Raw genomic sequence first — 57,671 nt, forward strand, 5'->3', positions numbered from 1 at the left:
GCCTTTCGGATCTGCTGCGGACCCGGGGGAGGGCATAAGATGGAAGAATTGCTGCGGGTACAAAATCTGTGCACCTCCTTCTTCTCTGGCGGGGCGGTAATAAAAGCGGTAAACGACGTTAGTTTTACGGTGATGCAGGGAGAAACCTTCGGCCTGGTGGGGGAAAGCGGCTGCGGCAAAAGCGCCATCTGCCGGTCAATTTCCCGGCTTATCCGGGACCCGGGAAAGATCATGGGCGGACAGATAATCTACCGGGGGACCGATATCATGGGCCTGCAAAGCGAAGCCATGCGCCTGCTCAGGGGCCGGGAGATAAGCATGATTTTCCAGGAGCCCATGACGGCCCTGAACCCGGTGATACCCATCAAGACCCAGATTTACGAAACCCTGGATCCGGCCCTTTCGGGGAATGAAAAACGGGATCGCACCATAGAATTACTGCGCCTAGTGGGCATTCCCCATCCGGAAAAACGTATGCACGAGTACATCCACCAGTTTTCAGGGGGCATGCGCCAGCGGGTGATGATCGCCATTGCCCTGGCCAGCAATCCAAAACTGCTCCTGGCCGATGAGCCGACCACTGCCCTGGATGTAACCATCCAGAACCAGATCATGGAACTGATAAACAGCCTCCGGGAAAAACTGGGGATGAGCCTAATCCTGGTGACCCATGATCTCAGCGTGGTTTCCCAGATGTGCGATTTTGTGGCGGTGATGTACGCCGGGCGCATCATGGAACTCTGCGATACCGTAACTCTTTTTACTGCCCCCCGACACCCCTACACCTACGGGCTGCTCAATTCCATACCCAGCAATGCTTCTGTGCGGCTGGAACCCATTGCCGGCTCGCCCCCTAACCTGGCGGACCCGCCCCCGGGCTGCCCCTTTGCGCCGCGCTGCAAATTTAAAGAGGATATCTGTGATACAACGGTCCCGGAACTCCTGGAAATCGAAAGCCGCCACAGTGTGCGCTGCCATTTCAGCCAAAAGCTTGAGGGTTTAAGCGGGCTCATTGAAACAGAAAAAAGCGCGGAACAGGAGGGCCCTGAAGCATGAACAGCAATACTCTGATAAGCGTCCGGGGACTCAAAAAATATTTTCCCCTGAAGCGGCAGATCCTTGACGCCTTGGCAGGGAAACCCCTGGAATCACTCCGGGCGGTGGATGGGGTGGACCTGGATATACAGGAGGGCGAAACCCTGGGACTGGTGGGGGAAAGCGGCTGCGGCAAAAGCACCCTGGCTCGGACTATCATCAGGCTCTACAAACCCGACGAAGGGGATATTATTTTCAGGGGAGTAAACCTGGCGAGGCTGGGTGAACGGTCCCTGCGCCCCCACCGGAAAAATTTACAGATGATCTTTCAAGATCCCTATTCTTCCTTGAACCCCCGCATGTCAGTCCATGACACCCTGGCGGAGGCGATACTGTTTCACAAAATCTGCGCTAAGGATCAGATGGAAGCAAAAATACGGGAAGTGATGGACATGGTGGGCCTTACCCAGGATGCGGCAGAACGGCTTCCCAGTGAATTTTCCGGGGGCCAGCGGCAGCGCATAGGCATAGCCCGGGCAGTCATCCTGAACCCTCAGATGATCATCGCCGACGAACCGGTGTCCGCTCTGGATGTCTCCATCCAGGCCCAGGTGATCAACCTGCTTTCAGACCTCCAGAGCCGGCTGAACCTGACCATGCTTTTTATTTCCCACGATCTGCGGGTGGTGCGGCATATCACCGGAAAGGTAGCGGTAATGTACATGGGCAGGATCGTTGAACTTTCCTCCACCAAGGGGCTCTTTGAAAAACCCTTGCACCCCTACAGCGATGTGCTGCTCCGGGCCGAACCGGGGCTTGATCCGCGGCTGCGTACCCGGGAGATCGTTATCAAAGGCGAACCGCCGAGCCCCATTAATCTGCCCCGGGGCTGCCGTTTCCATCCTCGCTGCAAATTCCGGCAGAAAGAATGCCAGGAGCGGGAACCCTCCCTGGCGGAAGCTGCGCCGGGCCGCATGGTAGCCTGCCATTACCCCCTGAATATTCAAGGAAGTTTTCCCTATCAGCATGTTTATTGAAGGAACAGAAACAATGGATATACAGAAAACACTGTTTGAACTGTGCCGCCTCTGGGGGCCCTCGGGATTTGAAGAAAAGGTGAGCGCCCATTGCGCAGCTATTCTGGGTGAATACACCCGGGATGTCAAAACGGATCGCCTGGGCAATGTGCTGGCCTCCATCCCCTGTGGAAAAACCGGGGCCAGGAAGGTGCTTGTAGATGCCCATGTGGATGAAATCGGCATGATAGTCTCAGGGATAGAAGAGGGGTTCCTGAAGTTTGAAACCATAGGCGGGGTGGACCCCCGTATGCTGCCCGGCCGGGAAGTAGTGATACTAACTGAGGATCCTCTGTTCGGGGTTGTCTCCTGCCTCCCTCCCCATGTGCTTACGGCGGAGCAAATGGAAAAACCCATCCCCGTGAAGGACATGTTTATTGATGCAGGCTTCTCGGATGAGGAGGCAAGGAAACGCATCCCTATCGGCACCCCTGTGGTATACCGCGACGAACCCCGGGCCCTGGAAAACCGCATACTCAGCGGCAAGGCCATGGATGACCGGGCCGGCTTTGTTGCCCTGGTACAGACCCTGGAACTCCTTAAGGGCAGAGCACTGGGGGTAGATCTTCTGGTTGCTGCGGGCGCCCAGGAAGAGGTGGGTATGCGGGGGGCAGGCCCCCTGGCCTACGCGGTTTCCCCGGATTACGCGGTCATCGTGGATGTGAGCCATGCTCACACCCCGGACAGTAAAGGCCAAACTTCCTGCAAATTTGGCGGCGGCCCCTCAATAGGCATTGGACCTAATACGGATCGCCGCTTTACCCAGTACATACGGGACACCGCAGTGTCACGGGATATTCCCCACCAGCTGACGGTTCATACCCGTAATTCCGGTACCAACGCCTTTCCGGTTCAGGTAGCCCGGGCAGGGGTCATCACCGCCATGGTGGAAATACCCACCCGGTATATGCATTCGCCGGTGGAATGCCTCATGATCGACGATATCGAAAACACCGCCAAGTTAATTGCCGCAGTATTGGAAGGCATGGACGGGGAAGGATTTTAATATGAGTATAATTGCGTTGTTACGGGAACTGTGCACCCTGGATGGCGTTTCGGGGATGGAAGCTGAAGTTCGGGATTATATCATTAAAAAGGCCAAACCCCATGCAGAGGAACTGCAGGTTGACCCCCTGGGGAATGTGCTGGTGCTGCGCAAGGGAAAAAAGCGGCCTGAGAAGCGGGTGATGCTCTGCGCCCACATGGACGAGGTGGGCTTCATTATCAAGGATATTAGCCCCGAAGGGCTGCTTAAATTCAGCGCCCTGGGCGGGATAGACCGCCGGGTTATTTTGGGCAAGCGCCTCAAGGTGGGCCCCAAAAAACTCCCCGGGGTTCTTTCGATAAAGGCCTATCACCTGGTTGATAAAGAAGAAGAAAAAGTAAGCCCAAAAATCGACGACCTTTTCATTGATATCGGCGCCCAAAGCCGGGAGGAAGCTGAAAAGCTTGTATCCATCGGGGATATTTGTAGCTTTGACAGTGATTTTGTTGAATTTGGCAATGGCTTTGTAAAGGCCAAGGCCATAGATGACCGCATAGGCTGTGCCGTAATGCTGCGCCTCATTGAAGAGGAGCCGGCGGTGGACACCTGGTTTGCCTTTGTGACCCAGGAAGAGCTGGGCCTTAGGGGCAGCCCTGGGGCGGCCTTTGCCATTCATCCTGAAATTGCCCTTATCCTGGAGAGCACCACCGCCGCTGACCTGCCCAGTGTCGAAGGCCACCGCAAATCCTGTTCCCCTGGCAAGGGGGCGGTACTGCCCTTCATGGATAATTCCGCCATTTACGACCATGCAATGTTTGATGATCTGCGCCGTATTGCCATCGAAAAGGGCATACTATGGCAATACAAAACCATTGTCGCCGGGGGCACCGACGCAGGGAGCATACAGCGTAGCCATGAGGGGGTACAGGTTGCCGTGATAGCCGCGGCAGTTCGTTGCATACACAGCCCCATCTGCATAGCCTATGCCCCGGATTTTGAGGAAATCCTCAAACTGGCCCGTGCATATCTGGAATATTTAGGGGAATAAGAGATGGCGGGGAAGGGGGCTTGGAATTATTGCATATCCCAACCCATGCTTGTATTTATAGGTTTACTAGTTTAATATAGTAAAAATTCATTCTATAATGATAAAAAAGGATAATGGACTATAAAAAATGATAAAAATGCTAAATGCCAATACGGCGGAAATTGACGATGTTGACGCGGCGGTGGCGGAAATCCTTGAGCAGCTTGATTTATCGGGAAAACTGCTTAAAAATTCCGTGGGTATCATAGCCTGTTACCATGAATTTATCGAAACCGGGGTAGTCGAGGCGGTCTGCAAAAAATTGCCCTTCGACGTAGTGGGCTGTACCACCCTGGGTAATGCGGCCCTGGACAAGTGCGGCCTGGAGCTTTTGAGTCTTTCGGTCCTGACCAGTGATGATGTAAGCTTTTCCACCGCCATATCCGGGGAACTGGATCCCGCTGATATACGGCCTGCCATTACAGGGGTCTACAACCGGGCTTTGGCTTCCTTGGGCGGGGAGCCGGTGCTGATACTTTCTTACGCACCCATGATGAGTTCCGTAGGGGCCGCCCCTATTTTGGAAGAAATAAACAAACTGGGCCGGGGCATACCCGTATTCGGTACGATTTCTTGCGATTCAACCTCGGATCTCCATGAAAGCCATGTTATTCACAATGGTGTAGCCTCTAAAAACACTCTGGCCCTGGTCCTGGTGAAGGGGAATATCCGGCCCGGCTTCCATGTAAATTCCATCTCGGATGACAAGATCCAGAAATTAACCGCCGTTATTACTGAATCTGAAGGCTGCCTGTTGAAAAAGGTAAATGATATGCCCTTCCTGGATTACCTTGAAACCATAGGGATCCCCAAGGAACGGGTCATGGAGTCTCCCACTTCGTTTCCCATCATGGTAAACTACAATGATGGTACCAAGCCGGCAGGCCGGGGCATCTACGGTTTAAGCCCGGAAGGCTACGCTCTTTTGGGCGGAGAAGCGCCTCTGGGCGCCACGGTGGCTTTGGGAACCATGGACTATAAGGGGGTTCTGGAAACCGCCGAAACTGCCGTGAAAAAAGCTCTGGAGGACGGAACTATCAGCGGCCTCCTTTTGTACCCCTGCCTGACCAGGAACTTCATGCTTGGCCCCAATAGCGATGATGAAATGAAAAAGGTAATAGGGGTTTTAGGTGGGAAATACCCCTATCAAATATGTTATTCCGGCGGGGAAATTTGCCCATCTTCTACAGAGGATGGTAAGCTTTTAAACCGTGTGCATAATTTTACCTTTGTTATTTGCACTTTTTAAAGGAACATAATGGATAGCTCTGCAATTAAAAACAGTCCAGAATCCGGCGCGGTAGAATCTCTGCCCCTTACTGTGGGGCAAACCCTGACTCCGGAAATACTTGAGTACATACGGAACCTTACCAGTGACAATACCCGGCTTTCCCGGCAGGCCCGCAGGCTCCAGGAAACCCTGGATCGCAATAAACGTGTTGCCCTGGCATCCACTAACTTAGAATCCCTGCGGACCCTGGAACAGGTGAAGCAGGAAAAGTATATGCGTCTGCTTCTGGAAAACAGCCCGGACATGATCATCCTCCTGAACCAGGAAAGCCGCTTTGTGTACTGTACCAATGCCTTTTTACGGGAAGCGAAGATAGAAGATTTTGGGCTTATCAACGGTCGGTTCTACCGGGATGTGTTCGACAAATTCGCCAACTCCGAATGGGGGGCCATGCTCTACCAGATATTCACCACCGCCATGGAGGAACGGAAAACCCTGACCCTTCAGGAACGGGTGGACATCAGGGCAAGTGGCATACCCCGGCGTTATGTCATCCACTTTACCCCCATGATTTCCGAAGGGGATACCTTGGCGGGGGCCATGCTGATGCTCCACGATGTGGAGGAGCTTGCCCTGGCCAAGGAAGCGGCTGAAGCGGCCAGTTCCGCCAAGTCGGATTTCCTGGCCAATATGTCCCACGAGATTCGCACCCCCATGAACGCCATCATCGGCATGACCAATATTGCCAAGGCCTCCCATGAACTGGAAAAAAAGGATTACTGCTTGGGCAAGATCGAAAACGCCTCCACCCACCTCCTGGGGGTCATCAACGATATTCTCGATATGTCCAAGATCGAGGCTAATAAATTTGAGCTTTCCTACACTGAATTTGACTTTGAAAAGATGCTCATGCGGGTTACCAATGTGGTGGAATTTAAGGTGGAGGAAAAAGCCCAGAATTTCTTTATCCATTGCGACGAGGATGTGCCGGACTTTATCATCTCCGACGAACAGCGACTTTCCCAGGTCATCACCAACCTTCTTTCCAACGCCATTAAATTCACCCCCAATAATGGGAATATCACCCTGAATGTCCATAAGATTGGCGAAAAGGATGGACGCTGTATCCTTCAGCTTGAAGTTAGCGATACGGGGATAGGGGTCACGGAGGAGCAGAAATCCCAGCTTTTCCAGTCCTTTGTCCAGGCGGACAACAGTATTTCCCGGAAATTCGGCGGCACTGGCCTGGGCCTGGCTATCTCAAAACGGATAGTGGAAATGATGGACGGCCAGATCTGGGTGGACTCGGAATTTGGCCATGGGGCCACCTTCAAATTTTTCATCCATGCAGAGCGGGGCAGGGAGTCAAAAAAATCTTTGGCAAAAAAGAATGCCCTTAAAATAGAAACCCTGCGTGCCCTGGTGGTGGATGATTCTGAGGATCTGCGAGAATATTTCCTTGCCATGGCCCGGAAAATCGGCTTCATCTGCGATGCTGCGGAAAGCGGGCAGGAGGCAGCTAAATTCCTTGAGGAAGGTCGGCGTTACGATATCTTTTTTGTGGACTGGCGTATGCCCGGAATCAGCGGGATCGATCTAACCAAAACCATACGGGAAACCGTGGGAGACAAGGCGATAGTGATCATGATCTCTGCGGTGGAATGGGCCCGGATTGAAGAGGAAGCCAAGTCCTCGGGGGTAAACGGTTTTATTCCCAAACCCCTGTTCCCTTCCCTGGTGGTGGATTGCCTTAACCAGTACCTGGGGGCGCCGGAAACTGAAATTGCCGAAGGCCAGGGAGAGGACGACAAGTATCTGCAACTCAATGGTAAACGCGTTCTGGTGGCTGAGGATATTGAGATCAACCGGGAGATTGTGATGGCCGTTTTGGAACCCTACGGTCTCAGGATAAACTGCGCGGAAAACGGCATTGAGGTGGTGAAGGAATTTAAGGCCCATCCCAATGACTACGATATCATCTTTATGGATGTTCATATGCCCGAGATGGATGGTTATGAAGCAACCCGTAAAATACGCGCTCTGGACGAGAGCCGAGCTAAAGAAATACCCATTATCGCCATGACCGCCAATGTTTTTGCAGAGGATATTGAGCGATGCAAATCCGCAGGCATGAACGATCACCTGGGAAAGCCCCTGGACATGGAGCAGGTTCTGGAAGTTTTAATGGAATATACCGGCCCGGAATACTGCGAAGAATTAAGCGCCGAAACTGAATGATAACAAGCTAAACGCAGATCCCTTTAAGCAGCAGACTCCGCCACTTCCAGAGTATCGGGCCCTTGGCGGCCCGGGTCTGAAGCATATCCCGGAGCTCCGAGAAGGCTTCTTCCCCCAGGGATTTGTAAATATAGCTCCCCCAGCTTGACTTTTCTTTATCAAACCACAGGGACAGGTCCTTTTCAGTAAGAAGCCGCTCTTCGCTCTGCTCCAGAACCGTGACAGTAATACTGAAATCTAGGTCAGTGCTTCCCTCTAAACTCCTCGCAGCAAAACTATTTTCCAGGGTTTCCCTGTCCCAGGTCCAGCGCCCGGCCCCTTCTGCGGCAGCTTCGTTGAAAAAAGCTTCCTCTGCGACGGCAAGGCTGCGGATCAGATCAACAGAGCGGCCTTCTGAAGCCGGGTCTTCTTTAAGGATACGGGAGATGCGTTCCCCCAGTCGTGGCGGGGAAAGGAGCAGGACCAGGCTGCCCCCGGGAACCAGAAGTTGCCGGGCCGCAACAGCAAAGCCGGTAAAGGCCTCTTCCGGATCCGCGCCGCCAAAACCCCGCCGCCAAGGTTCCCGAGCAAGGATGTGGTCGAATACCTTGCAATCAAACAAGGCCTCGGCTTCCTCCGGGCTGGGAAGGGGCGGCTTTTTTTTGACCGCCACCAGGGGCATTTCAGGCTCATCAAGACCCGAAGCGTAACGGAGCAGGGCATCCCGGGCGGTTTCGCTGTCCACCAGGGCGGCGGCCAGGCCTTCCGGAACCCGGCGCAGGCTTTCCCAGAGCAGGAGGCCGTCATTGGCTGCGGCGACCAGGATCCGGTGGTGCCGGGCAATAGCGCAGCACCCTAAAATTGCGTCCCGGTCCGCCAGGAGCAGCTTGCTCCGCCCGGATTCCAGGCGCTTGAACCAGCCTTCCCTACCCTTGGATGAAGCGGACCAGGAAAGAAATTCACCCTCTGCGGCTGATTCCGCCCCCGGGCTTTCCTGAGCGGCCCCCTGGATGTCTCCCATAATGACCGCCGCCTGGAGTTCCCGTTTCTGTAAAACCTCATCCCGGATTTTGCCCTCGTAGCCGATTCGGGAGGGGTTGTAAAAGGTTTTCCCCCGAAGCGCCGTGGGGAGGTACTGCTGGGCCGCCCAGTGGTCCCGGTAGGCATGGGGGTAAATGTAGCCGTCTCCGTGGCCGAAGCCTTCCTTGTCACGGCTGGCGTCCCTGAGGTGGTTGGGTACCTCCGCGTCTTCCCTGTCCACTTCGGCCAGTGCGTCGAAAAAGGCCATAGCGGAATTAGACTTGGGCGCCGTAGCCAGGTAAAGGCAGGCGTGGGCCAGGGGGAAGTTTCCCTCTGGGAAGCCGATGCGGTCAAAGGACTGGGCGCAGGAAATTACCACGTTTAGGGCCCCAGGATCTGCCAAGCCCACGTCCTCACTTGCCAGGATGATCATACGCCGGAATATAAAGGATGGGTCTTCCCCTGCCCGTACCATTTTGGCAAGCCAGTACAGGGCCGCATCGGGATCGCTGCCCCGGACGCTTTTTATGAAGGCGCTGATAGTGTCGAAGTGGTAGTCCCCTTCTTTATCGTAGAGAACTGCCCGGCGCTGTATGCTTTCTTCAGCGGCCTCAAAGCTGACCTTGATTTCAGCGTCAACCGGAGGCGGCCAGGGCACGGATGTTTCGATGGCCAGTTCCAAGGCATTGAGGAGGCTCCGGGCATCTCCCCCGGCCACCTCCACAAGGTGCTCCAGTGCCCCTTCCTCAAAACTTACCCGCCATTTGCCATAGCCCCGTTCCCTATCTGCCAAGGCCTTATCCGCTGTTTCCCGGAGGTTTTCCGGGCTCAGGGGCTTTAGTTGGAAGATGCGGCTCCGGCTGACCAGGGCCCGGTTCACCTCAAAGAAAGGGTTTTCCGTGGTGGCCCCTATGAGAATCACCGTGCCGTTTTCTACCCAGGGGAGAAGGGCGTCCTGTTGAGCCTTGTTCCAGCGGTGGACCTCATCCACAAAGAGGATGGTCCGCTTGCCGTAGAGCCGGCGCCGTTCATCGGACCGGTCTATGGCTTCCCGTATATCCTTTATCCCCGCAAGGACGGCGTTGAGGCTTTCAAAGGTGCTTCTGGTAGTATTGGCGATAACCCGGGCTAGGCTGGTTTTCCCCGTACCCGGGGGCCCGTAAAAAATAACTGAAGAAAGGCGATCCGCCTGTATGGCCCGCCTGAGAAGCCGCCCGGGACCGACAATGTGATCCTGGCCCACCACATCGTCCAGGATCCGGGGGCGCATACGGTCGGCTAAGGGGCTTTGGTCCCCGGGACCCGCTCCCTGGACGGTAAAAAGATCAGCCAAGGCGGCGGTCTTTCAAAAATAAGCAGAAGCTCAGGGATATTCTTCTTCGGCGTTCCATTGCCAACCCCCGGAGGACCGGTTTCGGTAAGAAAAGAGCCCGTTCCGTTGGGTAGATGCAAAAATAACGCCATCGCTGCTCACCTGGAGGAAGTTTACCGGGTTCCTTCCCAGGGATGCGTTATATTTTGCATAACTATCATCATTCCCGTTAGCCTGGATGCTACTGGGAGAGAACTTGCCCGGATCCCGTAAGCTGTTATCAACTACCCCTGTTGTCAGGGTAATTCCCATTTCCCGGTATCCATGGTTATAGGAACCGTTACCGTTTTTTACCCCTATGAGGAGTAAGAAATTCGACTCCATGACCGCAAGACCGCCGGTAAAGGTATAATTAAATGTAGCTGAAACATGAGAATCAACCGTAGGAAGGACAGGAGGAATATCAGTAGGAATACCAGGGTCATAGGAAAGGCTTATAATCCGGCCGCTGTTGGAGCCGTCTACACTGGATGCGATAATGAGATCCCCGGTCTGGATAAGGCCGCTGATATTAGATGGGATGGGGTCGCCGGAAATAGTGCTAGCGGTAACGGGTATAAATGAACCAGAACCATTATCTTCTATCTGCATTATACCGCTTTTTGTGGTGCTAAGGTAGTAGACCGCAGATGCTCCGGTTCCAAAAACACCTGCCCCGGTAAGAAGGCCGGGTTCAGACCCGGTTGGTAGCGGCGTAAAAGAGTTTTCATTCGGCTTTTTATATAAAATCGCGTATGAACCATTATTAGTACTCGGGGCTGCCCCGGCAAATAGGATGTCTCCAGCGCCGAAGATACTCTGTATAAAGGGATATTCCGTGGGATTCCCGACCTCTACCCAACCGACTCCATACACCTTGGTATTCGTACCGGAACCGGTAAAAGACAGGGCATACAGGGTGTCATCAGTGCCTTCTTTGGTAACAGCCAGATCAGTCACAAATTTACCAGGATTACTGTACCATAGCCAGCGGCTCCCTGCATATCTGTAAATAGCGTTACCGTTAGCTATATATAGATCCTTGTTCGAACCCTTGACAACCATTTTAGAAGGGGTTCCGCGAATAAAAGGCTTCGTAGGGATCACTTCATTGGAAATATAATCAAAGATCGAATCCTGCTGGCACCCTGAGATTCCCGAAAGCAGGGAAATAAGCAGAATAATTAATAGAGAAACCCTGATACGCAAGGGTACTATTTTCATCTTCATCATCCTCATTAAAAATGATACCGCGCCGAAACGGTCAGTTCCAGAAAATTCCCATAAGATGTTTTGTCCGCCCATTGTGGGACCCACCAATAAGCAGCATTGATCCCGAAGGACCAGTCAGGGTTAAAACGCCAGAAAACGGATGCCTGGGGCTTCATAAAAAATCCGAAGTAATCATAGTCCTGATACTTCTCCGGCGCAAAACCCACCATAAGGGAAAGGGGAAACTCAAATCGCCAAACTATGAATTGATACCCGACCCTCAAGCCAATGGGTACCAGGAAAAGAGTACCTTCGCTTATGGTTGGGGCGAACATCCCCCCCAGCTCCCCGCCGAAAAATATGTGGCTGGTAAAGAAATAGTTATAGGACAGGGAACCGGCGCCGCCGACCCCCACATTATTGGCATTCCCGGTTACCCCGGCAAAAAACAGGGGGAGTATGGTCCCCAGGGTAATGGTAAAGGTTTTATCCCCTCGGGAGTAAAGTTCCGGCGCTACCCCCGACCAGTCGGACTCCAAGGGAAGCTCATTATCCCCTTCGTCATCATTGTCATCATCAAAATCCTGCGCCGCCAGGGGAAACGACAACACCCCAAGAAGCATCAAAAAACACAGGAACCAGCCCTTAGCTGCGGCCATGCACTAACCCCTCACTGAAAACATACTTAAGTCATAATATACTATTATAATCATTAATTACAACAACCCAGATGCCGGATGGGTTACCCTTCTTTAAACACTAAGGCTTGGGCATAGCCAGGTATTGGAGCAGTACCGGATACCTGGTCAGCAGCTCACCGTACTTTTCAAGCTCATCAAAACGGAACAGGGAGTTGATATTCCGTTCCGCCTGGCCGGCGATTTCGGTTTTCAACAGTTCCTGCTGGGAATTCAGATACTCTTTATAGACCGAGCGGGCCATGGAGTAAAGGGCCAAATCGGGAAGTCGGGCCCGGGTAATTACACAGGAGAGGTTTTCAATATCCGGAAATTCCCGGAGTATTTCCCCCTCCAGCCGGGATGCGGCAGGGCTTTTCAGGATCCCCTCCAGGGCGTTTTCCTCGGCAGAATAAGCTTCAAGCCGCTGCATGGCAAAGGCTTCAATATTCCGGCCCAGTTCCTTTTCATAGACTTCCAGAGACTCCTGGTCCGTGAGTCCCCGTTCCTGCACCAGGGATGGCAGGGAAGCGGCCTTAATGGTAAAGGAAAGGGTCCCACTAATCTCATAGGAAAAATCAGCCCCAAGCCCCGCCGCTGCCGCATAGGTTTCCCCCTGAGGGAGGCTCCCGGTCAGAGCCAGTTCCCGGGTAACCGGAGCTGGCTTAAAAACCAGGGTTACCGCATTAGTGGGGATGAGCTTATACCATATCCACCGGAATTCCCCTTCCCGGATCGGAGCAGCGTCTACCCCGTGGGTTTTCGAACGCAAAACCCCGTAGGAACCGGGAGCCACAGGAAGCTGAGCCCATCCGAAAAAAAAGGCCGCCCCCGCAAGAATCAATAGTAAAAAAAAGCCAATTATTTTCTTCATGGCGCCATCCTGATCTATATATTAATATAGTAATATGATAAGCTGAAAACAAGCTTTCTAGCAATCCATCGGAGGAGCCTAAAAGGGATGCCCCCTTCCCGACCTTCAAAAAAAACCATCATCGCCATACTGGTAAAACGGACGACCCTTTTTTTCTTTCTGCTCTGCATATTGGCGGTGTACCTTTATGTAATCGGAACGGCCCAAGAATTTATGGATGGGACCCAGCTATTACTCCTCCGGGCTTCGGTGATCCTGGGCCTATCCCTGGGGATGGCTTCAATTTATGGCATTGCTCTGAATATCTGGCTTATTTTCCACCACAAAAAATACCGTTTTTTAGGGAGTACAGGGCTGTATATAGCCCTTGCGCTATTTGGCCTTGCTGCGGCGACCGCCGCAGCCTTCATCATCGTATTATCAGGCGGAAACAGGGTATGAGCAGGGAAAAACGACTTTTCGCACTTAGGGGGGCGACCCAATGTGTTAACCAAGGGGATGATATTGTCGCCCAGGTCGGGGCTCTTTATGAAGGACTGCTTTCGGAGAACAAGTTACAGGAACAGGACATCGTTTCCATCATTTTTTCCGTAACCCCGGATTTGGACGCCAAAAACCCGGCGGCAGCCCTGCGCCAGGGTGGCAGGGCAGGGGATCTTGCCCTTTTTGCCCTCCAGGAAGCCGCTGCCCTAAACAGCCTGGAAAGAACTATTCGGGTTATGATCCACTGCTACCTGGATGAGGGTTCCACCCCCCGGCATGTTTACCGAAACGGCGCGGAAGCCCTGAGACCGGATAGGATAAAGTAAATTCTATTGACAAGATTCTGAGATTTATATATATTTTTTTAACCCATTAGGGTAATATCTGTCTCCTTCGTCTAGTGGTTAGGACATCGGGTTTTCATCCCGACAACGGGGGTTCAATTCCCCCAGGAGATGTATTAAAAAGCAGCCATTAGGCTGCTTTTTAAGTTTACAAGGAATGTACTGGGGGGAATTGAAGGGTTCAAGAGGCCATGGAGGGCCCTGTCAGGGCTGAACCCAGGGTATGTCGCCTTGCTACAAAAAAATTGCTTGACATGATATATAGAAATAACGAATATAAAAGATAATGAAAAGCAAATTTTATAAAAAAAGTAATAAAGCCGCCCTTTGGGGGTTCTTATTTCTTCTCCTGTTTTTCCCCTTAGCATGTAAAAGTGCTCCCCCAGCAGTCTCCGGAAGCCGTTCCGTCACCGGGGCCTTGCGGGGTTATGAAACCATCGTTGCAGAAAATACCCTGTCCCTTTACCCTGAAATGGTGGGGAAAAGTCCCGGCATGGTGATCCGGCTCTCCATGCTGGATGTTCCGGAACAGGAAAGCGTTAACAAGTTCATCCCCGATGCCCTTTACCAGGGGAAAAGCCTAATTGAATATGCCGACGAGAAAATACATTCCTACGATACCAAGTATATTGCAATGCGCGATGTGGCCGCGAAATTTCCTGATATGTCCAATGATGTTCTGAACTGGCATTACAGCGAGGTCTACACCTTGGATGCGGGAACCCCGAAACTGGCGGTGGTAAGCCTGGATAAGGAATACTATACCGGCGGTGCCCACGGCATGAAGCAGAAAGATTATTTTGTCTTTGATCTGGAAGAAAAACGGCAGCTTGCGCTGAAGGATGTCATCAGGGGAGAAACCTTTGACCAACTGGACGATCATGTAGAGGCCGCCCTCCGGACGCTTATGGAAATACCTGACTGGATACCCCTTACCGAACGGGGATTCTTCGATAATTCGATAGAAAAGATGGAAGACTTTTTTCTGAATCCCCAGGGCCTGGGTTTTCAATGGGACCCCTACGAAATTGCCCCCTACGTGATGGGTACCCTGGAGGTAGTAATTCCCTACAAGGATATAGAAGAGCTCTTTACCCCCCGGGGCCTGGTCCTGGTGGCGGAACTCCGCCGTTAAATAAGCCATGACGCCTTCAACCTGGTTCCCTGAAGCCCCGGCGGTGCTGGCGGAAACCAGGTCATTTATTGTTATCTGTAAACCCCCGTTCATGCACTCGGCGCCCCTGAAAGACAGCCCCGGGAATACCCTCTTGGACTGGTGCGCCGGCCTCTACCCGGAGGTCCGCCTTCCCGGAAAACCCGGCGAAGTTACCTGGGAGGGGGGGCTGCTCCACCGGCTTGACTTTGAAACCCATGGTCTGGTCCTCATTGCCCGGACCGCGGAAGCCCTGGCAGCCCTGAAGGAACAGCAGGCGAGGGGAACTTTTGCCAAAGAATACGGCGCCCTGAGCGCCCCTTTTCCCCCGCCTCCCTTGCCGGGCTTTCCTGAACGGCCGGAAATACCCACGCCCCCTTTCGCCGTGGAAAGCGCCTTCCGCCCCTATGGCCCGGGAAGAGCCGCCGTACGGCCTATCGTGTCCGGCGGCGGCATAACCCGTCAAAAGCCGCGCCCCAAGCCTGCCCTGGACCAGGGCGCCCCCTACAGGACCGAGGTCCTGGAAATGAATGAAACAAGCTGCCTGGTCGGGGAAGTCGGGGCCGGGAAAAGGGCCCTGTACTTCAGGCTGCGTATAACCAGGGGTTTCCGCCATCAGATACGCTGCCACCTTGCCTGGCTAGGCTATCCCATTCTCAATGATCGGCTTTACGGCTCCTTGCCCGCCAAGGGGGTTGAAACTGGCGTCGGCCAGGCCGGCCCGGAAGGCTATTTAGCCCTGAGGGCCCAGGGCATTAGCTTTCTGGACCCCCTTTCCGGGGAACCCTGCTCCTACACTTTACCGCCCCTTTACCAGACTTAATATTGAAAAAAGAAACTCCATAGGCTACCATGGACCCATGAATGTTGAGAAACTCCTATCATGGAAGGGCGCCGGGCCTGGGCCGCTTATTTATTTCATCGGCATCAAGGGTACGGGTATGTGCGCCCTGGCTGAACTGCTCCATAATTCCGGATTCTCTATTTCCGGTTCGGACCGGGACGAGGTTTTCTACACCGACGGTATCCTTAAAGAACTGGGCATACCCTATGTTGAATCCTTTGCCCCGGAGCATGTACCCGCCAAGGCGGATCTGGTAATCTATTCCGCCGCCTATTCAGCGGAGACTAACAGTGAAATTGCGGAGGCGAAAAAGCAGGGCCTCCCGGTGTTGAAATACACCGACGCCCTGGGGGTCTATTCGGCGGGCTTTGATTCCGCAGGCATAGCCGGGGTCCACGGAAAGACCACTACCACCGCCATGGCAGGTACCCTGATCCGGGGTGCGGGGCTTCCTGCGCGGATCCTGGCAGGCAGCGCCGTAGCCGGTTTTGGCGGGCGTTCCACCCTCATCCTGGGGGACAAGTACTTTGTGGCGGAAACCTGCGAATACCGCCGGCACTTCCTGTCCTTCCACCCCCACCGTATCATCCTGACCAGCGTGGAAAGCGACCATCAGGATTACTACCCCACCTATGAATCTATCCGAGACGCTTTTATTGAATACGCCAAACTGCTTCCGGTTAACGGTGAATTGATTTACTGCGCCGACGATCCAGGAGCCTGTGAAGTTGCAAACTCGATTAACAAGGGAAGAGTAAAACTAATCCCCTACGGATTCACCGCTTCGGGGAATTTCAAAATAGTTTCGTACAAGGCCGAAGCGGAACGTTCGGTGATGCGGATCGCCGCTTTCCCCGGGGAACTGCGGCTGCGGGTCCCGGGGCGGCACTGCGCCCTGGACGCCGCAGCCGCCCTGGCCCTGACAGATTCCCTGGTAAGGGCCGAGTCCGGTTCCTGGACCGCGGAAGCCCAGGAAGGGGTGCGAAAAGCCCTGGAGGATTTTCGCGGAAGCCGGCGGCGCTCGGAAGTAATCGGAGAAGCTGGAGGCATACTCTTCATGGACGACTACGGCCATCACCCCACAGCTATAAAGACCACTCTGGAAGGGCTCAGGGAATTTTATCCCCGCCGCCGTCTTGTCCTCAGTTTTATGTCCCACACCTATACCAGAACTGCCGCCCTGCTGGATGAATTCGCCGCTTCCCTTGAAAAGGCGGATCTTGTGGTGCTGCACAAAATCTACGGCTCCGCAAGGGAAGCCTACCAGGGTGGGGTTAATGGCAAAACCCTCTACGAAAAAACTAAGGCCCTGAGGAAGGGCGTATATTATGAAGAGGAACCCCTGGGCGCAGTAGAATTGCTGAAGGGTTTACTCAAGCCAGGTGATCTTCTCCTCACCATGGGCGCCGGGGATAACTGGAAATTGGGCAAAGCCCTGTTTGATCACTACAGCCAAGAGGCGCCCCGGTGAAAAGTATGACCGGCTATGCATACGAAGAACTGCGGGATGAAGAGATCTCCCTTTCCGTGGAGATCAAGGGGTATAACAGCCGCTATCTGGATCTTTTTGTTTACCTTCCCCCCTTCCTCTCCTCCCTGGAACCGGAGATTCGCGACTACCTGAGTTCCCGTTTCAGCCGTGGAAAGGTGGAGGCAGGCATACGGGTCAAGGAACGGAATTCGGACATTTACCTATCGGTAAACCAAAAAGCCGCCAAGGTTTACTATGAAGCGGTAGCCGGCTTGGCTAAAGAACTGGGCATCCGGGAAACCCCTTCACTTTCCCTGCTCCTGGGCATGGAAGGGGTGCTGGAAATTGAAAAAAACCGGGACGACAACCGCTACCGGAAACTCATTGAGCCACTGCTGAAAAACGCAGCGGACAAATTTGAGGCGGAACGTATCAGGGAGGGTAAACACACCGAGGATGATATACTCTCCCACATCACGGTCCTGGAAGAGGCGGCCAAGACCGTAGCTTCCCATGCCCCGGCCATGGAAGCGTCGATTCAGAAAAACCTTAAGGATCGTTTTGCCGAACTTTTGGGAGACCGTATCGACGAAAACCGCATCCTCGCAGAAACCGCAGTATTACTGATGAAGTACACTATTTCTGAGGAACTCTCCCGGCTATCCTCCCACCTGGCAGAATTCCGGGCGGAAACAAAACGCAACCCCAGCCCGGGAAAAAAGCTCGACTTCCTCTGTCAGGAGATAAACCGTGAAATTAATACCATAGGTTCCAAGACCCCCCTGCTGGAGGTAAGCCGGGCGGTGGTGGAGATGAAAGATACCCTGGAAAATATCAGGGAGCAGTTAAGGAATATTGAATGAAAAAAGACATACGTATCGCCATTTCAGGAAAAAGCGGCTGCGGGAATACCACTATCAGCAGAATGGTTTCAGACACTCTGGGCCTCAGGTTCATCAATTTTACCTTCCGCAGCCTGGCTGAAGAAAAGGGCATGAGCCTGAAGGAAGTGCTCGATCAGGCGGCAAAGGACGATTCCTGGGACAGGGAGGTTGACAGCCGCCAGCTAAGCCTGGCAAGGGGGGAGGGCGGCTGCGTGCTCGGTTCCCGGCTTGCGATCTGGATGCTCAAAGAAGCAGACCTCATGGTATACCTTAAGGCCAAGCCTGAAACACGGGCCAGCCGTATCGTGAAGCGCGAAGGAGGCTCTATAGAATCAGTGGCGGCCTTTACTGCGGAACGGGACAGGCAGGACCGGGAGCGGTATATCAGAATTTATAACATCGATAATGATGATTACAGCTTTGCTGATCTTATTATCGATACGGATACTGTGGATCCCCGGACAATTGCGGACCTGATTGTCTCCAAGGTAACAGAAAAATTATCCTGATATGGATACCGGGGAATTCAGGGCCATTATCTATGACAACTACGAAAAGTCGGGAAGATCTTTCCCCTGGCGGAAGAAAACCGGTCCCTGGGGGGTGCTGGTTTCGGAGTTCATGCTTCAGCAGACCCAAACCGAACGGGTTATCCCCTACTGGAACCGGTGGATGCAGCTCTGGCCCAAGCCTGCAGACCTGGCCAAGGCGACCCTGGAAGAAGTTCTCCGTGAATGGAGCGGCCTGGGCTACAACCGCCGGGCCCGGTTCCTGAAAGAATGCGGCAGGGTCATCGCTGAGGAGCACAATGGCAGGGTGCCAAAGACCCCGGAAAAACTCCTCCCTCTGCCTGGCATAGGTGCCTACACCGCCGGGGCCATTGCATGTTTTGCCTATAATTACCCTGCGGTCTTTATCGAAACCAATATCCGCGCCTCGGTGCTTCACTTTTATTTCCAGGACCGCCGTGACGTAAAAGACGCGGAAATTTTTCCCATTCTCGACGAAGCCATGGACCGGGAAAACCCCCGGAAATGGTACTATGCCCTGATGGACTACGGCGCGGCCCTGAAAAAAATCACCCCCAATCCGAACCGCCGCAGCGCCCACTATACCAAGCAAAGCCCCTTTGAAGGATCCTTCCGGCAAATTCGCGGCCGGATTATTCGCTCCCTGGTTTCAAAAGGCCCGGCATCGGCGGAGGAACTGGCCTCCCGGACCGGGACAGAAACCCCGGATATCTACAAGGCCCTGGAGGCGCTCAAAAACGAGTCCATGGTAGCTGAAGCGGAAGGTGTTTACCGGATTGGCAATGTGTAAGCGGAGCCGGGTATGTAGATAGCGGGGTTTAGAAAATCCGTAGCTTGACAGGGAATGTGGCTTTTCAGTAAAATAACTGCAGTTGATATATTTATTTGCGGATGTCGTATAACGGCTATTACCCTAGCCTTCCAAGCTCGAGACGAGGGTTCGACTCCCTTCATCCGCTTTTGCAGTCAAAAAGGCCAGGATTTCCTGGCCTTTTTGTTTTAGCTTCCTGCAATATTATCAATAAGCCAGCCTAAAATGACCTCGATTCGCTTCCGAATCGCCGATGGTATGTTTATCCTGCCTGCGATAAAATCGGAAACCTCAGCCACGGCCACGCTGTAAACCAGCACTCCCTCGGTAAGAGGTTCAACGTAGAACTGGGCGTTGAATTTTTTTTCCTTAATAACCGGGATAATTCCGTATGAAAGGGATTTGAAATTTGAAAGGCCGTAAAGCAGCCCGTATTCTTCGACGCTAATATCCGCCTGGTAATAGGAATTACCGAAATTAATATCCTTAAGGCATACATATATCCTGTCCGACCGGGGCAGGGTATATGTGGCGGCGGGGTCAGGTATGGCCCTGGTTCTTTTGGGGCTTTCCACACGGGTGGAATCCTCAAAAAGGGGAACATTTTCATCCCGTGTGAAAGAATGATACAGCCGGCCCTTCAAATCCCGCACCTTACCCATGGCATTGTATATGTCTAGCAGTTCCACCGGCTTATCCAGATAGGGTATCACTGTCAGGGATTCCACCAGACAGCTGGGACGCAGATCCGCCGTCATCAGGCCGGATACTTTAATGCCTATTTCCCCGGCGGGCTGCATATACAAATTAGAATCTTTTTCCCGGGCCTCGGTTAGCACCCCGGTTAAAATCTGCTCCCTTCTCTCCTGGTTCATGTGGGGAAAAAGATCCTCCAGGGAGCGGCCTTGGGCAAATACAATCGACCCTGCAAAGAACAGGAGAAGTGCTGTTACTTTTATTCTCACCACTTAATAAGCTCCCTTGCCCTTCAGAACAACCCCGACAGTTTTATAGAGTATCCAAAGATCGAGCCACACGGACCAGCTTTGCAAATAATAGGTATCAAAAGCTACCCGCTCGCCATAATTTGTATCCGAACGGCCTGAAACCTGCCAAAGTCCGGTAAGTCCCGGTTTTACAGAAAAAATACGGTTATAATCCTCTCCGTATCTTTCAACCTCATCATCCACCACCGGCCGGGGCCCTACCAGGCTCATTTCTCCCCTGAGGATATTGATAATCTGGGGGAATTCGTCAAAGCTGGTACGCCGTAAAAATCTTCCGATACCGGTAACCCGGGGATCGTCCTTTAGTTTATGATTCGCTTCCCACTCCTCCCGTATCCTTGGATTGGATTCCAGCATGAGTTCCAGCTGTTCCTTAGCATCCACCACCATGGACCGGAATTTATAGGCCTTAAAATGCTTACCGTTCCGCCCAAGCCTGGTATGCCCGTACAGAACCGGACCCGGAGAAGTAAGCTTTATCAGTAACGCAATGAAGAGCAGGAAGGGCAGGATAATAATTCCGCCGATGATGACAATACCCAGATCAATTAACCGTTTTATTCCTAAGTTCCAGAACATTTTCAGCCGTTGGCTGGAGGCGAAGCCCAGGATACCGTCAAAATCACGAACAGCCATCCATATATTGGTAACCCCAAAAAAATCGGGGATCAGTACATTGTACCGGAATGCGGAGATGGAATAATTCAGAAGATGGGCCAGTCTGTCACGATCCGCTTTTGGCATGGCCACTATGGCCATTTTGATATTATACCGTTTTACCAATTCAGCCCCGATACTGGTATCGTGAATAATGGGAACACCTTGGTAATCATTCCCTGTGGAGGGATCGTCATCCAGAATCAGCACCGGCAGATACCCTATCCGGTGCTTCAGGCAGCGGTCCACAACCATCTGTCCAGTATCCTCCCCACCGAAAACCACTGCCGGTATGCCCCCTAGGTTTGTTTTCTGCAAAAAAACGCGCATACCCGAGCGGCATATCAGAAGAATAATGGTAGAAAAAACAAAACTGACAATGAAGGCCACGGAAATAGCGTCAAATTCCTGATCTTCTATGTACCGAGAAAAAATAATGCCCCCATGGGCCATAAGCGAGCTAATGGTAAAATTTTTCAGCTCCTCCGCAGGGGCCAGGAAAACCCCGGGATACAACTGGGATACATAAAAAATTATGATAAACACCGGAAGGTAAGGCCAATAGGTGATAAAGGATTTGAAGTTTATGGCACTCATATTGTAGAGGTTGACCATAAAAAAGCCTGCCCCAAAGGAGAGCATGACCCCGAAAAGATCCGCGATAATCATCATAGTAGTGGTAAGGGCGGAACTGGTGCGCCGGTATCTAGTTCGGTACCAGACATCGAAATCATTTAAGGTCATGGTTATAGCATGGGGGATTATTGAATATTTTTCAAGATTCAAAAAACCGCCTAAGTTGACAAAAACCATCTTTTTATGTGATACTTTTTTGAATGGCAGCACCGGGGTACAGATTCAGGATTTACCGTGTCTTCCTCATTTGCGCTTTTTTTATCGGTTTTTTCCGCTTGGAAGCCCTTCCTTTTACGGTAATTTCCCCGGGGGATCCGGTGCTGGAGGATCTGCGCTTCCTGGTCCGGGAATCGGGCCTGAGTTTCCGCTCCTTTACCCCCCCCCTGTCCCGGGACGAGGTACAGCAAATACTGGAAGATATTGATGAAGGCGCCCTTTCGGACGCCTCCAGGGAAGCCTGGCGGAGGGTACAGGACGCATTGGCTCCCCCTCTGCTGTATCAAAATGGGGTTTTCGGCTTGTCGGCTCATATCCGGGCAAACCCTGAGATCCATATACGGACCAATAACGACATCCCCTTTTCCCGGGGTGACACCGAAGCCCCGCAATTTTTAGTCCTGCCTCTGAATTTTTACTTTGCCGATACGGTTCAGCTTGTGGTGGAACCCCTGATCACCGCCGACCCTACCTATTACACTGAAAAAGACGCCTACTGGGGCAGCAATGTGGTCTATGATCCGGACCGTTTCGATATGAATATGCCCCTGCGGGCTTTTATCGCCGCCGGAGGCCCCTGGTGGAATTTCCAGCTTGGCCGGGACCGGGTTTCCTATGGGGTAGGGCATACGGGCAACCTGGCCATCTCGGATAACCCGGATTACTACGATTTTGCACGGCTCTCCTTTTTTTCAAAGAATTTCAAATACTCCCTGTTCATGAGCCAGCTCCCCATGAATATTACGGAACTCATAGGCCCGGCCAGAACAAGCCCCCCGTTTTATGACCCTGACACGGATCTTCAAAGAACTACGAATCGGTACATGTACATGCACCGGGTGGACGCCCGGCTTTTTAAGCGGCTTTCCATAGGGTTAAGTGAGGGTATCATGGCCGGTGACGGCCCCCCGGAAATACGTTTTATGAATCCCTTTGTGTTGTTCCATTCACTGTTTGCCTGGAACGATTATGACCAGTGGGGGGATAAATATGCAAAAAATGCTATTCCTGATGGTGAAACAAACGAAAAATTCGGTGATATGGTGGGTTCCATCATGTCCCTGGATATCGAATGGGCCATCATCCCCTCCCTGGCCCTGTACGGGCAGTTCGTGATGAACGAATTCGCCAGTTCCTTTGAAACGGGACACCAAAACCCTCCGGACGGACTGGGTTTCCTTGCAGGAGTGGAGCATGCCCGCTCTTTCAAAGGCTGGAGAGCCCTTATATATGGGGAATTTGTGTATACCGAACCCTATGTCTATACCTTGTCCACCCCTTTTTCCAGTTTTATCTGGATGCGGAAGCTTTCGGATAACACAGAAACCAAAAAACTACGCTACCTTTGGATAGGCCACCCCGAAGGCCGGGATGCCATACTCTTTGCTCTGGGCGCAGGCCTGTCCAGGGGGAATCTGGGCTTCTCCCTGGATCTATCCTTTATCAATAAGGGCGAACATGGTATACTCTGGGACTGGGTAAAAACCCAGGAAGCCCGGGAAGAAGGCGTCCTCTCCGGCAGAGTGGAGCATAAACTTGCCGGAGGCTTTGAAACGGTATGGAAACCTATTTCCCTGCTTACCCTGTCGGGGTATATTGGAGGGGCCGTGGTTCTTGACGCGGATCATGTTAAGGGGCGGGATGAGTATGGCTTGGAATTTATCTTTTCCGCCGCCTTTAGTTATTAAATTTTCCCCTGGAAGGATGTGATATGAGCAGACGCGTACAGCTTGTTTTGGTTTGTTTTACCCTGGTATTGACCATGCCCCTTATGGCCCAGACCCACGTGTCACTGCCCCTGGGGGATCCGGTATATCATATTCTTGAAGTAGCTGAACTACGGGGGCTCTGCGATCCCCTGCCGAAGGCAAAACCCTATTCCCGCTCTGTGGCGATTTCTGCGGCGGAAAAAATTTTGAGTTCCCGCTCCAGCCTCCGTTTCGGCGGGTTGAGCGACAAGGAATATCAGCTGCTGGAGAAATTTCTGGAACCCTACGGGAAAGCAGATGCGGGATTTGACAGGTGGAAGGGGACTTATCGTTTTGAGAATGCAGCGGAGGGCAAAATACACCTTTCGGCAGAAATGGGGGCGAAAAACGAGACCTCCGTTTCAGGGGCCTACTATTTTCAACAAGACGAGGCGGTTTTTGGGGAAGAGTGGTGGTTTACCCCTTATGTTGTAGGGGATTTAGGCAATTTTTTCTCATGGGGATTTATTCTTAACGGGGGGATCCTGTATTCTCCCCGGGAACAGGTTGGTATTTTTCAAACCTATCATTCTGAATTTGGCGAAGGGCATGATAATTATATTAACCGGGAAATGATCGCCTACAGCCAGCCCCTGGCTCACTTCCCCTACAGCTATCAGAAACGCTGGGACGGATTTGTCTGGAACTACAGGGACATTTCCAATAGCGGGCAGCTGGGATGGCCCGAGGGTCTCTGCATTGGATACTCCATGCTGCCTGAAATAGGAGGCTCCCTCTTTGATGGTATTTTTACCATGCGGGGAGGGCGTATGTTCCGTGAATGGGGCGCCATGAGCGAAGGCAGCAGCCTGATATTAAACCAGTCCGCCCAGCCATTCCTCGGGCTGGAAGCGACAGTAAGCCCCTTTAAATGGCTTGGCTTCTCAACCATTACCGGGATTCTGGAATATTATGATGAAGCGGGCATTATCGATTCCCCATCCACCAATCAAAACGCCTTTTCTCTCTCTATGGTGGAAATAAATTATAAAAACTATTTCCACTTTGATTTTGGCAGCGCCGCTGTATGGCCCAAACGTTTTGAGCTGGGCTATATATTCCCCTTGACCAGTAACTTTTTTTACCAGAATAATATCGGTGATTTTGATAATATGTCACTGTTCTTTGATATTAAGGGACAATACCCAGGACTTGCCAACCTTTGGCTTTCCTTCTACCTGGATGAAATAAACCCGGAACTTGATATATTCGAAATGGACCGGTCTATGTTTGCTTTCCAGGTAGGTTCAACCGCACAGATACCCTTGTTGCCTTTCGCTTCCATAACCCTCAGTTATACTAAGGTCGAACCCTATTGCTATACCCATACAAGGCAGATACTCCCCTGGTATGGTGAAAATTTAATGGAACAGGCCTACACCAACAACGGGGAGGGGCTTGGTTACTATTTACCCCCTAACTCTGATGAAATCCTAGTCCGCTTTAAAACTCTGTTAAGCGCTTATACTACTGCGCATTTCCAGTACCAGATGATTCGCCACGGGGCTGAATACGGAAGCGCCGCTGTGGACGGCAGCTCTTACCTGTCTGAACTGGATCCCAGCGGCCGGAGTACCAAAGCCATACTCAGAAAAGATTTTCTGCATGATGGCGCATATCAGTGGATGCACATCATCAAGGCAGGCGCAGAACATTCTATATCCAGCGATGACGGTAAAAGAACCCCCTTACAGGTTTTCTTTGAAGCCGGTGTCGTACTCTCTTACTTCACCAAGGGGAATGGCAATTCTCTTTCAATAATAGATACCGATGAGTACCCAAAATCAAACGGGCTTCTTCTCACGGTGGGATTCAAAATATACCCCTAGACTATACCCGTTCTTGTTCTTCGATAATTTTTCTGATCCCGGAAACAAACGCTTCCCGGGAAAAACGCTGCACATGTTCGGTAAACACCTTCCGGTCAGAGAAGTACTCTTCGCAGGATTCAAACCTGTCCATTGCTTCTATCAGGGAATCGGTACTCTGTTCATCAAAAAAAAGCCCTGTCCCGTTTTCCTTTACCGTATCCAGAACTCCCCCCTTGCGGAAGGCAATTACCGGGCACCCTGCGGCGTTTGCCTCCACAGGAACAATGCCAAAATCTTCGATACCCGGAAAAAGCAGAGCCTTAGCCCGGGAGTAGAGCCCCCTAATTTCTTCATCAGAAACCCTCCCGGTAAAAGTGACAAGCTTTGACTTTTTATATTTCCCTGTATCCCGGCTCTTTGCACCTGCCCCTGCCACCACGAGCTTTCTCCCTGACCGTACACAAGCCTCAATGGCAATATCCGCCCGTTTATACCCCGTAAGCTGACCAAAAAAAAGGTAGAAATCCTCCGGTTTCCGTTCCAGGGTAAGATATTTTTCAATAGCCACCGGCGGGTAGACCACCGCAGCTTTCCTGTTATAGTAACGTTCAATACGTTTTGCTACATAGGATGAATTGGCAATAAAGCGGTCAACCAGATTGGCAGAACTTACATCCCAGAGGCGCAGGGCCGGTATAAGTTTGCTCATAAAAAATCTGACCAAAGGGTTCGCCCCACGAAAATATCCGTGGTACATATCCCAGAGGTACCGCATGGGGCTGTGGCAGTAACAGATATGATAGGCGTCTGGATTCGGAACCACCCCCTTTGCAGGTCCCGATTCACTTGAAATAATCAAATCATAATCCTGAAGATCAAATTCCATAAGAGCTTTAGGCATCAGGGGCATATATTTCTGGTACAGTTTCTTTGCAAAGGGCAGTTTATTTATGGAGGAAGTGTACACCGGATGGGAATTAATGACGTCCGATACAGTGGCCCGGTCATAGACGTGGGTAAAAATATCCGCCTGAGGAAACATCTCCAGGAGGACTTCCAGTACTTTCTCGCCTCCGCGCATATTAACAAGCCAGTAGTGTACAATGGCAACTTTCATGGGTTATCCTTAAGGCTGTATCTGAACGGCGGCCCAGTTTTTTGAGTCAAAAATATTGTCATGAACATAGAGCCATTCATCTTTTTTTATATTAAATTTATATTTTCCATGATTGCCGATATTAAACAGCCCCGACGTGGAAATAAATGCTCCATCAGCTTTATTACTTTTCAGCGGAACTAAAGTAAACGGATTAACAGGCGAATCTATAATTCCATTGATTGCCAACAATCCAGAATCCGCATTGGTCATAAAAGAATTATCGATTGTAATATCTTCCCCGGTGGAATCAAAATCCTTGACTAATAATAACGGATTATAAAGTTGAACGCAATCCCCATTCGGCAATGTAATATTATTTGGAAATTTACTAAATATACCATATCCATGATCTGAAACAATAATTATCCTGGTATTATTATAAATTTTATTTTCCTGTAAAAAATCAAACCATTTACCCAAGGCAATAACAGAAGAGGCATTAACATGATAATCGTCTTCTTCTGCAAATGGACCGGTGCCCAAGGTGCTTATAAATGTTGATGGCTTATAATCAGGTAGTTGTAAAAAACTTGGGTAATGGGTAGTATCATTTATCATCATGTTGAAATAATTTTTGCTATCGTTGATTGAAGTAAGTTCAGGTAAAATATCTAAAGCAGAATAATTATCAATTAATGAATTACTCATATAAATTGTTTCAGAGTTAGCCAGCCATTTTCCATGATCGTATATAAATATTCTGAAAAAGAGCGGTGAAATTTTAAAAAACGAAAAACGGATTAAGTTTTTTTTAAGTACAGCAGCGACAGAAATCGTTTCTTTGTTTTCATTCTTGCTTTTCCAATAATCAGAATATTTACCAATAATGTTTTCTGCATGAATATCTGGATATTTATCAAAAATACTCAAATCCGGAGTCCAACTATAATTTGCAAAGGAAGGATCGGTTACGGTAACCTTAAAATTTTTTTCAGAAAATATTTTGGGCAATAAAAGAATCGCTTGATTATGTTTTTCAACCAATGATTCTGTATTTCTTTTCTGCATTTCAAGTGGTGTATATTCATACCCGCCAAAAACAGGAGGAGAGCCAAAAAGTGTAATCGAGCCGAAGGAAACACAATTAGGATACCAAGTAAACCCGCTGAAAGATTTTTTAAGTTCCGGTTTTTCCTGAAAAATATAAGGCAAATAACCGCTTATAGCTCTGTCAAGCATAATTAGCAGTACATTTTTACCTTCCTGTGAAAATTGGTATACAGGAACAACCTCATTATTTATAGGTACAATAGTTCTATGGTTTGAAAAATCCATATAATCGGAATAAATCCTGAATATATTGATAATTCCAAAGCCAATTAGGGAAATAAGAAATACTGCTTGTATTGAATAGATAATCTTTTTATTATTATAAATAAGCAATAATAATATTATTAAGGAAACAAATAGTATTACCGCAGCATTAATTATACTGCTTATGAGGCTTATTTCAAATGTCATAAAAAATATCACCATATTATTCATAGCGCCATAATTTCCGGGAAAAATAAATGTATTGATTACAGCGATGATGCATGCTATTAATAATAAAGATGTTAATATAATTTTACTCTTTTTGTTGGATAAATAATAAATACATATAGGCCAAAAAAGGAATATTCCCGCCGATTGTGTCATGGTGGTTAATAAAAAAGGGAGAGGGGAATTGTAGGATTCTAGAAAACAAAATTCCTGAACTGAGGAAATAATGAGTAGGCTGGGAATTACCAGCCCGGCAAGAAGAAAAAGAATCGTACATGTTAAAATGAAGGTAATATCGTTATATACGGAAGAGGTGTTTTTTATTTGAACAGATTCTATGTTTTTTTTAATATATTCCAATATTTTTAATATTGAAGGTATAAAATAAAAAACAGAACATAATAATGCAGAAAATATGCGTTTATGCAGAAGGCCCGTATGAAAAAATAGAATATAAATAATTAATGGAACTATACATAAACAGATAAAACGATATATAAGTAATTTTATATTTTTTTTATGGCTAAGACAGTGTTTTAACAAGGAAAAAATATTGTTCATAGTCCAATAGAGAACCAGCCCTGCGGGAGAATTATATAGTAAAAAAAGAAAAATGAGAGACATGGCATAAAGCTGAATTCTTTCATTTTTTGCCGATCTTTTGGCATATACCGTGCCAGATATGCAATTTATAATAGTCATGATAATCGGCATTATATTTATTGCAATTCCGGAAACAGTGATAATATTATCCGGTTTACCCAAATCCTTGATAAATAAAAATGAAACATTCTGTATGTATGCCAGATGAGATATATATGAATATGCTGCAATAAAAAAAGGAATCTGTATAAGTAATCCAAAAACATTGCGCATTGAGTATACCGGGTGATAATGGTTTTGCCTGTAATATGTTGACAATACCATAAATCTTTCATCACCCTTAAATACCTTTTTTATTTTATCTATCTTGGGTTTCATCCGTTTTTGTATTTCAGATTCGGCATGTTGATGTTTTTCAGCAATCAAGTACAAAGGCAGGGTACATATACTTACCGTAAGGCTTACTCCCAGAAGGGATATTCCATGATTATCAAATATTCTATATACAAAAAGATAACATAATTCAATAAGCTGAATAATAGGGAAAATAATAATGGTATACAGAATGTTTAACATATTTTCATCATCTATGGAAGTGTAAGAGCTTCCCAATTTTCGGGAACAAAGATATTATCCTTAATGTGCATCCATTGGTTATTGGCAATTTTAAGTTTATTTTTATAATGATTACGGCTACTCAGAGCCGGGATGGTTGTAATAACTACGCCATCCTCTTTATTGCTTTTTAAAGGAAGGCCTGTATAAATATTAACTGGATTATCAAAAAGATTATTCATGAGAAGTAAAGGAACGTCAGCGTTAGTCATAAAAGTATTATCAATAGTAAGTTCCTGTTCCTCGGAATTCTGGTGAAAATCCTTATAAAGCAGCAGGGCATTATAGCTTTCAATATTTCTTCCATCAGGAAGTATAAAACTCCCGGGTAAATTGACGGCAAGATTCGATCCGTGATCCGAAACTATTATTATTCTAGTATTATCATAAACATCATTATCTTTTAAATATTTAAACCATTTATCAAGAAGTATAAACGAGGCAATATTAGCATGATATTTTTCATCCTCTGCAAAAGGGCCTGAGCCCCGGTTGATAACATTATTGGCCGGAATATATTCCGGAGGCTGCAAAAATGCAGGATCATGTGGTAATTGGCAAAGAATCTCATTTAATGTTGGAGTGTCATTATCATTAATATTGGTAAGATATGATAAATAATCCAAAAAAGCATAATTATTAATTGTATCTATATTTAGGGCACCCCTTACTTTTGAAGTACCATCAAATTGGTTGGTAGTAAGCCATTCGCCGTCATCATAAATAAACAATCGGAAGAAAAGAGGAGATTCTTTAAAAAATGAAAACCGAATTAGGTTATTATTTAATAATTTCGTAAATGATAGTATAGTAACTTTTGGGTGTTTCTGAAGCCATTGGTTAGTATATTTGCTAATTATATTTTCAGCGTTAATTTTAGGGTAATTGGCAAATACACTAAGATTAGACTGAAGATAGTTGTCAAAAGGCGGATCATTTAAAGAAACCTGATATCCTGATTCCGAAAAAACACGGGGCAGCAACAGATAAGCTTCCTTTTGTTTTTCTACCAGAGTAATTGAATCCTTGTTATTTATTTCAATCGGTGTATATTCATAGCCACCGTATAATGGCGGTGCTCCAACCATGGTATGGTCAGCATAGGAAACACAATTTGGATACCATGTAAAATCTTTAAGAAATTGATAGAGTTCCGGTTTTTCGTCTAAAATATATGGAATATAACCGGAAACTGCCTTGTCAAGCATTATCAAAAGAACATTGTTACTATTTCTAGATAAGGAAAAGAGGGGCTGTATCATATTTGAGTCATTGTCTGCAAAATCCCGTTCCTTCAGAATGCTTGAAAAATCATTATTAATTCTAATAAAACTAAACAGGCTTAGCCCAAAAAGGGCCATTAAAACAACGATTTGTGCAGAAAGGAGAATAAATTTCTTCTTTGATTTAAATAAATAAATAACTATAATTGGTACAGCAATCAAAAGCAAGCCATTTATTATTGATAATTTATAATCAGAGTAAAAAGGTTTTGGATCTGAAAACAACATAGATACGGTAATAAAACCAAAATTTTCCTGAATAAGAAATGCATTTATCAAAGAACAAAAAGACAGACAAGTGAAAATAATTATAAACGGAGCGTTCGATTTTTTCCCAAAAAAGAAATAAAGGATGAGAGGCCATAATAAAAATAATCCGGCAGCTTGAATAGTTGTTTGTAAAATAAATGGAAACGGTGTTGTATAATTTTCAATAAAAGAAAAATCCTGTACGGAAGAAGCAATAAGCATTCCGGGTATGATAATACCAGTTAGGAAAAATAAAATAATAAGGGGCATTAGGATATAAACAATTGGATAATCATTGACATATTTTTCTTTATGTCTTATTTTTAGAATGTATTTGTCAAAAAGAGGCAAAAATAATATAAATGATAAAGCGATGCAAGCTAATCCCTTCTTTAAAATATTGCTGCTAACCTTAATAAATATAATGTATATGTCAATAAATATCGTAAAAATTATTAAAATGGCATATATAATTTTTCTTTTATTTTTTAATTTTTGAAAAATATTTTTTATTAATGAAAATATATTATTCAATGTCCAGTAAAGTACCAGAGCGGATGGTGAATTATACAATAAAACGAGAAAAATAAGCGCCATTACATAAAGCTGTATTTTTTCATTGTTTGAAAACCCTTTTGTATAAATTGCACCGGCAATACAATTTATAAGAGTCATAATAATGGGAAGCACATTTATGTATATAAATGTTGAGTTTACCATAAATTGTAACAGCCTGTCTGGTTTTCCTAAGTCTTTAATTAATAAGAATGAAATACCCTGGATGGCTGATAAATTGGAAAGATACGAATAGGCAGCGATAAAAAAAGGTATCTGGATCAGTAGGCTAAAGGTAGTCCGTAGTGCGAATACCGGATGGTAATTATTCTGCCGATAATAAGTTGAAAGAATTAGATACTGCTCATCTCCCTTATATACTGCCTTAATTCTGTCTATTTTTGGTTTAAGTTGTTTTTGAATGGTCCGTTCAGCCTGCTGGTGTTTTTCTGCAATAAAATACAGCGGTAGAGTACATATGCTTACAGCAAGGCTTACCCCCAAAATAGCTGTAACGTGATTATCAAAAACACGATAAGCAAATAGATAAACTAATTCAATAATTTGTATCAGTGGATATATTATAAGAGTATATAAAATAGTAAGCATTATTTCTCCGGAATATTATGGGACTGTAACAGCTTTCCAGTTTTTTGGATCAAATATATTATCCTGGACAAAAAGCCATTGATTATCCCTGATTTTATATTTATATTTTGAGTGATCCCTGCTGCTCAGGGAGTCTATTGTTGTAATGGTTACTCCGTTTTCTTTATTAGTTTTTAAAGGAATATTGGTAAAAGGATTTACCGGATTTGTTATTATATCTTTTGTCGCCAAGAGCGGGACATCTGCATTTATCATAAAGGAGTTATCAACTTGTAATGCCGTTCCCGTTCCTTTTGAATTAAAGTCTTTCACCATCAATAATGCCGTATATGATTCAAGGCATTTTCCATCCGGAAGAACGATATTATTTTCAAAATCATCAAAAATATTGCCCCCATGATCAGAAACTATAATGATCCTTGTATTATCATAAACTCCATTTTCTTTCAGATAAGTAAACCATTTTTCTAATAAAATAAAACTGGCAATATTACCATGATAAGTAACAGAATTGTTAAAATGACCATTGCCCTTATTTGTAACTCTTTGAGCAAGCTTATAGTCAGGGGCTTGTAAAAATGACGGATCATGAGTCAGCCCATTATAGATTATATTAAGGTTGTTTTCCTTTTTATTATTCAGTATTGTAAGTTCCTTTAAAAAATTAAGGCAGGCATAATAATCTATAGTAAAATCCGTTAAACTTCCGTTAAGCTTACTAAATTTATCCAATGATGTTGTAAGCCATTCTCCATCATCGTAAACAAAATATCTAAATATAAATGGGGTTATTTTAAAAAAAGAAAACCGTATGAGATTATTTTGTAAAACATTTGATATGGATAATCCGGTTACACCGGGATTCATCTGAAGTAGTGGTGTTGAGTATTTACCAATTATATTTTCAGCATGAACTTGAGGGAAATCCCTGAAAATGCTTAAATTTGATACTTGATTATTGTCAAAAGGAGGATCGGTTACTACTGTGGAGTAACCTAAATTTGCAAAAATAATAGGAAGTAATAAAAAGGCCTCCTTATGTTTTTCAATAATTGATACAGTGTCACGTTTGTTTATTTCCAGAGGCGCATATTCATAACCTCCGTATATGGGAGGAGCTCCTGCCAAGGTATGCCCGGCGAAGGAAATGCAGTTTGGATACCATGTGAAATCTGAAAATATTCCGAGCAAATTCGGATTTTCATCAAAAATATAGGGTATATATCCTGGTATAGCTTTATCAAGCATAATAAGAACCACATTTTTTCCGTTTTGGGAAAAAGAATATATTGGCTGGAATAATTCGAAGTCGCTATTTTGAGTGCTTTTTAGCTTTTGAAACTGGGAAAAATTATTTGATATGGTAATAATATTAAAAATGCTGAATATACTAAGCGCTAAAAGTGTTATATAATTAAATGATTTAATGACAGCCTTTTTTCTTGTGAATAGCATGGCAAAGGTTAATATAAGAATTAAAATAAGGATACCTATATTCCCCAAAAGAATTTTATAATTTGATGTAAATGGTTGAGGCTCGGAAAAAATAAGGGTAATTGTAAGAAATCCGAAATTATCCGGAATCAGGAAGGTATTAACTAAGGATGAGGCAAGGAAAAGTGTAATAAAAAAAGATAAAAAAATTCGGACTTTCCTGGAAAAAAGGAAATAAAGGCATATTGGCCAGAAAAGAAATATACCCGCAGCTTGAACTGTTGTATAAAATAAAAAAGGGAATGGGGTCGTACGGGATTCAATAAATGAAAATTCACCTACGGCAGATGCAATAAGTGAACCCGGTATAACTACCCCGGAAAGTAAAAAAAGAGAGATCGCGGAAATAAAGAAAGTTTGGCTCCAGGGGTTTTCTATTTCCGCAGAAATAAAAAAAGGTTTTATTTTTTGTTTGAAATAATTATATAACTTTGTCAAATAGGGAATAAAGAAAACCATAGAAAACACAACGCAAAGCATGAGCCGTTTTATAATATATCCTGAATGTAAAATTAATAAATACGCATCAAGCAAGGAAACAAGAAAGCATAAACCTATATACACAACTTTTTTTTGATTTTCAGTCCTTTGTAAGATGTTTTTAACTAAAGAAAATAAATTGTTCATTGTCCAGTACAGAACCAGTCCTGCAGGTGAGTTATAGAGAAGCAAAAGAAACACAAAGGCCATACTATAAAGTTGGACTTTATCTTTTATCTCAAGCCCCTTCGTGTATATAGCACCTGCAATACAGTTTATTGCGGTCATAAGTATTGGAAGAAGATTCAATCTGAAGTTTCCGATTAAAAGAAACTCGTCGGGGGAACTTAAATCCTTAATAAAGGCAAGTGGAACACCCTTGAGGCTCGAAAGTTGGGATAAATACGTATAGGCAGCTATAAAAAAGGGGATTTGAATTAGTAGGCCAAAGGTGTTACGCAATGCGTATACAGGGTGGTAATGATTTTGCCGATAGTAAGTCGAAAGCAACATATACTGTTCATCACCCTTAAAAACAGCCTTAATCATGTTAATTTTAGGTTTAAGCCGTTTTTGTATATCCCGTTCAGCCTGCTGATGTTTTTCTGCAATAAAATACAAAGGCATGGTACTTACACTGACTGCGGCGCTTACCCCTAAAAGGGCAATGCCATGGTTTTCAAAAACACGATAAACAAATAAATATACCAGTTCAATAAGTTGAACCAGAGGAAAAATAATGATGTTATAGAAAAAAGATATCACTTAAGGATCTCCTGCAAAACAATTGCTGCAGTTTTTTTAAAAGAATATTTATCGTATAAATCAGGAGAAAGATTTAAATATTCCACCTGTCTGTTATACAAAAGAAACATAAGTTTATCCTTTAAGTTCTCGCTGTCACCGGCACAAAAATATTCTACTGGAAATTCAGAATATATTTCCTTAAAAACAGGGATATCAGAAAGTAGTACCTTTGTACCGGATATTATTGCTTCAATAGGAGGGCTCCCAAAACCCTCATAGAGAGATGGCTGTACAAGTAATGAAGCTTCGGATAGTAGTTGTGCAAGTTTTTCATTGTCAATAAATCCGGTAAATTCAATTATGGAAGAATCGACATTATCTATTATTTTTATTATCTGTGAATCCGCAGATCTGAAATTATCCTTACTTCCAACAATAACAAGTTTATGTTTTAACCCCGCTTCTTTAGCCTTAAGAAATGCGTCAATAAGGCACCATAACCCTTTATGCCTTTTTATGTTTCCGATAAACAGTATAAAGTCTTTTTTATTAGTCTTCCGGTGGTCAGCATCAAATAAAAAGGATTGCACACCGCTGTAAGTAACAGTAATTGGCGTTTTAGTACCCAGATAGAATTCTATCCGGGATTTGGAAAATTCAGATACTGTAAATATTTTTCGGGAATGTTTGGCTGCCCTTCTAAAAAACCACATGCGTACCGCCAAACCTGTTTTTGAAACAAGCTCGGGCATATCGGCAAAAACAATATCATGTATTGTTGTAAATATCGGAATAGTTATACCTGAGGGAATATTAAAAAAGGGGGAATAATAAATAGTAGTTTTATTGATCTCATGCCTTATTTTTGCTGGAAAAAATAAATACTCTGTAACAGAAAATGGTTTGGCATCGCAATTTAAAATTGCAACATTACTATAACCTTTGGTAACTTGCAGCAATCTTTTTTGATTGCCAATAAGCAAGAAATCATTTTTGGAATCAAGTAGAAATGGAATGCAACCGCGTAGATAAGTACCAATCCCGCTGGAATCAACCATCCGGCAGTCGATAGTTATCTTCATTTTACCGTTTTTGTCATAAAATCGGCAATACGCTTACCAGCCTCTCCCCGATACTGCCAGGCGGTATTTTTCGCATCCAGCCGCGCATTTTGCAGTAGGGTACTTTTTGATGCATTTTTTATCACTTCCGCCATGGTTTTAAATTGTTCCTCTTTCAGTTCAATGCCGATTTCCCGAAGTATCCTGAACTGCCATAACTCATCGGGAACATCATCGGCATCATAGGGGCGCAGATCCATATCCTGGCTTACATAAATTACCGGTTTATCACAGAGGAACATAAAATCGAAGATGATACCTGAAAAATCAGAAATCATGATATCCGCCCGGGAAAGGGAGTAAATATTCTCCCGTTCATAGTCCCACTGTACATTCGGATTTGTGCTGTACCGTTTAGCCAGGGTTTCAAGCATATCAGCTTCTGATTTTTTAGACTGGGGATGGGGCCGTACAATAATCCGCCATCCTGATTCAGCCAGGGGATCAAGGAGTCTTTCCCCATAATGCTTCAACAGGCCGGAAGCGCCCCAGGAAGGGGAAACCAATACCGTAAAGGGATGGGTATCTTCAATAGGTAACTGCTTAATCTTTTCAGCGTATACATCCAGGTAAGTACAGCCAACGGTAATGAGCTGTTTTTCAGGCAGACTGCGCTGTTTTTCCAGAATGCGGATATCCTTAGCCTGATAATCCCCGGTTAATAACACTGAATCAAAATAATCCAGGCCGAACAGGCGGTAGGTAGTTGCGTCGCTTGGCATGTGGAGTACATGGGAATAATGATTTACCGATTTGGAACGTTTAAGCTGATAAACATTCAGGCTCGGGGTGGTCATAAGGACAAAATTTGCGGAAATAATGTTTAATCTTGCGTATGCCTTATTGCCTTCACCGATGAACTCAGATTTTATAAAATGGTACGTATTTTCAAAAACAGGATCATCTTCTGAAGATGTTAGGTATAACAACTCCTGCTGCCTGGTTTCAAATTCTTCAACTACTGGTTTGAAAACATTCCAGTATTGCTTTCCCTCGGAATAAATCACATAGGGATAAAGGGTGTTTGAAACAGCGGCACGGCCCCCAGAAAAGAAGACCTTAACTTTGATAATAACCGCCCTTAAAAGGAAATACAGAGTTGCCGCTGCTCCAATTAATATTGAAAAGAGCATACTTCCCGTTCCGGGATCAATATACAGGGGGTTGAAATGCAAGTGTATCATTTTTCTACAAGCCTCCAGTTTTCTTCATTAAAAATGTTGTCCTGAACATGTATCCATTGGTTTTTCCGTATCTTATAGGTAGTTTTATTGTGCTGGTAGGCCATGGATATATGGTTAGTAGTAATAAGGGCGCCTTCTTTTTTTGGATTCGTATTTATAGGTTTCGCGGTAAAGGGATTTGCAGGATCCTTTATAATCCCTGCGCTCGCCAGAGTGGGAACATCGGCTTGGGTCATAAAATCCATATTGATTTCTAATTCACCGTGTTCATTAAAGTCTTTCATCAGCAAAACCGGATTATATTTTCCCCGGCCTTCTCCGGGAATAGGAATTTCTTTTAATTCTGGATAGGGGTTTACTCCGGCGCCGTGATCCGATACAATAATAATACGGGTATTGTCATAAACACCGTTTTTCTTTAATTCATCCAGCCATTCCCCAAATCGCAAATAAAAAGCATTGTTTATATGATAATACTCATTATTCGAAAATACGCCTCCACCGCGATCCGTTACGATCTGTTGGGGAATATAATCAGGGTATTGCAGATATAACAGTTCATGGGTTACTTCATTTGAAATAAACAATGCAGAAGGTTTCTCCGCATCATAGCTGGTGAGTTCTGGTAAAAAATCAAGCACCGCATAGGAATTTATAAAATCAGTGATGGAATAACCGATGTCATCAGTACTCCAGTACCAACCATCATCATAAATAAGAAAACGTATCATCGGTGGAACAATTTTTAAAAATGAAAACCAGAGCACATTTCTTTTGATATGGTTACCGGTAATATCCCCATTTCCATAGTTGTTCCGTAAATACCATACACTGTTATACCGCCCCTTGGTATTGAAGGCGGTGATATGATCATATTTGTCATATATTCTGGTATCTGGAACCCATGCATAGTTAGCCCAGGAAGGGTCTGTCACTGTAACTTCGTATCCTTCATCAGCAAAAAGTCTGGGAAGCACCAACAGCGCCTCATTGTGTTTTTCTACCATGGGAACCGTATCATGGCGGTTCATTTCACTTGGAGTATATTCATATCCCCCCCATATAGGCGGAACTCCCATTAGGGTATGCAGAGCAAAGGATACTGTATTCGGATAGAGGGTAAATCCGTCAAACTGTTCTTTTAATTGGGGATGCTCTTCGAATATCGGTTTTACATATCCGTTAATAGCAGCATCTGCAAAGAAAATAATTATATTCGGCTCATCTTCTGAAAGGTGAAAAATTGGACTGACCGAATGAACAGCACCCTGAGTGTCATCCCGCCGGCTGAGTAATTCTTTGTATCCTTTGTTTATGCGAAGCATATTATACCCTGAAAAAAAGAGGGATGACAATAAAAGGATTACCTCAATTGAAGAAATTATTTTTATTTTATTGACCCTGAATATCAAAAAAATAAAGCATATAAGAACCAGGAAACAAAAAATATTTAAGAAAACAGAAAGCACAGGAACATCCAGAACTCCGGTGGTATTAAAAAGGAAAGTATTGGTTATTACCCCGTAATCACCCTGAAATATAACGGTATTAACAAGAGAGAAAATTGCTGTAACGGAGAACAGGGCCGTCAGTATAGTTTTAATTTGAGCGTTAAACAGGAAATAAATACAGAGTGGCCAGAAAGTAAAAAATCCAATGGTCTGTGAAAATGAGCTAAAAATAAAAGGGAAGGGTGATTTGTATTGATCTATAAAACTAAATTCTTCCGGAGATGAGGAAATTACTGTAGAAGGAATAAACAAGCCGGTAAGAATCGTGAGGATTAAACAGCTTAACAGAAAAAGTATATTTCTTTGACTAGTATTGGCAAAGAGTGGGAGAAGAAATTTTCTGTAAATATAAGTAATAGCTCTGATATACAGAGGAATGAAAAAAAACAGGGTTAAAGCACCTGATAATATCAATCTTTTTCTTAAAGTTCCGTTATTAATAAAAAGAAGATAGGCAATAAAAGCAATAACCCCAAGGCTGATAATAACATACAGTACCCTTAAAGGGTTTTTTAACCTGTAAAAAATATTTTTAATCAGGGAAAAAACATTATTCATGGTCCAGTACAAAACAAGGCCGGATGGAGAGTTATACAATAAAACAACAAAAACAGCGGCCATCCCATACACTTGAATCTTATCTCTGGCAGGTAAACCCCGGGTATATATAGCTCCGGCAATACAGTTAATAAAGGTCATGGCTATGGGTAGGATATTTACCCTGAAATTGCCGATATTGAATATGGAATCCGGGACGCCTAGATCGCGGATAAAGAAAAATGATTCTCCCCTTAAGGACTCCAGGGTAGACAGATAGGTATAGGCCGCCAGGAAAAAGGGAATTTGAATAAGAATCCCAAAGGAGCTCCGCATAGCATAAATCGGATGGTAATGGTTCTGTCTGTAATAGGTTGACAGGATCATATATTGTTCATCACCCTTAAACACGGCTTTTATTTTATCAATCCCGGGTTTAAGCTTTTTAGTTATATCCCGCTCTGTTTTTTGCCATTTTTCTGCTATCACATAAAGTGGAAGGCATAAAATTGTTACTGCAAAACTTACTCCAATAACTGAAAAAGCAGCGCTGTCAAAAACCTTGTATACAAGCACATATACTGTTTCAATAATTTGAACTATAGGAAAAATAATAATAGCATAAATGACATTTAACATTTAGTATCCTCTAAAATCATAACATGCTGTATAAAATCATTCAGGTTTGAAAAGATTAAAACTCTTCTGCCGTCAATATTTTCTTCCTTATTATCAGCGTTAGGCTTCAAAAGTATTGGTTTACATCCTGCGGCAATCCCAGCAAGCACATCTTTTATATCGTCCCCAACCATATATGACTTTGATAAATCAATATTATATTTTAGAGCAGCCTGAAACAACATTCCGGGTTTTGGTTTTCTGCATTCGCAATTAATCTTATACTCAGGGCGTTCACCGGGGAAACCTTTGTCGGGGTGGTGGGGACAAAAAAATATGTCATCAAGATATGCCCCTTTCCTGCCTAGTTCTGTTTCAAGCTTGTGATGAATATTTTCCAGGTCAATCAGTGATGCTTCCCCCCTTGCTATTACCGGTTGATTGGTAATCACAATAGACAGGTATCCGGAACTATTTATTCTTCGTATAGCCTCCGGCGTGCCATCAATCAGTTCAAGTTGTTCCGGTTTTGTCACAAATCCATTCAAAGTATTGATAGTCCCATCTCGATCGAGAAACACCGCCTCCTGAGGGCAGGATAAATTACGCTTCCTGACTATACCCCGTTCAATATCGGTGGATACCTGCGCATAACGCTCCGGGGTGCCCATGTCTTTAATATATTCAGGGGTATTGTAAGCATAAATGGCGCCACAGGATATGAGAGGTTTTAAAATATCGCGGTCAAGGTCTACTTTTTCTTTATGCGGGCCTGCCTTAGCAAGCAGGTTTTTTGACAAAATGTGAATACCCGCATTAACCTGGTTTTTATAATACAAACGGCTATCTTCTTTATTGAGCCATTGAATAACACGGTGTTCCTGATCAGTTATAAGCAGTGCGCTATCGAAAGGATGGTTGTTTGGATGAACAACAAGAGTTGCCAGAGCTTTTTGTGTAGAATGAAACGCTATAAAACGTGAAAAATCAATATCAAAAATGATATCGCCGTTTATCAGAATAAAATCATCGGAAAGATTGTCTATTATTTTATACAACGCTCCGGCAGTACCCAGGGGTTCTGTTTCTGTGTAATAGGAAATGGTGCAGTCCCATTTACTTCCATCGGTAAAATAATCTTTGATTTTTTCACCAAGATGCCCAACAACCATGATAATATCAGTAAAATTATTTCTTGCCAGGCAATCGATCTGATGTTCTAAAATTGGTTTCCCGGCTATAGGAACCATTGGCTTTGGAATATCCGATGCTATTGCGGCAATACGAGTCCCTTTGCCTCCGGCCATGATTACAACTTTCATGGAAAAAAATGCTCCTCAAGCATAAGGCACAGTGCATGATAAACGGGAAGATGTAATTCCTGTACGCGGTAAGTTTCTGTTTCCGGGACAATCACCGCAACATCGGCAATTTTCGCAATTTCACCACCGGTCCCGCCTGTTAGGGCTGCAGCCTTGAGGCCCCTTGCCTTAGCAGTAATCATGGCATATAGAACATTTTTTGCATTGCCTGAAGTTGATATCCCTAAAAATAAATCCCCAGGCTGGCCATAGCCATATACTTGCTGAGCATAAATGATGCTGCCGTCAATGTCATTGATACAGGCGGTCGTCAAAGCAGTATGGGCGGATAGCGCTATGGCAGGCAAGCCCTGTTGAATATTCCGCGCAATATAGTTTGAAGTATCTATATCCGTGAGTTTTTGTAATTTTGCGGTAAAATCAGCAGAGAGTGGGCGCTTTTTTAGGAAACCTTTCATTAGTTCCCCAACAATATGATCTGAGTCCGCAGCGCTCCCCCCATTACCGGCAATCAGCACCTTCCCTCCAGCTGCGAATGTATCTGCCATAAGCCTGTATGTTGCGGCAATATTATCCTGAATACCGCTTAATACCGGATATCGTTCAATTAATTGTTGTAAATAGTCCATGCCTGGGTTCCAATTTCAGTAAAACTTGCAGGGAAAACAGTCCCTTCTTTTTGCTTTAAAGCTTTTATAAGGTTAATACGGTTACAGGGGTTGCAATATAGCATCATAAAACCACCTCCTCCGGCGCCCGAAATTTTCGCTGATTCTGCTCCATTTTCCATGGCGTACTGAAACAATCCATCAAGAAAACTATTCGAAATAGAATCCGCTAAATTTTTCTTAGCCAGCCAACCCTGTAGCAAACATTTCGAAAAGCCCCCAAAATCCCCTTTCAAAAGGAATTCCTTCATAAGAACAGCCTGCTTTTTCATTTCATGCATACCTTCAATACTTTTCATGTTCTTGTTTTGGGTGTTTTCTATTTGCCGTTTTATGATATTAGCGCTTTCTCTGGAAACACCGGTATAATATAATACCAGTGAGGCTTCAAGTTCATTACGGATCCAGCGTTTCAGCCTCAGGGGATTTACGATAACTTTTTCATCCCGGTAAAATTCCATAAAATTAAAGCCCCCAAAGGTAGCCGCATATTGATCCTGTTTTCCCCCGGCCATATGTAAATCTTCCCGTTCAATTTTATATGCAAGAGAGGCAATATCGTATTCACCTAAAGGCAAATTCAACCATTCAGTGTATGCTTTAAGAATAGCAACAACCAATGTAGAAGATGACCCCAATCCGGAGCCTGCAGGAGCATCGGAATAGGTGGTCATTACAAAAGAAAGAGGCTTACCATTATTATAATCCGCTATAATTCGGTTATAAATACCGCTATGAAGAGGAAGCGCCTGGGATATATCCAGCACACTTGATGCCTCATACTCTTGCTGCTTTTCAATATCCGTTGCATTAAATATAACTTTATCATTATTAGTCGGTTCCAAAATACAATAGGAATACATGTCAATTGTAGCGTTCAGCACATACCCATCGTATATATTATAATAAGTATCAATGTCCGTGCCGCCCCCGGCAAATCCTAGTCGAAGAGGAGCTTTTGATCGTATCACCATAAATAAATATCACCTTTTAAAAAATCTTAATAAACTTAACGAAATTCTTTTAGTAATTCATAGACTTGTCGTGCAGAATTGTCATAGGAATATTTTGCCAGAAGTGCATCAGGTTTTTCAATTGGGTTTTGCATTAGTTCTTCAAGATCAATATCGGTATTATATGGATCAATGTAGTGTGCGGTGTTCCCATAAATTTCCGGCAAACTGGCTGCGTTAGAAATGATAATCTCGGCCCCGCAGGAAAGAGCTTCCAGGGGGGGGATACCGAAGCCTTCGTAATAGGAAGGCATCAGGAAAGCCCGGCATCTTTCCATCAGAGCCTTTACCTTAGAATCACTCAGGTATCCTAAGAGCAGTATATTTGATGGAGCTGTAGTATCTTCAAGTTCCCGCACCTTGAGTACCGGCAAGCTTGTACCGGAAACCGCGAACATTGTTTGGGGGTGTTTGGAAGCATATTTTATTATCCAAAGGATGTTTTTTCTCATGGATAAGCTTCCAAGGGTAAAAAAGTATCCCCGGGCTTTAAACTCCGGGTGTTCATTAAAAATGGAGTAATCAGGAACTATATTCTTAAAATGTTCCCACCCATTATACACCACAGATATATTATGGGAGTCAATATTATAGGCATCCGCAATCTGGCTGCGACTGAATTTGGAGACGGTAATTATTCTTTTGGCGTGCTTCGCTATTAGACGGTACTGCCATTTATTGTACAGTCTCACCAGCCAATTTTTCAGCCCCCGGAAATCTTCCGGGAAGAATTCGCAATAAATATCATGGAGAAATACGATTCCTGGAAAAAAGGGGAGAATGGTATTGGCAAATTCAAGGATGATATATTCACGGTGGGTCAAAAGAAAAAGCTGTAGGGTAACCATCTGCCACCAAATATGAGGCTCTTTTTTTTTATGCAGTATTATTCTTAAATTTTTATAGGGCGGCAGTGTTACAATATCTCCGGGAACAATAATACTAATTTCCTCAAAGGCGCTTAGCTCATCAAGCCTTTTAGTTAGTTCAAATGCAAACCGCTCAATGCCTGTGAGATTACGACAGAGAAAATACCCGTTAATCAGGATTTGTGGCATTATTTTCGAAACAGTCTTTTAACAGATTTGGTTAGATGATACATAAATGTATTAAGTTTTTGAAAAAGAATTGGGTGTTTTTTTCTAAGCCATATTATTTTTGAAAACAGGGAGCTATCAAAAGCGTCAATAACACCCCTGTCTGCCACAATCCTGGTATATTGCTCAAAGGCCGTTTTAGGATGTTCCAAGAGTTTGATTATTTCGGGTGTAATGACGCCATTTTCCCGGATGGAAGAAAGGGTATTTTCAGATGCAGGAAGGTAGGGCGGGGTGAAAGAAATCAGAGAGGTAGCATAGTAATGAATAATCTTCGCATTATATAGAAAGGGGAGGCCATTATGACTTATCTGACAGTTCCATTCACCGCCAAGTTCCGTGATAATGCCGTTAAGTTCATGGTCTGCCTGGTTTAGGGAGGGCATATCCTGGACATTCCCTTTTTCCCTGCCTTTAAGCCAAAGCTCATGCCATTTTTCAAAAAAAAGATCTCCCTCAACACAGTCCCTGCAGAAGATCAGCCCGCCATTATAGTGATTTTCCTGTTTAAAGGAGGCGTCAAAACCAATCTGTGAATCCGAACGTTGAAAATAATCTTTCAAATGGTGGTTAGAAAGATTTACATGGGTATCCAGAACGGCTCCAATTTTTATTTCAAAAGGAAATTCCGGCGCTAACTTTTCTGTAATAACAGTATCACAGTCAATAAATAAAAAATCTTCGGTAATATATTTTCTGATAGAAGTTTTAATCCACCGGGAAGCTTCTTTTTGGTTATATTCATCAGGAATAGCTATTACTTTTATTTCCGAAATATATTTTTCATATTCGGCTCTTTTACCTGTAAGTCCTTTTTTAGTCTTTTTATCAAAAAGAACCACTACATCCGCATCCGGATTATACATACGCATAGATACGGTGGAGAGAAAAAACTGTTCGTAATATGTATCAGTCGGAGATGAAGTTAAAACGTAGACGTATTTCATGGGTTCCCGGAAATTATTTTCGCTAGTCTGTCTAGATCCCGTTCCTGCCGCAAGCGTACCTGTTCAAGGCGAGCTTTCATTTTTTCTGTTTTTTCTTTCCGTATTTCAGAATCAAAGCTCTGCAAAACCCGTATGCTGATTTCATCCTCATTATGGGGATTAAAATACAAAACAGAATCGGCACAGATCTCCGTAATTGAGGAATTAGCAGAACAGGCACAAAGGGTTCCGTATTTCATTGCTTCCAGAGGAGGGTAACCAAACCCTTCGTTCATAGTCGGATAGATAAAAAGCAGGGAATATTTATAGAGCATTTCCAAGGTTTGAGAAGGAACATAAGCGGCAAGAACAAAATGGGAAGAATTTTTAATTAGTTTCCTGTAGGCTTTTTCATAGGAAACCCCAAGGATAAGTACTTTAACATCCGACAAGACCGAATGTTTTTCCTGCGAAAAAAGTTTAACTAGCGCCCTGCAAGCCCGATAAGCGCCCTTCTCTTCCCGGTCACCGCCGATGAGCAAAATATACTTACCCGGTTCAAGGGAAAAGTCCTTAAGGGTAGAGGTACCTTCGTCTTGGGGGCTTTGAATAAGTTTCGGGGGAGAATATAGGGTCTCTATCGCTGAAACTGCTATATGAGGGGAAAAATAGTTTATAGAATATTTTGAATGGCAGGATACTGTTATGATGGTTTGATTTTTAGTACGGTTAAATAATAAATTAAAATTTTTTGTACTTTTGCGTTTCAGGTATTCTATCCACCAGTGAAATAAAAACAGGCTAACAACATATTTAACATGAGTTCTAAAATTCTGCTTTTTATATTTCAGAATATAGTCATCCCAGGGGTATTCGGTGGAACGGAGCCCATGAACCGTATAAACAAATTTTGTATTTTTGGGGATGTTCAGATTATAATAAGAGTAAGGCAAGGCAGTAAAAAAAAGGTCGTACTGTTTTTTTATGAGCAGGGCGCTTATTTCACTATTGGTTTTACAAAGATTTATAGGGACATTATTATTTTGGCATTTGTTAACAAGATCATTATCAATATTTTTTTCCGGATTATAAAATATTTCCAGGTTTGTAGTTTCAGAAAGAGTTTCAAATAATTTGTAAAATACTGTTTTTGCGTATTCCGCGGCGCCATGAAAATCACTGCCGATAATAGGCTGAGCTGCTGATAGGTCAAAAAGTATTGTCATGAAGAACTTGTAATTTTTTTAGTGTAAACGGTAATCATAGGGGGACTCTGTCTTCCCCGTAAATGATTGCGAATTGATTGAGGGCAGCGCCCCAATCCCGTATAGGCATTGTCCATTTTCTGGAAATGTTTTTCAAGCCCATAAAAATTAATTTCACCGCAGCCTCATCGTTTGGGAAAGACTGGCGGTGTTTGATAATTTTTTGAATCGTGTAATTAACCGATTCAATGGCATTGGTAGTATACACCGCCTTCCTGATTTCAGGTGGGAATTTGAAAAACGGTATGACCTCGTTCCACCGGCTCCGCCAGGACTTTGAAATCATCGGGTATTTTTTATCCCACACTTTTGAGAACTCGTCCAGCGCTTCGGCGGCAAGTTCCGCTGAAGGAGCCAGGTAAATAGTTTTGAGGCTGGCTGTCACCGCCTTCCGGTCTTTGTAGGGGACAAACCGAACTGAGTTTCGGACCATATGGACGATGCAAAGCTGGACCTCGGTTTTGGGGAACACCGCGGCAATGGCGTCGGGAAAACCGGTCAGCCCATCGACGGCGGCGAAGAGGATGTCCTGTACCCCCCGGTTTTTGAGTTCATTCATAATGCCCATCCAAAACTTGGCCCCTTCGTTCTGCTCAATCCAGAGCCCTAACAGCTCTTTCTGGCCGTCCAAACGTATCGCCAAGGCCAAATAAACGGATTTCTTGACTACCGCAGCCCCATCGCGGATATTGACCCGCAGCGCATCCAGGAAAACTACCGGGTAAAAGGGCTCAAGAGCCCGCCCCCGCCATTCGGCTGCCAGTTCCTTAACCTCATCGGTTACCCGGCTGATAAGCTCAGGCGAGACGTCAACCGCGTAGATATCCTTGAGGTGATCTTGAATCTGGCGGGTAGTAAGCCCAAGGGCGTACATCGAAAGGATTTTGTCATCGAACCCCCGAAACTCCCGCTGGTGTTTGGGAACAATTTGAGGCTCGAATGTCCCCTCCCGATCACGTGGGACTTCGACCGGCATCGGCCCGTGGTCGGTCCTCAGCTCTTTGCTGTTTTTGCCATTCCGGCGGTTCGAGATTTGTTTTTCACCCGGGTCGCTTTTCTCATACCCAAGATGCTCGGTCAGCTCAGCCTCCATCGTCCGCTCCACCAGCGCTTTGGTCAGCTGCTTCATGATCCCTTCGGGCCCGTAAAAGTCATCGGGCCCATGGTAGTCCTTCAAAATCTCGTCCAGGACTTCTTTTGAAAAGGCCATACTTGCTCCTTCTAGGTAGTATAGCCGTTTACACTAATTTTGTTACAGGCTCTGTCATGAATTGTATCTAATTTAAATAACGATTTAATATATAATAAAACCACTTTTAATATTTTCTTAGTTTTTGATTTGAAAGAACCATTGAAATCAAGATAAGTATTATATTTGTTCGACTTTTGTATTGTTTCTTCAAAATAGTCATATATTACTTCTTTTGAAAAATAGGATGGTAATATATCGAAAAACTGGAATTTTAATTCTTTTGGGATATCTGATGGAATCCGATTAAACAGAAAATCTTTTAAAAGATATAATTCCATGCCTAAACATTTGTCTTTTAGTTCAGGAATGTTTTTAGCTATAAATTCATTTATTTTTACTATAACAGTATGATATGATGTCAGCCATTGTTTATAAATTTCTAACGAATATTCTCTTTTTCTGGTCCATCCGGTAGTAACCGAATAATTAATCAATGGTTTTTTTAGATAGCCGAATGTTTTTGCATAAAATGATATTACGATGGAAGTATATAAATCCTCTGATCCGGATGCATAAAAATCATCCATAGATTTATAAGCTTCAATAATTACAGAGCGGGCATAGGCTTTAATCCAAACTATGGGAGAGCATCTGTTTTCTTTGTCAAGGTAGGCCTCTAAACATGCCTTTGATGTGTTATAAAATGGCAGAAATCTTTTTTTGTTACTGGGTACTTCCAGGGAATCGAATTGAATTATATCAGGGCTTGTCTTTTGGATTTCATTTTTTAACAGAGCGCAGGCATTAAGGTTAAGATAATCATCACTATCAAGAAATAGAATATAATCCCCAATTGAATTTTCAATACCTGTTCGCCGTGCTATAAACTGGCTTTTATTTTTCGAATGAAAAAAACATTTTATCCTTGTGTCATTCTTTTGAAATTGTTTTAAAATTTCTTTACTATTATCATTTGAATAATCATCAATGCAAATAATTTCTATATTATTATATGTCTGATTAATACAGGAATTAATGCATCTATGCAGATATTTAGCCGTGTTGTAAACCGGAATAATAATTGAAAATTTTATCATAGTTTTATCAATTTATATAAAATGCTTTTTATAGTGAGTATAAAGATAATCTTCAATGCAAAGATACTCTTTTACTTTGTTAAAATTATCAATAAGAGCGGGTATCCGTCGTAAATAATCAGTTTCATCACAGGAAGAAACTATTTTATCAATAACATTTTCCTGTATAGATTTAACCTGAATAATACCGTTTGGATTGAAAAAATCATTTATTTTTGTGGCTCCTATATATATTGGAACAGTGAATGATGCAAAACAATTTAAAATTTTTTCAGTAAAATAATATGGAGAGATATTGTTTTCTATAGCAATATTATACCGATATTGTTCTAAGGGATCGGATATTTTCTCAAATCCTTCACCACCGTCAAATCTGCCATAAGTATCAACGGGTGAATTTTCTCCAATATACTTAAAATGCTTTGCTGTATTAATTCTAAAATTATGTAATTCACATTTTAATTTTGCTGAAGATATTATGGATATATTTTTAGTTTTATATTTATATTGATCGGGATTCAAAATCCCGCCGTGTTTTTTTGTCCCATACCATACTCCGTATGCGGGTATAAAAACGGCATTGGAATATTTATTTAATATATCTTCTGACCAAGTAAAAATCAATTCAAATTCTTTATCAAGATCTTTATTTAAATCAAAAATCTTATAATCCTCCGGGACAACAGATTCGGATTCTATATAAAAAGCAAATTTTTTTAATGGCTTTCCGATTGTGTTCAGTATATTCTTGTGAGAATACACATGATTTTTTAATCCATAATTGTATCGATCCCAGTGAATATAAGCAGGAATTTGTCCATCAACAAAACAATAAGGATTGTACCAACTTTGATCATCCCGCAAAAAAATTGATTTTAAAAATTCTCCATTTGCGTTAAAAATGGCAGGCTCTTCGGAGCATGGTATACTGGAAAGCTGCCTTTTGATTTCATTTTTTATTATTATTTGATGGGAAATACCATAAGGAAGAATATTTTTTACAATGTTTTTAACGGAGTTTAAGGTGCTCATTTTTAATCAGGTTAACGCTTTTTCCTTTTATATAAAAATCGCTCAATCGTTCGCTTTCCCGGGTATCCGGATAAGGTTACCCATCGATTTTGATCCTGATCAAAAACAAAATGTACAACTTGGCTTATACGCATTTTTAGTTTTCCGACAAATCCGTCTTTTCCATTATATTTCCAAAAAATCCTATCAAAAAAAAGTGTTATTTTATCATAAAAAGAAAGCTTGCCAATTACGGTATCTAATTGTTCTGATCTGTAATCCCCGCTCTTTCCTAAATTTTCTTTTCTGTGCCTAAATCCTCCCAGGTATGTTTCAACAATATACAGCTGAAAGTGCTTTGCAAATTCGGTCCAAAGATAATAATCTCCAGCAAGTTTAAATTTGGACAATATTTCAAAATTAATATTCTGATTTAATTCCGCACGCCAAAAAGTTGATTCCTGCTGTATAACCGGCAAAACAGGACCATACAAACCTTGTTTTATAAAATTTTTTCGGTAATAAAAAGGATTTATCAATGAAATAATTTGACCTGCCTCGTTGTATCCAATCTGCCATCCGGTAAGCCACTTAACATCATTATTCTTCATTATTTCAATAACAATATCAAACGCCGTTTGATTATAAAAATCATCCGCATTGATATATGAAAATATATTTCCCTTTGCAATTTTCATTCCCTTTACCAGGGCATCATACATTCCATTATCATGTTCGGAAATTATTTTAACATATTTACCTAAGCGATGTGAATTAACAGTTTCTTGTATAACATTAATTGTACTGTCAGTAGAATTCCCATCGACGATAATATAATCAAGTTCAGCTCTTCCGGATAAAAAAGCCGTTTGATTTAGCACAGAACCAATAGTAGTATATATATATTTTTCTGCATTATAACATGGAGTAACAACGGTACATATAATTGCCATATTTTCTATTTACTATTTGATAGCAAGAGGAATGAACTATAAGCATTATTAATACCTTCCTTAAGCCCGGTTTTTGCATTCCAGCCCATGGAGTGTAATTGGGATACATCAAGCAGTTTTCGCGGAGTCCCGTTTGGTTTAGATGTATCCCATTCCATCAAACAGGTTCTGCCGGGTACATCGGAATAGACAATGTCTTTAATTAAATCCGCTAATTCTTTAACAGAAAGATCCTTTCCGGTTCCGATATTTATAAATTCGCCAATATCAGCGGCGTTCTTGTTCTGCATAAGAAAAACTACTGCATCAGCAAGGTCTTCGCTGTAAAGAAATTCGCGGTATGGCGAGCCATCACCCCAAAGTGTTACTATATCCTTCCCCGAAATCTTAGCTTCATGGAATTTAGAAATAAGAGCCGGAAGCACATGGCCATTTTCAATATCGTAGGTATCTTCCGGTCCGTATAGGTTGGTGGGCATTACAGATAGATAATTGGTTCCATATTGTTTGTTATAGTTGCCGCAAAGTTTTATGACAGATATTTTTGCAATAGCATAGGCGTCATTTGTTGGTTCCAAGGGGCCGGTCAAAAGGTATTCTTCTTTTAAAGGCTGGGGTGCCATTTTGGGATATATACAGGAAGAACCTAAATTAAGCAGCTTTTTTACCTTACTGTTATAAGCAGCGTTAACTATATTAAAACCAATCATTATATTCTGATATAAAAACTCAGCGGGGTAATTTGAGTTTGCACCGATACCCCCCACCTTAGCTGCGGCTAGAAAAACATAATCCGGTTTTTCTTCTGAAAAAAACTTGTTTACCGCAGCTTGATCCAATAAGTCCAGTTCCCTATGGGTACGGGTTATAATGTTTTCATACCCATCTGACTTAAGACGTTTCAGTATGGCGCTACCAACCAGTCCGCGATGACCGGCGACATAGATCTTGTCCTGCTTATTCATAGAAATTTTTAACCTCATATCCCCCATTTTTAAGATGGAGTTCTTTTTCGGCTAATTCAATATCGTGCTTTACCATCATTTTTACCAATTCCGGTAGCTGTACCTTTGGTTTCCAGCCTAACTTGGTTGTGGCTTTTGATGGATCACCGATAAGAATATCCACTTCGGCGGGACGGAAGTATTTAGGATCAATTTCTACCACCGTTTTTCCGCTGCTCGAATCGACAGCTTTTTCATTTACCCCGGAGCCTTCCCATTTAAGAGTTATCCCTGCTTCAGCAAAGGCCATGGTAATAAAATCCCGAACCCTGGTGGTGACCCCGGTGGCAATAATATAATCATCCGGAACATCCTGTTGGAGCATAAGCCACATGAGTTCCACATAATCTCCGGCGAAACCCCAGTCGCGTTTGGAGTCAATATTACCCATAAAAAGCTTATCTTGGAGGCCAAGTTTTATACGGGCTGCAGCACGGGTTACCTTACGGGTTACAAATGTTTCTCCCCGAAGGGGGCTTTCATGATTAAAGAGTATGCCGTTACAGGCATACATTCCATAGGATTCTCGATAGTTTACCACGATCCAATAGGCATACAGTTTTGCTGCGGCATAGGGACTACGGGGGTAGAAGGGGGTAGTTTCCTTTTGGGGGATTTCCTGAACTTTCCCAAAAAGTTCGCTGGTGGAAGCCTGATAGAGTCGAACCCTTTTTTCCATGCCTAGTATACGGATAGCCTCAAGCAATCTGAGTGTTCCTATTCCATCGGCATCAGCGGTATATTCGGGTACCTCAAAGGAAACCTGTACATGGCTTTGGGCTCCTAGATTGTAAATCTCGTCTGGTTGTACCTCCTGGATTATCCTGACCAAGTTTGAAGTATCGGTCAGATCTCCGTAATGAAGGAAAAACTTTCTGCTTTTATCATGGGGATCCTGGTACAGATGATCTATCCGTTCAGTATTAAAGCTTGAAGCGCGACGTTTAATGCCATGCACTTCATAACCCTTTCGTAATAAAAATTCGGATAAATAGGCGCCATCCTGACCGGTAACGCCTGATATAAGGGCTTTCTTCATATAATCTCCTATTGGTTTAACCAATTAATTTTTTAAAATAGGCTATGGTCTCTTTTAGCCCATCTTCAAGGGATACTTTAGGTTTCCAATGCAATTTTTGATCTGCCAGGGTAATATCTGGTTTCCGTTGTTTCGGATCATCTGAAGGCAGGGGTTTATAAATGATCTTGGAACTGCTCCCGGTAAGTAAAATTATTTTTTCAGCAAGTTCAAGCATTGTAAATTCACCGGGATTACCGATATTTACAGGCCCGGTAAAATCCGTTGGTGAATTCATCATCAAAACCATAGCATCTATCAGATCATCCACATAGCAAAAAGACCGGGTTTGTTGACCATCACCATAGATACTAATATCCTCATTCTGTAATGCCTGCATGATAAAATTACTAACAACCCTGCCGTCATTGGGATGCATATTTGGGCCATAGGTATTAAAAATCCGGATAACCTTTATTTCAACTTTATGCTGCCTGTAATAATCAAAGAATAAAGTCTCTGCACAGCGTTTGCCCTCATCATAACATGAGCGTAACCCTATCGGGTTTACATTCCCCCAATAGGATTCAACCTGAGGGTGAACTGCCGGATCTCCGTAAACTTCGCTGGTGGAAGCCTGTAATATACGCGCCCTGGTACGTTTTGCGAGGCCGAGCATATTGATAGCTCCGTGGACACTTGTTTTTGTGGTCTGAACAGGATCGTACTGATAGTGCGGAGGACTTGCAGGACATGCAAGGTTAAATATCTTATCTACCTCAATATAATAAGGGAAAGTGACATCATGCCGGACCAGCTCAAAATAGGGATTATCAATTAAATGGGCGATATTCCGTTTTTGACCGGTAAAAAAATTATCCAGACAAATGACATCATTTTTATCCTTGATAAGCCGGTTGCATAAATGGCTTCCTAAAAACCCGGCTCCGCCAGTTACTAAAGCACGGGGTAATACATAGTAATCATCTCTGTTAGGCATAGTTCTTCCTAATTAAGTATAAATATTTTAGCGCTGCCCATAATTTTTTTCTATCCATTTAAGATATTCACCACTCAGTATGTTTTTTACCCAAGCATCATTAGTCATATACCAGTTTACAGTTTTATTCAAGCCTTCTTCAAAACTGACATCCTGTTTCCACCCAAGATCCCGCTTAATCTTGGAACAATCAATCGCATAACGCCGGTCATGTCCGGGCCGATCTTTTACATAGGTGATTTTTTCTCTGACTTTTACAGGATTTAATTTTGCTTTTTCCGATACCAGATCAATTAATACCTGTAGCAATTTAATATTTTCCCACTCATTTTCACCGCCAATATTATACTTTTCTCCGGTTAAACCATTCTTCATGATAGTCCAGACAGCTTTATTGTGATCCTCGACATATACCCAATCACGAATATTTTTTCCATCTCCATATACAGGCAAAGGCTTTCCTTCCAGTATGTTGAGTATCATAAGGGGAATCAATTTTTCAGGGAATTGATATGGACCATAATTATTGGAACAGTTTGACAAGGTAAGCGGCAGGCCGTAGGTATGGGCATAGGCCATGACAAGATGATCGCTTGCAGCTTTGCTGGCAGAGTAGGGTGACCGGGGATCATAGGGGGTAGTCTCGGTAAAATAACCAGTTTCTCCCAGGGAACCATAAACTTCGTCGGTGCTGATGTGATGAAACAATACATCCTGCCGAAACCCGCCTTCGGGTGTTTTCCAAACATTACGGACAGCATCCAATAAGGTAAAGGTTCCCATCACATTGGTTTTTATAAATGCCTCAGGTCCAAGGATGGATCGATCTACATGGCTTTCTGCAGCAAAATGTACAACCGTATCGATATTATATTTTTTTAAGATTGATTCTACGAATGTCCTGTCGCAGATATCTCCCCGTTCAAAAATATAACGTCCCCCGCCAAATTGTTTCTCAATTTCTTCAAGGCTTGAGATATTTCCTGCATAAGTTAGGAGGTCCAGGTTAATTATACGACCTGTAAAATCAATATTTTGTTCGAGCAAAAAATTGATAAAATTACAACCAATAAATCCTGCGCCACCGGATACCAGAATATTTTTTAGTTTTCGCATATTGTCAAAAATTTCCCCAAACTTGTGTTCCATTCAGGAATTGTTATTCCCAAAGCCGACTTTATCTTACCCTTATCCAGAACCGAATATGATGGCCGGGTTACTTTTGCAGGAAAATCTGCACTGGTGCAGGGTTTTATTTCGCAGTCCTTTGTCAGGATACCCAGTTTCCGGCCTTGAACATAAATTTCCCGGGCAAATTCAAACCAGGTGATATCTCCCTCATTGGTAAAATGATACACTCCAAAGGGCAGCGTTTTGCCGCTGTCTACGGCTATTATCAAATCCGTTATGGTATTAGAGAGATCATTTGCCCAGGTAGGGCTTCCCCGCTGGTCATTGACAACAGAAACCGTACCTCTATCTTTCATGAGGCGAAGCATGGTATGAACAAAATTGTTCCCATATTTCCCGTAAAGCCATGCGGTACGGATAATATAAGATGCTATATTATTTTCAAAAACTTTTGTTTCACCATCGCGTTTGGTAAGGCCGTATATACCGATAGGGTCAGTAGGGTCATCTTCCCGGTAGGGTAGGGTCCCTTTTCCGTTAAAAACATAGTCAGTGGAGATATGCAGCAATTTTGCTCCAATATTTTCTGCGGTCTTAGCGACATTCGCTGGGCCATCGGTATTGAGCCGCCTGCAAAGATCGAAATCGTCTTCAGCCTTATCAACCGCCGTATAGGCCGCACAATTGATGATCCAGGTAAAGGGCGTTTTATCCGCATGCTGCACTACAAAAGAAGAAAGGGAAGCGGGATCAGTAATATCAGTATCCCTGTCTGTACCGATATAGGCTAAACCCCGATGTTCAAAGACAAGGGAAAGCTCTTTTCCCAGCATCCCCCTATTCCCGATTAACCAAATCATAGAAACCTCGGTAATTTTTTATCTTTTTCAGACAGAAGATAGTCCATTCCCAAGTCTGGCCAAGAAATGCCAATCCCAGGATCATCCCAGATGATTCCCGCCTCATCTTCGGGATGATAAAATTCGGTACACTTATAGGCAAAAACTGCAGTATCGCTCAATACTAAAAAACCGTGGGCAAAACCAGGTGAAACATAGAATTGATTTTGTTTTTCGCTATCCAAAACTACCCCATGCCATTCACCCCTGGTTGGAGAGCCTGGCCTAATATCTACCGCAACATCAAAGACTTCGCCTTCAATTACCCGGACTAATTTTCCCTGGGGATACTGTTTTTGAAAGTGTAGTCCCCTAAGAACTCCCTTAAACGACCGGGACTGATTATCCTGTACAAAATTCATAGTTAACCCTGCTTCCCGAAAATCCTTCTGGGAATAGCTTTCAAAGAAGTAACCACGGCTATCTCCAAATACTTTAGGCTGTATTTCATATAAGCCTCCAATAGGGCAGGGGGTAACTGTAATTGACATTAAAGATTCTCCGCAATATATGTTAAGTAAACACCATATTCAGTTTTATAAACAGTAGCAAGTTTCAGTAGTGCATCTTTGGAAATCCATTTATTGTTATAAGCAATTTCTTCAATACAGGATACATACATACCTTGCCGCTTCTGGATAGTCTCTATAAAGTTCGAAGCCTCAAGCAACCCATCATAGGTCCCCGTATCCAGCCAAGCCATCCCCCGGCCAAGAACATCAACAGACAAACGGTGTTGTTCAAGATAAGCGTTATTCACCGCAGTAATTTCTATTTCCCCACGGGCAGATGGTTTAATATTTTTGGCAATATTCACAATATCATTATCATAAAAATATAAACCTGGAACAGCATAATGGGATTTTGGGTTAGGGGGTTTTTCTTCAATGGAAATCGCTTTTCCCTGACCGTCAAATTCAACTACCCCATAGGCGGTAGGATCTTTTACATAATATCCAAATATGGCGCCGCCACCGGATTTTTCCACTTTTAATGCAGCGTTAGAAAGAGTACCGCTGAATCCCCGGCCATAAAAGACATTGTCACCCAAAACCAGAGCACAGGTATCATTGCCTATGAAATCGGCGCCCAGGATAAAGGCATCCGCTAATCCACGAGGACTTTCCTGGACCTTGTATTCAAAACGCATACCAAGCCATTCTCCGGTCCCAAAGAGTTCTTTAAAAAAAGGCAAATCCCTGGGTGTGGAAATAATTAACACTTCCCGAATTCCTGCAAGCATTAAAACCGAAAGAGGATAGTAAATCATCGGCTTATCGTAGAGCGGGAGAATTTGTTTTGAAACGGCTTTTGTTATTGGGTACAGCCGTGTACCGGCGCCTCCTGCGAGTATAATTCCTTTCATAGGCTATTTATTCCTTTAAATCTTTACATATTTTAATAAAAGTTTGAATATCAAAAAAATATTTTTCTACTAATTGTAATTTATCTTCGGGGAAGTCCCACCATTTTATATCAAGTAATTCCTGTATTGTTAATTCATCAAACCTGTATTTAAGTATTTTTATTGGGCATCCTACTGCTATTGCATAGGGAGGAATATCTTTTGAAACAACAGCTCCAGCGCCAATCACTGCACCATCATGAATAATTACCCCATCAAGTACTGTAACATTTGCACCAATAAAAACATCATTACCTATAATTATTCTTTTACGTTCAATTATCTTATTGTATTGAGAAAGAGAAATTATATTAGTTAATTGTGTTGAATAAAACATTGGTGATGTACTAATACCAGCAGTGGGATGAATGCCCCATCCACAAAGAAAATTTGGGCCTATAGAACAATATTTTCCTATTGTAGTTTTACTAATATTAGAATTTTTTTGAATATATGTATATGCCCCAACTTCGACATCATCTGATATTAAATACGGATAGAAATATTTAATATTCCTCTGTTTATCAAAAAATGGTTCTCGTGAACTTATGGCAACCTTAAGTTCGGGGAATAAAAACAAAATGCATTTAATTCTTATTTTTTTTAATATTAGCATTATTTTTTTAAATACTGTTAAGTCTTTATTTTTAAATATATTTAAAACTCTTTTAAATAATTTGTCAAAATAATTCTCTATAAAAAATCCATATTTAGATATTTTTCGAACTAATTTATAATCAACTTTGATAGTTGTTGGATGTCTTATAATATTTAAGTCAAACTTTTTTTGATTAAAAAGCTTTGAATTATTATCAAAAGTATGAGTTGCATCCTGATTAAAACCCATATTTGAAATTAAATTCTTTTTTGGACTTATATATAAACCATTATTATTAAATATTGTATATATCCATTGGTAATCCCATGTATCAATTTCATGAGTGCCCATTTTTTTAAAAATATTCAACCAATATAATTGATCATATTTATTTTTAAATATAGTATTTATTTTTTTATCTCGAATAAAATCATTGAACCCTATTATATCAAAACTGTATTGTTT

General features: G+C 43.9%; 48 protein-coding genes and 2 tRNA genes (2 of these 50 cut by a window edge). 19 read left to right on the top strand and 31 right to left on the bottom strand.

The window, feature by feature from the left end; all coding sequences use genetic code 11:
- The 7 genes from TREPR_RS07920 to TREPR_RS07950 all read left to right on the top strand — a co-directional run.
- Positions 1-38, top strand: the end of a protein-coding gene (locus tag TREPR_RS07920; protein WP_015707777.1) for an ABC transporter permease. Its footprint begins 835 nt before the window's first position; the window shows 38 of its 873 coding nt (coding positions 836-873); the start codon falls outside the window, past its left edge; its stop codon occupies positions 36-38.
- Position 39: 1 nt separating this feature from the next.
- Positions 40-1,056: an ABC transporter ATP-binding protein gene (locus TREPR_RS07925; protein WP_015707778.1), complete on the top strand. Its 1,017-nt coding sequence runs from the start codon at positions 40-42 to the stop codon at positions 1,054-1,056.
- A complete protein-coding gene (locus TREPR_RS07930; protein WP_015707779.1) occupies positions 1,053-2,072 on the top strand; it encodes an ABC transporter ATP-binding protein in 1,020 nt (339 codons plus the stop codon). Before TREPR_RS07925 ends, TREPR_RS07930 begins: the two co-directional genes overlap by 4 nt.
- A gap of 13 nt (positions 2,073-2,085) precedes the next feature.
- On the top strand, positions 2,086-3,117 hold the full coding sequence (locus TREPR_RS07935; RefSeq protein ID WP_041611545.1) for a M42 family metallopeptidase: 1,032 nt from the start codon (positions 2,086-2,088) through the stop codon (positions 3,115-3,117).
- A 1-nt stretch (position 3,118) separates the two neighbouring features.
- On the top strand, positions 3,119-4,144 hold the full coding sequence (locus TREPR_RS07940; RefSeq protein WP_015707781.1) for a M42 family metallopeptidase: 1,026 nt from the start codon (positions 3,119-3,121) through the stop codon (positions 4,142-4,144).
- A 127-nt stretch (positions 4,145-4,271) separates the two neighbouring features.
- Positions 4,272-5,432 carry an FIST N-terminal domain-containing protein gene (locus TREPR_RS07945; protein ID WP_015707782.1) on the top strand — a complete coding sequence of 387 codons (1,161 nt, stop codon included), beginning with the start codon at positions 4,272-4,274 and terminating at the stop codon, positions 5,430-5,432.
- A gap of 9 nt (positions 5,433-5,441) precedes the next feature.
- Positions 5,442-7,652, top strand: coding sequence for a response regulator (locus TREPR_RS07950; protein WP_041611082.1), 2,211 nt, complete (start codon positions 5,442-5,444; stop codon positions 7,650-7,652).
- Between the two features lie 7 nt (positions 7,653-7,659).
- Here TREPR_RS07950 and TREPR_RS07955 read toward each other — a convergent pair whose 3' ends face one another.
- From TREPR_RS07955 to TREPR_RS07970, 4 genes are all read right to left on the bottom strand, one after another.
- A complete protein-coding gene (locus TREPR_RS07955) occupies positions 7,660-9,984 on the bottom strand; it encodes an AAA family ATPase (RefSeq protein WP_015707783.1) in 2,325 nt (774 codons plus the stop codon).
- A 30-nt stretch (positions 9,985-10,014) separates the two neighbouring features.
- Positions 10,015-11,226, bottom strand: coding sequence for a hypothetical protein (locus tag TREPR_RS07960; RefSeq protein WP_015707784.1), 1,212 nt, complete (start codon positions 11,224-11,226; stop codon positions 10,015-10,017).
- Positions 11,227-11,240: 14 nt separating this feature from the next.
- Positions 11,241-11,873, bottom strand: coding sequence for a TP0733 family outer membrane beta-barrel protein (locus TREPR_RS07965; protein ID WP_015707785.1), 633 nt, complete (start codon positions 11,871-11,873; stop codon positions 11,241-11,243).
- A 100-nt stretch (positions 11,874-11,973) separates the two neighbouring features.
- Positions 11,974-12,765, bottom strand: a complete 792-nt coding sequence (locus TREPR_RS07970) for a hypothetical protein (protein WP_015707786.1) — start codon at positions 12,763-12,765, stop codon at positions 11,974-11,976.
- Positions 12,766-12,852: 87 nt separating this feature from the next.
- Between TREPR_RS07970 and TREPR_RS07975 the strand changes: the two genes are divergently transcribed.
- The 10 genes from TREPR_RS07975 (at position 12,853) to TREPR_RS08020 (ending at position 19,433) form a co-directional block, all read left to right on the top strand.
- Positions 12,853-13,206, top strand: a complete 354-nt coding sequence (locus TREPR_RS07975; protein WP_015707787.1) for a hypothetical protein — start codon at positions 12,853-12,855, stop codon at positions 13,204-13,206.
- Positions 13,203-13,574 (top strand): chorismate mutase, encoded by a 372-nt coding sequence (gene aroH, locus TREPR_RS07980; protein WP_015707788.1) that lies wholly within the window; start codon positions 13,203-13,205, stop codon positions 13,572-13,574. Before TREPR_RS07975 ends, aroH begins: the two co-directional genes overlap by 4 nt.
- A gap of 60 nt (positions 13,575-13,634) precedes the next feature.
- Positions 13,635-13,706: transfer RNA gene (locus TREPR_RS07985), tRNA-Glu, on the top strand.
- 304 nt (positions 13,707-14,010) lie between these two features.
- On the top strand, positions 14,011-14,727 hold the full coding sequence (locus tag TREPR_RS07990) for an RsiV family protein (RefSeq protein WP_245534807.1): 717 nt from the start codon (positions 14,011-14,013) through the stop codon (positions 14,725-14,727).
- Between the two features lie 7 nt (positions 14,728-14,734).
- Positions 14,735-15,568 (top strand): pseudouridine synthase, encoded by an 834-nt coding sequence (locus TREPR_RS07995; RefSeq protein WP_015707790.1) that lies wholly within the window; start codon positions 14,735-14,737, stop codon positions 15,566-15,568.
- A 37-nt stretch (positions 15,569-15,605) separates the two neighbouring features.
- Entirely contained in the window at positions 15,606-17,060 is a 1,455-nt protein-coding gene (gene murC, locus TREPR_RS08000; protein ID WP_015707791.1) for a UDP-N-acetylmuramate--L-alanine ligase, read from the top strand.
- Between the two features lie 5 nt (positions 17,061-17,065).
- Complete coding sequence (locus TREPR_RS08005) at positions 17,066-17,923, top strand: YicC/YloC family endoribonuclease (RefSeq protein ID WP_245534808.1); 858 nt, start codon at positions 17,066-17,068, stop codon at positions 17,921-17,923.
- Positions 17,920-18,453 carry a (d)CMP kinase gene (gene cmk, locus TREPR_RS08010; RefSeq protein WP_015707793.1) on the top strand — a complete coding sequence of 178 codons (534 nt, stop codon included), beginning with the start codon at positions 17,920-17,922 and terminating at the stop codon, positions 18,451-18,453. The genes TREPR_RS08005 and cmk overlap by 4 nt, the downstream gene beginning before the upstream one ends.
- Before the next feature lies 1 nt (position 18,454).
- Positions 18,455-19,264 (top strand): adenine glycosylase, encoded by an 810-nt coding sequence (locus TREPR_RS08015; RefSeq protein WP_015707794.1) that lies wholly within the window; start codon positions 18,455-18,457, stop codon positions 19,262-19,264.
- Positions 19,265-19,361: 97 nt separating this feature from the next.
- Positions 19,362-19,433 (top strand) — tRNA-Gly (locus TREPR_RS08020).
- A 40-nt stretch (positions 19,434-19,473) separates the two neighbouring features.
- On the opposite strand, the gene TREPR_RS08025 is transcribed toward TREPR_RS08020, so the two are convergent.
- Both TREPR_RS08025 and wbaP read right to left on the bottom strand, forming a co-directional pair.
- Entirely contained in the window at positions 19,474-20,253 is a 780-nt protein-coding gene (locus tag TREPR_RS08025; protein ID WP_245534809.1) for a DUF6675 family protein, read from the bottom strand.
- Entirely contained in the window at positions 20,254-21,735 is a 1,482-nt protein-coding gene (wbaP, locus tag TREPR_RS08030) for an undecaprenyl-phosphate galactose phosphotransferase WbaP (RefSeq protein WP_245534810.1), read from the bottom strand.
- Between the two features lie 50 nt (positions 21,736-21,785).
- Between wbaP and TREPR_RS08035 the strand changes: the two genes are divergently transcribed.
- Both TREPR_RS08035 and TREPR_RS08040 read left to right on the top strand, forming a co-directional pair.
- Positions 21,786-23,489, top strand: a complete 1,704-nt coding sequence (locus TREPR_RS08035; protein ID WP_015707797.1) for a capsule assembly Wzi family protein — start codon at positions 21,786-21,788, stop codon at positions 23,487-23,489.
- 23 nt (positions 23,490-23,512) lie between these two features.
- A complete protein-coding gene (locus TREPR_RS08040; RefSeq protein WP_015707798.1) occupies positions 23,513-25,378 on the top strand; it encodes a hypothetical protein in 1,866 nt (621 codons plus the stop codon).
- Between the two features lies 1 nt (position 25,379).
- Here TREPR_RS08040 and TREPR_RS08045 read toward each other — a convergent pair whose 3' ends face one another.
- The 25 genes from TREPR_RS08045 to TREPR_RS18930 all read right to left on the bottom strand — a co-directional run.
- Positions 25,380-26,477, bottom strand: coding sequence for a glycosyltransferase (locus tag TREPR_RS08045; RefSeq protein ID WP_015707799.1), 1,098 nt, complete (start codon positions 26,475-26,477; stop codon positions 25,380-25,382).
- A 9-nt stretch (positions 26,478-26,486) separates the two neighbouring features.
- Complete coding sequence (yidC, locus tag TREPR_RS08050; RefSeq protein WP_015707800.1) at positions 26,487-29,180, bottom strand: membrane protein insertase YidC; 2,694 nt, start codon at positions 29,178-29,180, stop codon at positions 26,487-26,489.
- Positions 29,181-29,191: 11 nt separating this feature from the next.
- On the bottom strand, positions 29,192-31,915 hold the full coding sequence (locus TREPR_RS08055; RefSeq protein ID WP_015707801.1) for a membrane protein insertase YidC: 2,724 nt from the start codon (positions 31,913-31,915) through the stop codon (positions 29,192-29,194).
- Between the two features lie 15 nt (positions 31,916-31,930).
- Entirely contained in the window at positions 31,931-34,654 is a 2,724-nt protein-coding gene (locus tag TREPR_RS08060; protein WP_015707802.1) for a YidC/Oxa1 family membrane protein insertase, read from the bottom strand.
- Positions 34,651-35,718 (bottom strand): glycosyltransferase family 4 protein, encoded by a 1,068-nt coding sequence (locus TREPR_RS08065; RefSeq protein WP_041611083.1) that lies wholly within the window; start codon positions 35,716-35,718, stop codon positions 34,651-34,653. The genes TREPR_RS08060 and TREPR_RS08065 overlap by 4 nt, the downstream gene beginning before the upstream one ends.
- Complete coding sequence (locus tag TREPR_RS08070; protein WP_015707804.1) at positions 35,715-36,941, bottom strand: CDP-glycerol glycerophosphotransferase family protein; 1,227 nt, start codon at positions 36,939-36,941, stop codon at positions 35,715-35,717. The genes TREPR_RS08065 and TREPR_RS08070 overlap by 4 nt, the downstream gene beginning before the upstream one ends.
- A complete protein-coding gene (locus tag TREPR_RS08075; protein WP_015707805.1) occupies positions 36,938-39,628 on the bottom strand; it encodes a YidC/Oxa1 family membrane protein insertase in 2,691 nt (896 codons plus the stop codon). The genes TREPR_RS08070 and TREPR_RS08075 overlap by 4 nt, the downstream gene beginning before the upstream one ends.
- On the bottom strand, positions 39,622-40,929 hold the full coding sequence (locus tag TREPR_RS08080) for an HAD-IIIA family hydrolase (RefSeq protein ID WP_015707806.1): 1,308 nt from the start codon (positions 40,927-40,929) through the stop codon (positions 39,622-39,624). Before TREPR_RS08080 ends, TREPR_RS08075 begins: the two co-directional genes overlap by 7 nt.
- Positions 40,926-41,558, bottom strand: a complete 633-nt coding sequence (locus TREPR_RS08085) for a D-sedoheptulose-7-phosphate isomerase (RefSeq protein ID WP_015707807.1) — start codon at positions 41,556-41,558, stop codon at positions 40,926-40,928. Before TREPR_RS08085 ends, TREPR_RS08080 begins: the two co-directional genes overlap by 4 nt.
- Entirely contained in the window at positions 41,537-42,571 is a 1,035-nt protein-coding gene (locus tag TREPR_RS08090; RefSeq protein ID WP_015707808.1) for a GHMP family kinase ATP-binding protein, read from the bottom strand. Before TREPR_RS08090 ends, TREPR_RS08085 begins: the two co-directional genes overlap by 22 nt.
- Positions 42,572-42,606: 35 nt before the next feature.
- The gene (locus TREPR_RS19125) at positions 42,607-43,668 is read right to left on the bottom strand and encodes a glycosyltransferase family 4 protein (protein ID WP_015707809.1); all 1,062 of its coding nucleotides are present in this window, start codon (positions 43,666-43,668) and stop codon (positions 42,607-42,609) included.
- Positions 43,668-44,573 carry a glycosyltransferase gene (locus TREPR_RS08100; protein WP_169313409.1) on the bottom strand — a complete coding sequence of 302 codons (906 nt, stop codon included), beginning with the start codon at positions 44,571-44,573 and terminating at the stop codon, positions 43,668-43,670. The genes TREPR_RS19125 and TREPR_RS08100 overlap by 1 nt, the downstream gene beginning before the upstream one ends.
- Positions 44,574-44,650: 77 nt before the next feature.
- Entirely contained in the window at positions 44,651-45,859 is a 1,209-nt protein-coding gene (locus TREPR_RS18925; protein ID WP_015707811.1) for a glycosyltransferase, read from the bottom strand.
- A 34-nt stretch (positions 45,860-45,893) separates the two neighbouring features.
- Entirely contained in the window at positions 45,894-47,108 is a 1,215-nt protein-coding gene (locus tag TREPR_RS08110) for an IS256 family transposase (protein ID WP_015707812.1), read from the bottom strand.
- Between the two features lie 11 nt (positions 47,109-47,119).
- Entirely contained in the window at positions 47,120-48,187 is a 1,068-nt protein-coding gene (locus tag TREPR_RS17845; protein ID WP_015707813.1) for a glycosyltransferase family 2 protein, read from the bottom strand.
- Positions 48,188-48,199: 12 nt separating this feature from the next.
- Positions 48,200-49,219, bottom strand: a complete 1,020-nt coding sequence (locus TREPR_RS08120; RefSeq protein WP_015707814.1) for a glycosyltransferase family 10 domain-containing protein — start codon at positions 49,217-49,219, stop codon at positions 48,200-48,202.
- 11 nt (positions 49,220-49,230) lie between these two features.
- Positions 49,231-50,151 (bottom strand): glycosyltransferase, encoded by a 921-nt coding sequence (locus TREPR_RS08125; protein WP_015707815.1) that lies wholly within the window; start codon positions 50,149-50,151, stop codon positions 49,231-49,233.
- Between the two features lie 5 nt (positions 50,152-50,156).
- Positions 50,157-51,116, bottom strand: a complete 960-nt coding sequence (locus TREPR_RS08130; protein ID WP_041611084.1) for a GDP-L-fucose synthase family protein — start codon at positions 51,114-51,116, stop codon at positions 50,157-50,159.
- Positions 51,109-52,194, bottom strand: a complete 1,086-nt coding sequence (gmd, locus tag TREPR_RS08135; protein ID WP_015707817.1) for a GDP-mannose 4,6-dehydratase — start codon at positions 52,192-52,194, stop codon at positions 51,109-51,111. Before gmd ends, TREPR_RS08130 begins: the two co-directional genes overlap by 8 nt.
- A gap of 16 nt (positions 52,195-52,210) precedes the next feature.
- The gene (locus TREPR_RS08140; protein ID WP_015707818.1) at positions 52,211-53,173 is read right to left on the bottom strand and encodes a UDP-glucuronic acid decarboxylase family protein; all 963 of its coding nucleotides are present in this window, start codon (positions 53,171-53,173) and stop codon (positions 52,211-52,213) included.
- Positions 53,174-53,200: 27 nt separating this feature from the next.
- Positions 53,201-54,322 (bottom strand): dTDP-glucose 4,6-dehydratase, encoded by a 1,122-nt coding sequence (rfbB, locus tag TREPR_RS08145; RefSeq protein WP_015707819.1) that lies wholly within the window; start codon positions 54,320-54,322, stop codon positions 53,201-53,203.
- Positions 54,277-55,164 carry a dTDP-4-dehydrorhamnose reductase gene (rfbD, locus tag TREPR_RS08150; RefSeq protein WP_015707820.1) on the bottom strand — a complete coding sequence of 296 codons (888 nt, stop codon included), beginning with the start codon at positions 55,162-55,164 and terminating at the stop codon, positions 54,277-54,279. Before rfbD ends, rfbB begins: the two co-directional genes overlap by 46 nt.
- The gene (gene rfbC / locus TREPR_RS08155; protein ID WP_015707821.1) at positions 55,161-55,694 is read right to left on the bottom strand and encodes a dTDP-4-dehydrorhamnose 3,5-epimerase; all 534 of its coding nucleotides are present in this window, start codon (positions 55,692-55,694) and stop codon (positions 55,161-55,163) included. The genes rfbD and rfbC overlap by 4 nt, the downstream gene beginning before the upstream one ends.
- Positions 55,694-56,569 (bottom strand): glucose-1-phosphate thymidylyltransferase RfbA, encoded by an 876-nt coding sequence (rfbA, locus tag TREPR_RS08160; protein WP_015707822.1) that lies wholly within the window; start codon positions 56,567-56,569, stop codon positions 55,694-55,696. Before rfbA ends, rfbC begins: the two co-directional genes overlap by 1 nt.
- A gap of 7 nt (positions 56,570-56,576) precedes the next feature.
- Positions 56,577-57,671 carry the 3' portion of a CatB-related O-acetyltransferase gene (locus tag TREPR_RS18930; protein ID WP_015707823.1) on the bottom strand. 486 nt of this gene lie beyond the right edge of the window, so the window shows 1,095 of its 1,581 coding nt (coding positions 487-1,581); the start codon falls outside the window, past its right edge — the gene reads right to left on this strand; the stop codon is at positions 56,577-56,579.

Origin of the sequence: Treponema primitia ZAS-2 (genome assembly GCF_000214375.1) — a bacterium.
In the GTDB taxonomy this organism is placed as follows: domain Bacteria; phylum Spirochaetota; class Spirochaetia; order Treponematales; family Breznakiellaceae; genus Termitinema; species Termitinema primitia.

What these genes read in the sequence shown, in the direction of transcription:
- TREPR_RS07925 (WP_015707778.1), top strand. Translation starts at nt 40, where the DNA reads ATGGAAGAATTGCTGCGGGTACAAAATCTGTGCACCTCCTTCTTCTCT.
- TREPR_RS07930 (WP_015707779.1), top strand. Translation starts at nt 1,053, where the DNA reads ATGAACAGCAATACTCTGATAAGCGTCCGGGGACTCAAAAAATATTTT.
- TREPR_RS07935 (WP_041611545.1), top strand. Translation starts at nt 2,086, where the DNA reads ATGGATATACAGAAAACACTGTTTGAACTGTGCCGCCTCTGGGGGCCC.
- TREPR_RS07940 (WP_015707781.1), top strand. Translation starts at nt 3,119, where the DNA reads ATGAGTATAATTGCGTTGTTACGGGAACTGTGCACCCTGGATGGCGTT.
- TREPR_RS07945 (WP_015707782.1), top strand. Translation starts at nt 4,272, where the DNA reads ATGATAAAAATGCTAAATGCCAATACGGCGGAAATTGACGATGTTGAC.
- TREPR_RS07950 (WP_041611082.1), top strand. Translation starts at nt 5,442, where the DNA reads ATGGATAGCTCTGCAATTAAAAACAGTCCAGAATCCGGCGCGGTAGAA.
- TREPR_RS07960 (WP_015707784.1), bottom strand. Translation starts at nt 11,226, where the DNA reads ATGAAAATAGTACCCTTGCGTATCAGGGTTTCTCTATTAATTATTCTG.
- TREPR_RS07965 (WP_015707785.1), bottom strand. Translation starts at nt 11,873, where the DNA reads ATGGCCGCAGCTAAGGGCTGGTTCCTGTGTTTTTTGATGCTTCTTGGG.
- TREPR_RS07970 (WP_015707786.1), bottom strand. Translation starts at nt 12,765, where the DNA reads ATGAAGAAAATAATTGGCTTTTTTTTACTATTGATTCTTGCGGGGGCG.
- TREPR_RS07975 (WP_015707787.1), top strand. Translation starts at nt 12,853, where the DNA reads ATGCCCCCTTCCCGACCTTCAAAAAAAACCATCATCGCCATACTGGTA.
- aroH (WP_015707788.1), top strand. Translation starts at nt 13,203, where the DNA reads ATGAGCAGGGAAAAACGACTTTTCGCACTTAGGGGGGCGACCCAATGT.
- TREPR_RS07995 (WP_015707790.1), top strand. Translation starts at nt 14,735, where the DNA reads ATGACGCCTTCAACCTGGTTCCCTGAAGCCCCGGCGGTGCTGGCGGAA.
- murC (WP_015707791.1), top strand. Translation starts at nt 15,606, where the DNA reads ATGAATGTTGAGAAACTCCTATCATGGAAGGGCGCCGGGCCTGGGCCG.
- TREPR_RS08005 (WP_245534808.1), top strand. Translation starts at nt 17,066, where the DNA reads ATGACCGGCTATGCATACGAAGAACTGCGGGATGAAGAGATCTCCCTT.
- cmk (WP_015707793.1), top strand. Translation starts at nt 17,920, where the DNA reads ATGAAAAAAGACATACGTATCGCCATTTCAGGAAAAAGCGGCTGCGGG.
- TREPR_RS08015 (WP_015707794.1), top strand. Translation starts at nt 18,455, where the DNA reads ATGGATACCGGGGAATTCAGGGCCATTATCTATGACAACTACGAAAAG.
- TREPR_RS08035 (WP_015707797.1), top strand. Translation starts at nt 21,786, where the DNA reads ATGGCAGCACCGGGGTACAGATTCAGGATTTACCGTGTCTTCCTCATT.
- TREPR_RS08040 (WP_015707798.1), top strand. Translation starts at nt 23,513, where the DNA reads ATGAGCAGACGCGTACAGCTTGTTTTGGTTTGTTTTACCCTGGTATTG.
- TREPR_RS08045 (WP_015707799.1), bottom strand. Translation starts at nt 26,477, where the DNA reads ATGAAAGTTGCCATTGTACACTACTGGCTTGTTAATATGCGCGGAGGC.
- yidC (WP_015707800.1), bottom strand. Translation starts at nt 29,180, where the DNA reads ATGTTAAACATTCTGTATACCATTATTATTTTCCCTATTATTCAGCTT.
- TREPR_RS08055 (WP_015707801.1), bottom strand. Translation starts at nt 31,915, where the DNA reads ATGCTTACTATTTTATATACTCTTATAATATATCCACTGATACAAATT.
- TREPR_RS08065 (WP_041611083.1), bottom strand. Translation starts at nt 35,718, where the DNA reads ATGAAGATAACTATCGACTGCCGGATGGTTGATTCCAGCGGGATTGGT.
- TREPR_RS08070 (WP_015707804.1), bottom strand. Translation starts at nt 36,941, where the DNA reads ATGATACACTTGCATTTCAACCCCCTGTATATTGATCCCGGAACGGGA.
- TREPR_RS08075 (WP_015707805.1), bottom strand. Translation starts at nt 39,628, where the DNA reads ATGTTAAATGTCATTTATGCTATTATTATTTTTCCTATAGTTCAAATT.
- TREPR_RS08080 (WP_015707806.1), bottom strand. Translation starts at nt 40,929, where the DNA reads ATGAAAGTTGTAATCATGGCCGGAGGCAAAGGGACTCGTATTGCCGCA.
- TREPR_RS08085 (WP_015707807.1), bottom strand. Translation starts at nt 41,558, where the DNA reads ATGGACTATTTACAACAATTAATTGAACGATATCCGGTATTAAGCGGT.
- TREPR_RS08090 (WP_015707808.1), bottom strand. Translation starts at nt 42,571, where the DNA reads ATGGTGATACGATCAAAAGCTCCTCTTCGACTAGGATTTGCCGGGGGC.
- TREPR_RS19125 (WP_015707809.1), bottom strand. Translation starts at nt 43,668, where the DNA reads ATGCCACAAATCCTGATTAACGGGTATTTTCTCTGTCGTAATCTCACA.
- TREPR_RS08100 (WP_169313409.1), bottom strand. Translation starts at nt 44,573, where the DNA reads ATGTATAATCCGGATGCGGATGTAGTGGTTCTTTTTGATAAAAAGACT.
- TREPR_RS18925 (WP_015707811.1), bottom strand. Translation starts at nt 45,859, where the DNA reads ATGACAATACTTTTTGACCTATCAGCAGCTCAGCCTATTATCGGCAGT.
- TREPR_RS08110 (WP_015707812.1), bottom strand. Translation starts at nt 47,108, where the DNA reads ATGGCCTTTTCAAAAGAAGTCCTGGACGAGATTTTGAAGGACTACCAT.
- TREPR_RS17845 (WP_015707813.1), bottom strand. Translation starts at nt 48,187, where the DNA reads ATGATAAAATTTTCAATTATTATTCCGGTTTACAACACGGCTAAATAT.
- TREPR_RS08120 (WP_015707814.1), bottom strand. Translation starts at nt 49,219, where the DNA reads ATGAGCACCTTAAACTCCGTTAAAAACATTGTAAAAAATATTCTTCCT.
- TREPR_RS08125 (WP_015707815.1), bottom strand. Translation starts at nt 50,151, where the DNA reads ATGGCAATTATATGTACCGTTGTTACTCCATGTTATAATGCAGAAAAA.
- TREPR_RS08130 (WP_041611084.1), bottom strand. Translation starts at nt 51,116, where the DNA reads ATGAATAAGCAGGACAAGATCTATGTCGCCGGTCATCGCGGACTGGTT.
- gmd (WP_015707817.1), bottom strand. Translation starts at nt 52,194, where the DNA reads ATGAAGAAAGCCCTTATATCAGGCGTTACCGGTCAGGATGGCGCCTAT.
- TREPR_RS08140 (WP_015707818.1), bottom strand. Translation starts at nt 53,173, where the DNA reads ATGCCTAACAGAGATGATTACTATGTATTACCCCGTGCTTTAGTAACT.
- rfbB (WP_015707819.1), bottom strand. Translation starts at nt 54,322, where the DNA reads ATGGAACACAAGTTTGGGGAAATTTTTGACAATATGCGAAAACTAAAA.
- rfbD (WP_015707820.1), bottom strand. Translation starts at nt 55,164, where the DNA reads ATGATTTGGTTAATCGGGAATAGGGGGATGCTGGGAAAAGAGCTTTCC.
- rfbC (WP_015707821.1), bottom strand. Translation starts at nt 55,694, where the DNA reads ATGTCAATTACAGTTACCCCCTGCCCTATTGGAGGCTTATATGAAATA.
- rfbA (WP_015707822.1), bottom strand. Translation starts at nt 56,569, where the DNA reads ATGAAAGGAATTATACTCGCAGGAGGCGCCGGTACACGGCTGTACCCA.